A 57671-nucleotide genomic window follows, 5' to 3' on the forward strand; every position below is an offset into this window, starting at 1 on the left:
CGCCGGGCCCGGCGGGCGCTCGCCCCGGCACCGGCCGAGGCGGAGGGCGCCGCACGGACCGCGTTCGCGCTGCCGCCCGCCGAGGCGGACCGGGTGCAGCCGGGGACTGCCGCCGCGATCCCGGCCGAACAGCACGACGCCGTGGCCACGGCCCCCGGCGCGGAGCACCACACGCCGCCGCAGCCGCATCCGGCACCCACCGGCCGCAGGCGTGCCCGCGGTCAGGCACAGGCGCCCGCCACCGGCGAGGCGGCCGTCGGGACGGCCGAGGAGACCGCCGAGGAGACCGCCGTTCAGCAGGTCGCTCCGCAGCCCGTTCTGCCCGGCCAGGCCCAGCGGACCGCGCCGGACAGCACGTCGGGCGGCGGGCCGGCGGCGCAGGCGACGCCTGCCGCACCGGAGAACGGGCAGACGGGCTCCGTCCCTGCACAGGCCACGGCTCAGGCGCCGCAGGACTCCACGGACGCGGCGAGCACTCCCGCGCGGGGTACGGACACCGGATCCGTGTCCGTACCGCTGCCGCCGGCGCGTCCCGTCACGGGACCGGCAGCCGCGGCCGGAGCGGCCGTGCCCCCGCCCCGCGTCGCCCAGCCGCTGCCCGCCGAGGAGCCGGTCACCGCGGACTCGACACAGGGGCGCGCGTTCAGTGTGCGCACCCTCGGGCAGGGCGTGCCGTTCGTGCAGCACCTCACGCAGCAGCAGAACCAGACGCTCGGCTCCGGCCGCCGCCGCAAGCTGGGCACGCGCCCGGACAGCGACCTCCCCCAGGCCGCCGCCCGTCCCCATCCGCAGCCGCAGGCCGCGCCGAGCCCCGCGCCCAGCCCCGCGCCCGTCCCGGCGCCGGGCACGTCGCGCCTGCCCGCCGACCGCTCGGAAGGCCGCGCGTACGCGATAGGGGCGCCCGACGAGGGCGCCGAGGGTCCCGAGCCGCTGGACGGACCCGGCGGCGCGGTCGAGGTCGCCAACAGGCCCCAGCCGCAGCCCGTCGACGACGAGCTGCCGCCCGAGCCGCTGGACAACCCGCGCAGGCTGCTGGTGTGGCCGGCGCCGGACGTCCCCACGCAGCAGGCGCTCAGCGACCGCGGCTACCGGCCCGTCGTCGTGCACTCCCGCGAAGAGGTGGACGCGCAGATCGCGGCGTTCCCCGCGGCCCTGTTCGTGGACCCGCTGACGGGGCCGATCACGCGGACCGCGCTGCAGTCGCTGCGGCAGGCCGCCGTGGCCGCCGAGGTGCCGGTGCTGGTGACCGCGGGCCTCGGGCAGGCGACACGGGAAGCGGCGTACGGCGCCGACCCGGCCGTTCTGCTCAAGGCGCTGGCCCCGCGCGACAGCGAGCAGCACCCCTCGCGCGTGCTGCTGATCGAGGAGAACGAGGAGATCGCGCTCGCGCTGACGGCGACGCTGGAGCGGCGCGGGATGCAGGTGGCCCGGGCCGGCACCGACGCGGACGCGGTGACGCTGGCGACCCAGATGCGCCCGAACCTGGTGGTGATGGACCTGATGCAGGTGCGCCGCCGGCGCGCCGGGATCATCGACTGGCTGCGCGCGAACGGGCAGTTGAACCGCACGCCGCTCGTCGTATACACCTCGGCGGGTCTCGACCCGGCCGAACTGCCGCGGCTGTCGTCGGGGGAGACGGTGCTCTTCCTCGCCGAGCGGTCGACCAGCAGCGAGGTCCAGGCCCGCATCGTCGATCTGCTCGCGAAGATCGGCACCAACTGACGCCCACGCGCCGACGTTCACGCGAAAGGGGCCGGCGGTGATGACCGCCGGCCCCTTCGTCGTCCCAGGGCAGGAACCCGCCGCCGCTGCGGCGGCGTGACGACTACAGCTCGGTGACGTCCAGCTCCCCGTCGGCGTACTGCCTGCGGATCACCTTCTTGTCGAACTTGCCCACGCTCGTCTTGGGCACCGCCGGCACGATCGACCACCGCTCGGGCAGCTGCCACTTGGCGATCGACTCCGCCAGGAAGTCCCGCAGCGCCGCGTAGTCCGCCGTCGATCCCTCCTTGAGCACGACCGTCGCCAGCGGACGCTCGCCCCACTTCTCGTCCGGGACGGCGACGACGGCCGCCTCGACGACCTCCGGGTGCGCCATCAGCGCGTTCTCCAGCTCGACGCTGGAGATCCACTCGCCGCCGGACTTGATGACGTCCTTGGCCCGGTCGGTCAGCGTCAGGTAGCCGTCCGGGCTGATCACGCCGACGTCGCCGGTCTTCAGCCAGCCGTCCTCGCTGAACTTGTCCTCGGGGCGGAAGTCCTCCCCGCCCGATCCGCCGTAGTAGGCGCCGGCGATCCAACTGCCGCGGACCTCCAGCTCACCGGCGGACTCGCCGTCCCAGGGCAGGAACTCGCCGCCGGGGCCCACGAGCCGTCCCTCCACACCGGCCGGGAAGCGGCCCTGCGTGACGCGGTAGGGCCACTCGTCCTCGGCGCTCAGACCGGCCGGCGGATGAGCCATGGTGCCGAGCGGCGAGGTCTCCGTCATGCCCCAGGCGTGACACAGCCGCACGCCGAGCTTGTCGTACGCCTCCATGAGGGAGGGCGGACAGGCGGCGCCGCCGATGGTGACCTGCTTCATGGAGCTGAGGTCGCGCGGGTTGGCGGTGACCTCCGCGAGCAGGCCCTGCCAGATGGTGGGGACGGCCGCGGCGTGCGACGGCCTCTCGCGCTCGATCATGTCGGCCAGCGGCGCGGGCTGGAGGAAGCGGTCGGGCATCAGCATGTTGATGCCGGTCATGAAGGTGGCGTGCGGCAGGCCCCAGGCGTTCACGTGGAACTGCGGGACGACCACGAGGGTGGTGTCCGCTTCGGTCAGGCCCATCGACTCGGCCATGTTGACCTGCATGGAGTGCAGGTAGATGGAGCGGTGGGAGTAGACGACGCCCTTGGGGTCGCCCGTGGTGCCGGAGGTGTAGCACATGGCCGCGGCGCTGCGCTCGTCCAGCTCGGGCCAGTCGTACGTGGTCGGCCTGCCCGCGATCAGCTCCTCGTACTCGTGGACCTGCGCCTCGGTGTCGGCGAGCAGCGACCGGTCGCCGGGGCCGGAGACCACGATGTGCTCGATGGTCGGCAGGTGCGGCAGGAGCGGGGCGAGCAGGGGGAGCAGCGAACCGTTGACGATCACGGCGCGGTCGCCGGCGTGGTTGACGATCCACACGAGCTGCTCGGCGGGCAGGCGCAGGTTCAGTGTGTGGAGCACGGCGCCCATGGAGGGGATCGCGAAGTACGCCTCGACGTGCTCCGCGTTGTTCCACATGAGGGTGGCCACGCGCTGGTCGCCGTCGATGCCGAGCTCATCGCGCAAGGCGTTGGCCAGCTGAGTGGCGCGCCGACCGGTCTCGGCGAAGCTGCGGCGCTGGGGTTCCGGCTCGCCGGTCCAGGTGGTGATCTGCGACTTTCCGTGGATCGTCATCCCATGCTGAAGGATGCGGGTCACAGTCAGCGGTACGTCCTGCATGGTGCTCAGCACGGCGTCCTCCCGTGGGCGCTGGCGCTACGTTGCGGCAAGTGGGAAGATTCTGCGCACATACCAAGCGGTATGTCACTACCCGGGAGTAGTGAATACCGCACATCACCGACCAACACCGCACATGACGCGTCGGTGGCGTCCGGATCGGGCGTCCGCATCCGGTCAGCGGACAAGGGTCAGCTCCGGATCGTCGCGCAGTTTTCCGAGCGCCCGCGACACCGCGCTCTTGACCGTACCGATCGACACGCCCAGCACCTCGGCTGTCTGAGCCTCGCTCAGGTCCTCGTAGTACCGCAGGACGACCATGGCCCGCTGCCGGTCCGGCAGCTTCATCACCGCACGCCACATCGCGTCGTGCAGCACCTGCTGCTCGGCCGGGTCCGTCGCCGCGACGGTCTCCTGCTCGGGCAGCTCGTCGCAGACGAACTCGTCCACCTTGCGCTTGCGCCACTGCGACGTGCGGGTGTTGAGCAGCGCGCGCCGCACATAGCCGTCGAGCGCACGGTGGTCCTCTATCCGGTCCCACGCGACATACGTCTTGGTGAGCGCGGTCTGCAGCAGGTCCTCGGCATCGCTCGGGTTCGCGGTGAGCGACCTGGCGGTCCGCAGCAGTACGGGCCCCCGCGCCCGTACATACGACGAGAACGAGGTGTAAGGCGTGTACGACGGCACCGGCGCGGCGGCCTGGGAGGCGCTCGTACAGACTGGCGTGGTCATGTCTCCACGCTAGGAGCGGGCCCGCCGCGGCGGATCGGCCCCAGGGACCGAAGCGGTGTCCCCCTCAGGTTGTAGGGCCGGCGCGGGCCGCACCTCCTGAAGGTGGAGGGCACCCGCAGGGGCTACGCGCCGTCGGCCCCGAGGACCAGTCCGGAGGTGGGGACCCCGGTGCCCGCCGTGACCAGCACCCTGGACGCGCCCGGCACCTGGTTCACCGAGGTGCCGCGCACCTGCCTGACCGCCTCGGCGATCCCGTTCATCCCGTGCAGGTACGCCTCGCCCAGCTGGCCCCCGTGAGTGTTCAGGGGCAGCCGGTCCGCCGCCACGAAAGCGGCCCCCTCCCCGGGCCCGCAGAATCCGAACTCCTCCAGCTGCATCAGCACGAACGGCGTGAAGTGGTCGTACAGGATCGCCACGTCGATGCCTGCGGGACCGAGCCCCGAGGTGCGCCACAACTGGCGGGCCACCACGCCCGTCTCGGGCAGTCCGGTGAGGTCGTCGCGGTAGAAGCTGGTCATCTGCTCCTGGGCCCTCCCCGCTCCCTGGGCCGCGGCGAGGACCACCGCGGGCGGATGCGGCAGGTCACGGGCGCGCTCGACGCCGGTGACGACGATCGCCTGGCCGCCGTCGGTCTCCTGGCAGCAGTCCAGCAGCCGCAGGGGCTCGGCGATCCACCGCGACGCGGCATGGTCCGCGAGGCTGATCGGCCTGCCGTGGAAGTACGCGGCCGGGTTGGTCGCCGCGTACCGCCGGCCGCTCACGGCGACATGACCGAACACCTCGGGCGTCAGCCCGTACGCGTACAGATAGCGCTGCGCTGCCATCGCCACCCAGGAGGCCGGGGTCAGCAGTCCGAAGGGCAGGCTCCAGCCGAGCGCGGCGCCCTCCGCCGACGGCTCGCGGTGCCGCACCCCGGAGCCGAAGCGGCGCCCGGAGCGCTCGTTGAACGCCCGGTAGCAGACGACGACGTCGGCGATGCCCGCGGCGACGGCCAGCGCCGCCTGCTGCACGGTGGCGCAGGCCGCGCCGCCGCCGTAGTGGACGCGTGAGAAGAAGGACAGCGCGCCGATGCCCGCGGCCTGGGCGACCGTGATCTCCGGGCTGGTGTCCATGGTGAAGGTGACCATGCCGTCGACGTCGGCGGGGGAGAGGCCGGCGTCGTCGAGCGCGGCCCGCACGGCCTCCACGGCGAGCTTCAGCTCGCTGCGACCGGAATCCTTGGAGAACTCCGTCGCGCCGATCCCGGCCACGGCCGCCTTGCCGCCGAGCGCGTCCTTTCCCCGGATGCTCATGCGCTCTCCTCCGGGAGGGTCACGGTCACGGTGCCCGTCACATGGGTGCCGAGGCCGTTGACGCCGACGACCCGCACCTCGGCCGTCGTGCCGTCGCTCGCCTCGACCGTGCCGGTCAACACCATGGAGTCCCCCGGGTAGTTGGGCACACCGAGCCGTACGGCGACCCGGCGCAGCACGGCACGCTCCCCGAAGAAGTCGGTGACGTACCGCCCGACCAGGCCGTTCGTCGTCAGGATGTTCATGAAGACGTCCGGGGCCCCCTTCTCCCGCGCGAGCTCGGCGTCGTGGTGCACGTCCTGGTAGTCGCGCGAGGCGACGGCGCCGGCGACGATCAGCGTGCGCGTGACGGGAACGGTGAGCGGAGGCAGCTCCGTGCCCGGGACCGGGACCGGGCTCATACGGCCTCCCTCCGCTCCGGCGCGGCCCGGAAGACCGGCAGCTCCAGGTCGTCGTCCACCCGCAGGAACTCCAGCTCCACCGGCATCCCGATGCGGACCTTGTCGTACGGCACCCCGACGACGTTGCTCACGAACCGCACGCCCTCGGCCAGCTCGATCAGCCCCACCGCGTACGGCGGGTCGAACGCGGGGAAGGGCGGATGGTGCATCACCACGTACGAGAAGACGGTGCCCGCGCCGCTCGCGGCCACCGCGTCCCAGTCGGGCGAGCCGCATGCCGCGCACCCCGGCAGCCAGGGCAGGCGCAGCGTCCCGCAGCCGCCGCAGCGCTGGATGAGCAGCCGGTGGGCGGCCACGCCCTGCCAGAACCCCTCGTTGTCCCGGTTGACCACCGGGCGCGGGCGCTCGGCCGCGGGGGACGGAGCGGCTCGGGCCGGCCGGGCGGCCGGTGCGTATTTGAGGATGCGGAAGCGGTGCGTGCCCGCCGGCTCTCCGCCGGCCCGCACGTCCGTCCGCGTGGTGATGAAGTACCCCGTCCCCAGCTTCGTCGTCTTGCGCGGCGAGACCGCCTCGATCACCGCGTCGAAGGTGATGCGGTCGCCGGGGCGCAGCGGCCGCAGGTAGTCCTGCTCGCAGTCGGTCGCCACCACGGACCGGAACCCCGCCGCGTCGAGCAGGGCGAACAGCTCGTCCTGGGCGGGCGCCCGGCCGCTGTGTCCCGACAGCCCGCCCATCGTCCACACCTGCAGCATGGCCGGGGGCGCGATGGCGTCCGGCCCCCGGTACGCAGCGTTCGTGTCCCCCATCGCCTCGCACCAGTGCCTGATCATCGGCTCGTTGACGGGGTCCTTGCCTTCACAGGCGAGGGCGACGGGCCGCCCCTCGTACGTCTTCAGCCGTGCGTAGAGCTCGTCGGTCACCACGTCCCCCTCCCCAGAGGATCTGACTGTCCGTCAGATACTTTGGACTGTCAAGGCCGTGGACCGATGACCACACGTGGCACACCCGTACGCCTGCGCGACGGCCTCCAAGTGCCTTCGCGCAGCGGGTCGTTCACCTCCTTCCCACTCCCCCTCGGGCCGGCCGCACCCCCCACCGGTGCGTGATGCCGACGCCTGCTCCACGGCGTCGCGAGAACAGAGCTGCCCACCGGATTCCCGGTGAACGCACCAGAACCGGACGATTCGCTCGCAAGCGTGATGACACGTCGACAAACCACCTCTCGCCCACCAAACCGGCGCACCTTTCGAACCCGTCCGCCGTACGGGATGAAGCGTTCCGCCATCCTTTCGTCCCATCCGTCCCCCTTCCCTTCTTCGAACGTGTGTACGAACATAGAGGCATGGCCATCACCGAACGGCAGACCGCCACCCTGGCCCTCGCCCACGCCCTCACCGCCGCCGAGCGCGGGCTCCCCGTCATCCCGCTGTCGCCCACCAAGCTCCCGGCCCTGCGCTCTCCCCACCGGGACGAGCCGAGGCCGTCCCTGTGCCGTGGCGAGTGCGGCCTGCCCGGTCACGGCGTGCACGACGCGACCACGGACCCCACCGCCGTACGCGCCCTGTTCGCCGCCGCGCCCTGGGCGACCGGCTACGGCATCGCCTGCGGACGCCCGCCGCACCGGCTCATCGGCATCGACCTCGACACCACGTCGCACACCGACTCCGTGGCGGAGCTCCGGCACCTGGCCCTGCGCCACCTGTTCACCCTCCCGGAGACGGTCACCGTGCTCACCCCGAGCGGCGGCCGGCACCTGTGGCTCACCGGCCCGCCCGACGTGGTCGTCCCCAACTCCTCGGGCCGTCTCGCCCCCGGCATCGACGTGCGCGGCACCGGCGGGTACCTCGTCGGACCGGGCTCCGTCACCGCGCACGGCGCGTACCGCCTGGCCCCCGGGACCGCGCACCTGCTCCCCGCCCCCTGCCCGCCCGCCCTCCTCCGCCTGATCGCACCACCCGCGCGGCCCCGCCACGCCGCGCACACCGGCGGACACCTGCCGGCCGGGGCGGCGGGCGCGCCGAGCCGGACGCACCAGGGACAGGGACTGGTCCAGTTCGTCCTCGCCGCACAGGAGGGGCAGCGCAACACCCGGCTGTTCTGGGCCGCCTGCCGCGCGTACGAGCACGGCTTCGGCGACGCGCTCGCAGACGCGCTGACCGACGCGGCGGTCCGGGCGGGCCTCCCGGAACGGGAGGCCCGCGCGACGATCGCCTCGGCGGCCCGGCTCACGGCGGGACCGCACGGATGACATGGATCACACAAGAGGGTGCGACCCCGGAGGCAACTGCGGCTTATCCGCCGGTTTGCCTTCCCGCCGTACGCCCGCAGCAGTCCCCGGCATCTGCATAACCTGCTTCCTTCTCCCCCATTTCCGGTCATACGATCGCCGGGCAGCCGCGATGCGTGAGTGCCCCCGCAGCGGCTGCCCTGTACTTGCGTTCTGACAGCGCCTCGGACCCGAGAAAAGGGCTCTCTTGAACATTCGCCGCATGCTGGCCACGGCGGTCGTCACCGCAGTGACCACCCCCGCCGTACTGCTCACCGTCACCCCCGCGTTCGCGGACGCCAGGCCCACCGCCGGACAGTCGGCGGCGCAGCAGGCGGCGGAGGACAAGCCGACCATCGAGGAGCTGGAGGCGGCCGCCGCGGAGGCGCAGAAGGCGTACGACGCCGCCGTCGCCGCGGAGAAGGCGGCGAAGGAGGCCTTCGACTTCGCCTGCTCCGACGAGGCGCCCCACGCCGTGGCCGCCAAGGCCGCAGCCGACGAGGCCGCCGCCGCGAAGACCGCCAAGGAGGCCGCGGACCAGGCGCTTGCCGACGCCCAGACCGAACTGGCCGAACTCCCCGAGACCGCCACGGAGGAGGAGAGTGCCGCCGCCGAGAAGAAGGTCGCGGACGCCGAGGCCGCGGCCGACGCCGCGGAGGCGGCCAAATCCGCCGCCGACGAGAAGGCGAAGAAGGCCGCCACCGACGCCGACAACGCACGCGTCGGCGCCGGGCAGGCGCTGACCAAGGCCGAGAAGGCCACGGCCGAGGCGCTAAAGGCGAAGGAAGCGGCCGACAAGGCCCTCGCCGACGCCAAGGCGGAGGAGGACGGGGACGACGACGGTGACGACAGCGGTGACGACGAGGGCGCCTGTGTCCCCGAGAACGGACTGACCACCGTCGCCCAGGGTCTCCCCTCCAAGATCGTCGCCGGTTCCACGGTCGACTTCTCGGTCCGCGTCACCAACGGCACCGACAAGACCCTCGACGAGGTCCTGCCGTTCGTGTACTTCCACGCGACCGACAAGAGCGGCTACAACGTCATCGACGAGTACTTCGACCTTCAGTGGTCCACCAAGAACTCGCCCGGGTGGAACGACGTCGCGGACGGCGAGTACGCGGGCTCCATCAGCCCGCTGAAGGCCGGCGCCCACGCCGACGTCAAGCTGCGCCTGAAGGTCGACGCCAAGGCGCCCGCCGGCGAAGGCATGGCCTTCGTGGCCGGTGACTACGTCAACGACGACGGCACCTGCGGCGGCAACTTCTTCACGGAGTACGAGTTCGACCTGCTGGCCGCCGGCAGCAAGCCGGGCAAGGTCGACGACGCCAAGCCCGGCAAGACCTCGAAGACGAGGCCGGCGGTCGTCCCGCAGGGCGGCACCACCGGCACGCTGGCCAACACCGGCGCCGACACCGCGCTGCCGCAGCTCGCGGCGGCCGCCGGCGCGGCAGTCGCGCTCGGTGCGGGTGCCGTGTTCGTGGTCCGTCGCCGGAAGGCCGGCTCCGCCTCCTGACGCACCGTCCGAAGAGCGCCGTCTCCGCCCCTCGGGGCGGGGGCGGCGCTTTCGCGTCCATCCGTCTGTGGAACCGTGACGCCATGTTCCTGCCACGCCACAACGCCCACTTCGTCATGGGCCCCACCCCGCTGCTCCTGCTCGGCGGTGCCCCCGTCCACGAGTTCCTGCCCCCGCTCCACGCGCCCGACGGCCGCGTACCGCTGTGCGACGGCTGGCAGCTCATGCCCCGGCTCACGATGACGGTGGTGGACGGCCCGGGGGACGCCGGCTGCCTGGTGCAGGGCGCCCAGGCGGAGGACGAGGCCGAGGAGATGTCCGCCTGGTGCTCGGCGGTTGAGCAGGCCGGTGGCGCGGTGGTCCTGTCGCTGGACACGCTCCCCGAGGACCTCGACTGGCCCGCCCTCCTCACCGACGGCCGCGCCCACGGCGGCTTCGTCCCGGCCGCGACGTAGCCCACGGGGCGGACATGCAACGGCCCCTGACCATCAGCGATGGTCAGGGGCCGTCTCACCTGCGGTGGGTGTGGGATTTGAACCCACGGTGACTCGCGCCACGACGGTTTTCAAGACCGCCGAGTGGTGGCCCTTTGACAAACGCCTGACCTGCGCAAGTCTCTGAGATTGACGTCGAACGAACCCCGGCTTGGCCAGAGGTTGGCCAGAGGCTTCGACTCAGCACGAGGAGGTGCTGTCATGCGCGCATCGTCGCTCTACACTCGCATCCTTTCAAAGCACCCGGCACCTTTTCTGCTAGCGGGCCGTCAGATAGGCCAATTCCGCTGAATACCCGAGGTTGGTCCAGAGGGGCTCTCGCGTCGTGGAGCACAGCAGCCGCGTCAGCGGGTGCCGCCCATCCACGCTCGCCTCGAGGCAGACCTCACTCGTCATCGCGGTCCGCGAACGCCGGAGGATCTGCTTCGGCGTCCAGGAAACTCGTTCGGTTGCGGGTTGCGGTCGCGGGTCGCGGGTCGCGGGTCGCGGGTCGCGGGTCGCGGGTCGCGGGTCGCGGGTCGCGGATCAGAGGACCTCGGCTGTGCGCTGATCGCGAAGCCGCAGTGGCCGTGCGGCGGAGCGGAGAGGCGGGCCTGGCTGTGTCCCCGCTCCACCGGTGCACCTACCGCTGGTGCCGCTTTGTAACGACGAAGGCCTCCACCGTGCCGAGGAAGTTGGAATCGTTGGAGCCGCCGATGGCATACACGCAGGTCTTCTTCCTCCGCTCCACTACGTCCATGGCCTTCCCGTCCACGACGTCCCTGGGGCAGGGCGCGGTGGCCGCCGCCAGGCCGAAGCGGGGGGTGGGCAGGTCGGGCAGCGTCTGCCACGTGTTCGTCGCCGGGCTGTAGGCCTCCACCGCGCTCGGCGGGTCAGCGGGAGCGCCTCGGCCGGCGATCGCGTACACGCAGATGTTCTTCTTCCCGTCCACGACGTCCATGAGCTTCCCGTCCACGACGTCCTTGGGGCAGGGCGCGGCCGCCGCCGCCAGCTCCCGGTGGGGGGTGGGCAGGTCGGGCAGCTCAGTCCACGTGTTCGTCGCCGGGTTGTAGGCCTCCAGCGCGGTCGAGTCACCGGGTTCACCACCGCCGCCTCCGATGGCGTACACGCAGGTCTCCTTCTTCCCGTCCACGATGTCCTCGGGGCAGGGCGCGGTGGCCGCCGCCAGCTCAAGGCGGGGGGTGGGCAGGTCGGGCAGCGTCTGCCACGTGTTCGTCGCCGGGCTGTAGGCCTCCACCGCGCTCGGCGGGTCAGCGGGAGCGCCTCGGCCGGCGATCGCGTACACGCAGATGTTCTTCTTCCCGTCCACGACGTCCATGAGCTTCCCGTCCACGACGTCCTTGGGGCAGGGCGCGGCCGCCGCCGCCAGCTCCCGGTGGGGGGTGGGCAGGTCGGGCAGCTCAGTCCACGTGTTCGTCGCCGGGCTGTAGGCCTCCAACGCGCTCGGGTCACCGTTGCCGCCGATGGCGTACACGCAGGTCTCATACTCCCCGTCCACGATGTCCTCGGGGCAGGGCGCGGTGGCCGCCGCCAGCTCCTGGCGGGGGGTGGGCAGGTCGGGCAGCGTCTGCCACGTGTTCGTCGCCGGGCTGTAGGCCTCCACCGCGCTCCGGGTAGGTCCGTTGCCGCCGATGGCGTACACGCAGGTCCCCTTCAGGCCGTCGATGTCCTCGGGACAGGGCGCGGCCGCCCCTGCCAGGTCCTCACGGGGGGTGGGCAGGTCGGGCAGCTCAGTCCACGTGTTCGTCGCCGGGCTGTAGGCCGTCAACGCGCTCGGGTCACCGTTGCCGCCGATGGCGTACACGCAGGTCTCATACTCCCCGTCCACGATGTCCTCGGGGCAGGGCGCGGTGGCCGCCGCCAGCTCCTGGCGGGGGGTGGGCAGGTCGGGCAGCGTCTGCCACGTGTTCGTCGCCGGGCTGTAGGCCTCCACCGCGCTCCGGGTAGGTCCGTTGCCGCCGATGGCGTACACGCAGGTCCCCTTCAGGCCGTCGATGTCCTCGGGACAGGGCGCGGCCGCCCCTGCCAGGTCCTCACGGGGGGTGGGCAGGTCGGGCAGCTCAGTCCACGTGTTCGTCGCCGGGCTGTAGGCCGTCAACGCGCTCGGGTCACCGTTGCCGCCGATGGCGTACACGCAGGTCTCATACTCCCCGTCCACGATGTCCTCGGGGCAGGGCGCGGTGGCCGCCGCCAGCTCAAGGCGGGGGGTGGGCAGGTCGGGCAGCGTCTGCCACGTGTTCGTCGCCGGGCTGTAGGCCTCCACCGCGCTCCGGGTAGGTCCGTTGCCGCCGATGGCGTACACGCAGGTCCCCTTCAGGCCGTCGATGTCCTCGGGACAGGGCGCGGCCGCCCCTGCCAGGTCCTCACGGGGGGTGGGCAGGTCGGGCAGCTCAGTCCACGTGTTCGTCGCCGGGCTGTAGGCCGTCAACGCGCTCGGGTCACCGTTGCCGCCGATGGCGTACACGCAGGTCTCATACTCCCCGTCCACGATGTCCTCGGGGCAGGGCGCGGTGGCCGCCGCCAGCTCCTGGCGGGGGGTGGGCAGGTCGGGCAGCGTCTGCCACGTGTTCGTCGCCGGGCTGTAGGCCTCCACCACACTCAGGCGACCGGCAGCGCCTCGGCCGCCGATGGCGTACACGCAGGTCCCCTTCAGGTCGTCGATGTCTTCGGGACAGGGTGCGGTGGCCGCCGCCAGAAAACGTCGGGGGGTGGGCAGATCGGGCAGCGTTTCCCAGGAGTCCTGGGCGTTCGCGAGCGTGGCGGTCAGGGCAAGCAGGGGCGTCAGCGCCGCGACAAGTAGCCACCGCCACCCCAAGCGCCGGGGCGCGGCCGGGACGCCCGCCGGCGGCCCGGCCTCGGGCCGCCGGCCCACCGTCCCTGTCCGGGCACCACCTGCGTGCCTCAACAAGATCTTCATCAACGTCCCCGTCCTTTCGCACCGATGACCGTCACCCATCGGACACCTCGATCCCTGGCGTTGCCTCAGCAGCCCATAAAAGGGCCCTAAATGGATATTTCTTACCAATTAAGGCATTACTGCGGCCTGCTGCACACCCAGACCGCGACGGCAAACGACTGAAAACACAGCGTCAGATCTGTCGCCCCGTGCCCTGCCCACCTCACCCACAGGGCCAGCCGCTTTCCCGCTACCACCAGCCACGGGTACATGACGGCGCACCCGACGACGGGCTATCGCGATCTTCCCCAGAGTCCTCTCGTCCAGCGGCGGCCAGCCCGGTGGCTCGGACCCGGCACCGGCACCATGACCGCCCTGCCCGACACCGTCCGCTCCCTGGCCGCGAAGGAGTCCCGCCCCGGCCCGGCCGGCACAGTCCGCCGTCCGTCTGGCCGCGCCCGCCGGGGATGGGGAGTGCCGTCACCGCACGCCCGTCTACCTGGAGCGTGGCATCGCCATGGCGGAGCAGCGCATCACCGAGGCCCGGACCGCGATCCACACCACCGTCGACCGCACGTTCCTCGCGGTGCTGTCCGCGCACGGCCGGTGCGGCTGCCTGACCGACACTCACGTCGGGCGGCTGTTCACCGCCGCGCAGGACAAGGGCGAGACCGTGCGGCACTGCTCCGATGCGTGGGCCAACGCCCGCACCGCCCTGGGGATGTGAGCCATGTCCGAGGACGACAAGACCCCGGCCCACGAGATCATCACCGACTACGCGCAGGCGCATTTTCGGTACTTCCGCACCGCCGACGGCACCGTCTACGCGCAGAAGAACGGCCACCCCGTGGCCCGGCCGATCCGGTCCCAGGGCACGACGGGCAGCCACCGGCAGGAACTCATGGTCGGCCTGTTCAAGGACGGCATCGGCGTGTTCAACGGCACCGCCCTCAAGGAAGCGCTCGACCTCATCGAGGCACTCGCGTTGACCGAGGACGTGCAGCCAGTCCACATCCGCGTTGCGCCCGGGTTCGACGGTGCTACGTGGCTCGACCTCGGGCGCACCGACGGGCAGTCCGTCCGCATCCACCCCACCGGCTGGGACATCGCTGTCCCTGACCCGCGTGAGGTGTGCTGGCGGCGTACCCAGCTCACCGGGGAACTCCCCCTGCCGGCCAAGGACACCGACGGCAAGGGCATCGACCTCCTCTTGAGGCTGACCAACTTCGCCAACGCGGAGACCGAATGCCTGGCCATCGCCTGGCTCATCGGCTGCCTCGGCCCGTCCGCCCCCGTCCCGGCGCCGTTCCTCACCGGGCCCCAGGGCGCGGGCAAGTCCACCGCCGGGCGGATGCTCGTGCGGATTATCGAGGGCATGAGCGGCGACCTGCGCCGCGCGCCGAAGGACGAGGAGAACCTGACGGCGGCCGTGGCGGCCGGGTGGGTCACGGCGCTGGACAACCTGTCCCACATGACCCCGGATCTGTCGGACGCCATGTGCTGCATCGTCACCGGCGCCGAGAACGTCAAGCGCGCTCTCTTCACCGACGGGGACGTCTTCCGCGCCCGCTACCGACGGCCGATGCTGTTGACCGGCATCGACGTGGGCGTGATCCGGCCCGACCTCGCCGAACGCCTCCTTCCGCTGCGTCTGGAGCGTCCGCGCGTGCGGCGCACCGAGGCGGAACTGTGGGCAGAGTACGAAGAGGTGCTGCCCGTCATCCTCGGCTCGCTCCTGGACCTCACCGTGAAGGTGCGGGCCGCCGAGGCGGACATCCCGACCGACCTGCGGATGGCCGACTTCGCGCACCTGTGCGCGCAGCTCGACGCCGCGACCGGCTTCGGCTCGCTCAACGCCTACCGGGCCAGCCTGGACGACCTCAACGACGACGTCATCGAAGGCGACCTCCTCGCGCAGACAGTGCTCAAGCACGCCGCCGACATGATGCCGGGCGAGGAGACGCGGATGACGTCCTCGGAGTGGCTTCACGCTCTCACCGGCCTCTACAGCGGCGAGGAATGCCGTCCCCTGCCAAAGGGCCCACCACCGGCAAAGTGCTCTCCGACCGCCTCAAGCGCCTCCAACCGACCCTCGCCGCCCGCGCCGTCCTCATCGACTGGGGCCGCACCAGCACCGCCCGCTACATCGAGATGACCCGCCCGCCCGAGCCTCCCGCACACCAGCAGGAAGCGCTGCACTGACTGCCGCGGCGCGGACAAGCAAGAAGAGCACCGGGCCCGCGAGGACGTGCTCCTCTTGCGGTCGGCGGCTCGCCGCCGCGCGATGGGTCGCGCCGCGAAGCGGCTCCGATTTCACGCCCGGAGCCGCGCACCACAACAGACACCCCTCCCTTTGTCCTAAGGGAAGAGGTGCTGCGTCACCTGCGTCACCCAGGGGCCCGAAACGGCCCGTGACCTGCCGCAACAGCAGTGACGCAGACGGCCGCCGTCTGCGTCATTCTCCGTCACCTGCGTCATCTGTGACGCACGCCCTGCGTCACAGATGACGCGCCCCACGACCCGCCGCGTCACGAGAAACCGCAGGTCAGACGCGCACCGTGACACAGATGACGCAGTGACGCAGAAATCAGCGCCTCGGACACACGACAGCAGGCAACCAAGTCAGCGTCATCCCTGCCCACTGAGGAGTGACATGTCCCGCCCGCAGATGCTCAAGCTCCCCGAAGTCCTTACCGAGATCGGCATGAGCCGCGCCGCCTTCCACCGGATGCGTGCCCGGGGCCAGGCCCCCCGCCTGATCAAGCTCCCGAACGGACAGCTCCGCGTCCGCCGCGCCGACCTCGACGCTTGGCTCGCCAGCTACGAGGAAGCCGCCTGACACCGCACCTACAACCACGAGAGGGGCCCGCGATGGCGGGCCCCTCTCCCTGTGAAGGGACCAAGTGAAGAGCTACGACGTGCGGATCTGGGGCATCCGCCAGCGCAACAGCAAGAAGGCCCCATTTCAGGTGCGGTGGACCGTGAGCGGCAAGGTGCACCAAGAGCCCTTTGCCACGAAGACCCTGGCGGACGCGCGGCGATCAGCCCTCGTCACGGCGCAGCGTGCCGGGGAAGCGTTCGACGTGGCATCCGGGCTGCCCGTCTCGTAACTGCGTGAGGCGACCTCGCCGACCTGGTACGAACACGCCTGTGCCTACGCGCTGATGAAGAGGCCGGCGTCCGCGGCAAAGCACCGGGCGAGCATCGCAGAAGCCCTGGCCGCCGTGACGGCGTCGTTCGTCTCGACGCAGCGCGGGGCCCCAGATCGCGCCGTACTGCGCGGCGCGCTACAGGCGTGGGCGTTCCGCGTGGTGCTCGATCCGGAGACCGGCGAGCACGTCAATCGCAAGGACGCGGAGGAACCGCCCGCGGAGGTGCGGCGGGCTCTCGCGTGGGTTTCGGACAACTCCCTGAAGGTGGTCGACGTAGCCGAGTCGGATGTCGTGCGGGCTGCCCTGCGGGCGCTGTCCAAGACGCTCGTCGGGAAGCAGGCCGCGGACAATACGGTCCGCAGGAAGCGAGCCGTTCTCAGCAACGCCTTCCGCTATGCCATCGAGCGCGACCTCTTGGCAGCGAACCCGCTGGACCGTATCGATTGGGCACCGCCGGAGACGACGGACGAAGTGGACTTCGAGTTCGTGCCGGGCCCGGAGCAGGCGAGCGAGCTGCTGGCGGCCGTACAGGCGATCAGCGCCCGGGGCCGGCACCTGCACGCGTTCTTCGGCTGCATGTACTACGCCGCGATGCGGCCCGCCGAGGTTGCCGGTCTGAAGCGAAGCAACTGCAAGTTGCCGGCGCAGGGCTGTAGCGAGTTGGTGCTGTCCAAGAGCCGCCCGGAGGTCGGGTCCGGGTGGACGGATGACGGGAAGTCGTACGAGGAGCGCGGGTTGAAGCGCAGGGCCCGCAAGGCCACCCGCCCCGTTCCCATCCCGCCCGTGCTGGTCGCGATGCTGCGCGCGCACCTGGACGAGCACGGGACGGCTCCGGACGGGCGGCTCTTTCGCGCGGTGCGGGGCGGACGGGTCCGGTCTACGGGGTACACGGAGGTATGGCAGGCGGCCCGGATCAAGGCGCTGTCCGCTGAAGAGGTGGAGACGCCCCTCGCAGACGTGCCGTACTCCCTGCAGCACGCCTGCGTCTCGCTCTGGATCAAAGCCGGGGTCGATCCGGTGGAGGTCGCCCGTCGCGCCGGCCACAGTCCGGCCGTCCTGTGGAAGTTCTACGCGAAGCTGCTCCGCGGTCATCAGGACGCGTCGAACCGCATGTTCGATGCCGCCCTGGAGGCCCGCCGGGACGCGTGACCGCCGTGGCCAACTTGGCCACAGGTTGGCCACACGCCCTGGTCAACCCCGGGAAACGGGCGACACGGGGTGAGACAAGGTGAACGCAGAGGGCGCGGCTCCGAATCGGAGCCGCGCCCTCTGACCTGCTAGTTCTCTGACCTGCAAGCGGTGGGTGTGGGATTTGAACCCACGGTGACTCGCGCCACGACGGTTTTCAAGACCGTTCCCTTAGGCCGCTCGGGCAACCCACCCAGCGCCCCGGCCGCCTGCGCCGGAGCGGGCTACAGACTACCGGGCGCGGCCCATCGGGTGCAGCAGCGTTCTCGGGGACTCAGCTGTCGCCCTCGCGTTCGCCAAGGATCACCTCGGCCTTGTGCTCCTTGCCGCCGCGCTCGTACGTCAGCGTGACCCTGTCTCCCGGCTTGTGGTTCCAGATCTCGCTGATCAGCGTCGGGCCGCTGTCGATCGCCTTGTCGCCGAAGCCGGTGATCACGTCGCCCGGCTTCAGACCCGCCTTGGCCGCGGGGCCGTTGGGGGTCACCGCCGCCGTGCCGCCCGCGCCCTCGGAGGCGATCTTGGCGCCAGTGCCCTCGCCCGCCATGTCGACCGTCGCGCCGATCACCGCGTAGACCGGCCGGCCGGTTTTGATCAGCTGCTCGGCGACCGTCTTCGCCTGGTTGATCGGGATCGCGAAACCGAGGCCGATCGAACCGGCCTGGGACTGGCCGAGGCCGTTGCCCGCCGACTGGATGGCCGAGTTGATGCCGATGACCGCGCCGCTGGAGTCGAGCAGCGGGCCGCCCGAGTTGCCGGGGTTGATCGAGGCGTCGGTCTGCAGCGCGCTCATGTAGGAGTTCTTGCCGCTGGAGCCGTCGCCCGACGCCACCGGGCGGTTCTTGGCACTGATGATGCCCGTGGTGACCGTGTTGGACAGACCGAAGGGGGCGCCGATCGCGATGGTCGAGTCACCGACCACGACCTTGTCCGAGTTGCCGAGGGGCAGCGGGGCGAGTCCGGAGGGCGCGTTCTTCAGCTTCAGGACGGCGACGTCGTAGCCCTGGGCCCGGCCGACGACCTCGGCGTCGTACTTCCTGCCGTTGGAGAAGATCACCGACAGCGCGCCGCCGTCGGCCGCGGAGGCCACCACGTGGTTGTTGGTGAGGATGTGACCTTCCCTGTCGTAGACGAAGCCGGTGCCCGTGCCCGCCTCGCCGCCGCCCTCGGATCCGTCCAGCCCGCCGGCGCCCGCCTTGGCCTCGATGGTCACCACGCTCGGCAGCGCCTTGCCCGCGACCGCGGCGACCGTGCCCGGCTCGCGCTTGAGGTCCTGCGGCGAGACGGCGGAGACCGTGGTGGAGCCGGTGGCGTCGTCGTTGCTCTCGGCGGCCCAGTAGCCGATGCCGCCGCCGACGCCACCCGCCACCAGGGCCGCGACGAGCACGGCCGCCACGAGCCCGCCCGCGCGCCTGCGCCGGGGCTCGGCCGCCGGGACCGGCGCTCCCCATGCGGGACCGCCGCTGCCTCCGCCCCCGTAGGAGGGGAGCGGGGGCGGCGGCCACGCGGCGCCGGGGTGCTGCGCGGGGGCGTGCCCCGGCTGGGGGGACGGCCAGGGGCGCTCCGCCGCCGTCGCCGCCTCCGATGCCTCTGTCGCCTCCGGGCCCGGCGCCCCGGGGCCGGCGGGGGAGGGACCGGAGGCGGAGGGGCCGGGCCCGGGCGAAGAACCCTCGGGAGCGGTGTCCGGCCGAGGAGGTACGGACGGGGCGGCCGGAACCGCGTTGCCCTCGTTCTCGGTGCTCACAGCTCTGTCTCCTCAGATTCCACGTCGGTGTCGGTTCGTTCTGCTTCGTCGGCGCGATCCGTCCGCAGACAGCTTTTCCCACAGCACGTCAGGCCACTGTAAGCAGGAGCTGTGCGTATTCCGGCAATCCTTTACTTCCGGCAAAACGGACGCATCCCCAGAGCGTCCGACCGGCTGCGCGGTGCCGCCGGCCGGAACGGCCGAAGACGGACAGGAACAATGCGTTCCGTCGTACTCCTGCATCCGTATGCCCCATCCCGGTGACACCATGACGCGGTGACTCCAGCACGGCAGCAGCACCACATCCAGGTCGTCGCCCACCGCGGCTCCTCCGAGGACGCACCCGAACACACGCTGGCCGCCTATCGCAAGGCGATCGAGGACGGCGCGGACGCCCTCGAGTGCGATGTGCGCCTCACCGCCGACGGCCATCTCGTCTGCGTCCACGACCGCCGCGTCAACCGCACCTCCAACGGCCGCGGCGCGGTCTCCGCCCTGGAGCTCGCGGATCTCGCCGCCCTCGACTTCGGCTCCTGGAAGGACGCCGCCGAGGGCCCGGACTGGCGGGACCCGTCCCTCACCTCCGTGCTCACCCTGGAACGGCTGCTGGAACTGGTCACCGACTCCGGGCGCCACATCGAACTCGCCATCGAGACCAAGCACCCCACCCGGTGGGCCGGTCAGGTCGAGGAGCGGCTGCTGAAGCTGCTCGGGCGCTTCGGCCTGGACACGCCGCCGTCCGCCGACGAGTCGCAGGTGCGGGTGATGAGCTTCTCGGCCCGCTCCCTGTACCGGATCGCGGCCGGCGCCCCCAGCCTGCCCACCGTCTACCTCACGCAGTTCATGACTCCGCGGCTGCGTGACGGTCGGCTTCCCGGCCGTGCGCGGATCGCGGGCCCCGGCATCAGGGTCGTGCGCGGCCACCCCGGCTACGTGGCCCGGTTGCACCAGGCGGGCCACCGTGTCCATGTGTGGACGGTGGACGAACCGGAGGACGTCGAACTCTGCGTCCGCCTCGGCGTCGACGCAATCATCACCAACCGCCCCAAACAGGTCCTGTCCCAACTGGGCCGTGCATAACCTCCGTTACAGGGAGTGCTCCGGCGCGTTCGGTACGTATTCGAGCGTGTCGAGTGCGTCACTCGTCCCTGCTTGGCCGGTTTCCGGTCCAGTCCATTGGGGCATTCACACCGTGGCGTGGGGCAAAGGAGGTCTCGGGGGTGGCGTTGGTGGTGGCACAGGAGGTGCCCACGTCGTCGAGCATGGCCGTACCCCATGGCCCTGCGGGCGTGGGTGAGGCACGACACCGGATGCGAGAGCAGCTGAGCCGCAGCGGCGTGTCCGAAGCGGTCGTCGACGATGCAGTTCTCATCCTTTCCGAACTTCTCAGCAACGCGTGTCGACATGGCAGGCCTCTGGGGCGCGCCGACGTGGGTGAGGGCGACATCCGCGCCGCCTGGCGTGTGGACAAGGCGGGCGGGCTCACAGTCGAGGTGACGGACGGAGGCGGTCCGACCCGCCCGGTTCCGGCCACGCCCTCGGTCACCGCACGCGGCGGCCGCGGGCTGAACATCATCTCGGCGCTGGCCCAGGAGTGGGGCGTGCGGGACGGCGTGTCCGGTGAGGTCACCGTGTGGGTGATCGTCACCGAGGGGCATCGCCGGGAGGACTTCGCCACGCGCGTCGCGGGGCCGTCCTTCGATTTCGCCGACTCCTTCGACGATCTGGACTGATCCGGCGCCCTGTACGGGGGTCGTGCCGACGGTCCGTCACACCCTCGTTCCGGCACACCGCCGCACCGGGGCGTCGGCGCTCCCCCGCGGGGGTGGCATACGGCTAGGCTCGCGCCCGACACAGCACCGCCGCATTCGGGAGAAAGCCACACCATGGCCAAGAAGCGCCCCCAGACGAAGGCGACGAAGCCTCAGACCAAGGCCGGGGCCACAGGCGTCGACGAGCCCGTGCCGGTCGTGGGCGCGCGCGAGCCCTGCCCCTGCGGTTCGGGCCGCCGCTACAAGGCCTGTCACGGCCGGGCCGCCGCGCACGCCGTGACCGAACTGGTCCAGCGGCCCTTCGAGGGACTGCGGGGCGAGTGCGACTGGGTGGCCCTGCGCGAGCTCGTGCCCGCCGCCACCGTCGAGCTGACCCTGAAGGGCGGACTGCCCGAGGGCGTGCCGTCCGTGACGCTCGCCACCGTCCTGCCGATGGCGTGGCCCGCGCTGCGCCGTGACGACGGTTCCGTCCTGCTCGGCCTGCAGAACGACACCCCCTCCGGCGACCTCAGCCGCGACCTCGCCGGCACGCTGCGCAAGGCGCTCGCCGCCGAGCCGGGCACGCCCGTCACCGGGAGCGACCCGGCCTCGGACGTACGGCTGCAGGATCTGCTCGACCCGGACGCCGCCTTCGTGCCGCAGGTGCACTCCGGTTTCGAGTTCTGGGTTCCGGACTCGGCCGAGCAGGCGTCGGGGGAGGTGGCCGCCTCCCTGGAGCGCGCGAACGCCGCGGCGATCCCGACCGTGAAGCTGTCCGGTGTCGACGCCGCCTACTGGTGCGAGACGCCGGAGAAGAACCACCTGCGCTGGGTCATGCCGCACCCCGAGGAGCGGCTGCTCGACGCCCTGGCCCGGCTGCACGCGGTCGGCACGTCCTCACTCGGCGAAGGCACCCGGCTCGTCGGCTCCTTCCGTGCCCACGGGCTGATGGTCCCGGTGTGGGACCTGCCGGGCTCCATGGGGGCCAAGGAGTGCGAGACGCCCGCGGCGGAGTTCGCCGAGCGGCTCGCGAAGGCCCTGGAGAGCGACGCACCGCTGACCCCCGAGGAGCGCCGGGCCCGCGGCGGCCTCACCAACCGCCAGGTCACCCTCAGCTGAGAGTGACGAATTCCAGGACCTTCCGGGTGACTCCAGTCACAACTCGCTCTATCGCGAGCTAAATCCCTGTCCGAATACCAGAGATCGAATTTGCGAACCGCAGATCTCTTGTTACCGTTCTAGAAGCCCGGTCGCTGGTGCATCCCCCGTCGCCAGCGACCGGGCGCTTCCATTTCCAGGAGCGTTGCACTCCTCAACGACCCGTGGCCATACGGGAGTTGTTGCCGGAACGCAGCAGCAGCGCCGCGTCGGCGCCGGCCCACGCGGCGGCGAACTCCGCGACGGCGGAGTAGTGCGAGGCAGCCCCCAGCGAACGTTCCCGAGGGGTTTCGCAGGTGCCCGGCTCGTCGCCCTCCTCGATCGGGCAGTTCGTCTGCCAGGTACGCCCGCCGGGCCCCATCAGGGTCAGCACGGATGTCAATTCGTCACCCGTCGCATTGCGGTAATACGTACGCGCCCAGGTCCGGCCGCCGTCGGTCAGGACGCATGTCTGCGCCTCGACGCCGTCGGGGGAGGCGAGTTCCGGCCCACATCGCTCGGAGGTGTGCGCTGGGGCCCGCTCGCCGGTTCCAGTACCATGCGCCCCTTCGGTCCCGGCCACCCCGTCGGATGCACCGAGCCCGGGGAGCAGCCCGGCAGCCGGCAGCCCGGCCGCTTCGCCGGTACCGGCGCCGTTCTTCGCACCACTCTCCGCTTCCTCGGACGACGACGATCCGGTAGCGGGGGGCCCGGCCGTTCGGGCCGACGCGGCAAGGGGGACCAGCGTGGCGACGACCACCACGGCGGCGAGCCCGATCATGCGGAGATTCATGGGCCACCTGCCGACTGCGCGGAAATTCCTGACGGTTGCCCGAAGATATCCGCGAAATGCGGACGCCCCGGACGGCGCACACCCAATTCCGTGACAAGTCGGCCCTGCTGTTACCCGTAAGAGTGACGGCAGTGGAGCACCGCATCCTGCGCGCGGGCCCAGCCGGGGGCCGGGCCCGCGGAGGGACCGTTCAGTAGGCGAGCCGGCTGCTTCCGCCCGCGTCCGGCGGATAGAGACCGCTCTCGGGTGCGCTGCTCGCGGTCGCCTCGACCAGTGCGTCCACGACCGCCTCCACGTCCGGCAGCCAGGGCGCGGCGGACCCGGGCAGGAGCGCCCGCTCCCAGCGCACCTGCCCGGCCCCCGTCTCCGAGGGAGGCAGCACCAGGTAACCGCCCTCGCCGTGGAAGCGCAGCGAACTGGGCACGCAGTCCTTGACGAACAGCAGCTCGCCGAGCTGCTCCAGGCTGTACGGGGCGACCAGCAGCGACCAGCGGGTGGGCGTGGCGACGACGGGCCCGAGCCGCATGTCCATCCGGTCGAGCACAGCCAGCGCACGGGCAGCCGGGACCGCGGGCAGGCTCAGCGCGCAGGGCGCCCGGCCTCCCGTGGCCAGCACGACCGGCGCGGTGGGCCGGTTGCTCCACCACCAGCGGATCATCCGCTCGTCGGTGGTGGCCGCCAGGATTCCCGGGTCGAAGGGGTGCGCGCCGGGAACGACGCACTCGGGGTCGGGACAGGCGCATCCGCGCCCGCGGTCACCGCCGCTTCTTCCGGAGCCGTCCGGGGAGTTGCCCCCCGAGGCGTTCAGTCCCACACCGGGGAGCACGGGCCAGCCCCACTCGGCGGCGCAGGTGAGCGCCGCTTCGAGCTGGATCGGCCCCTTCTTGCGCCGGTACCAAAGCCTGCGTCGCCTTCCGAGGATCTCGCGCATGAGCGCTCGTTCCTTTCCGTTGAACGCCGGGGTCCACATCACAAAACGTGCACATAGCTTCACTGTGCGTACAAATGCGTACTGATCGGCGCGTCACCGCCCGTGCCGCTGGCATGGGCGCCCCCTGCCGTACCTGCGGCAGGATCGCCGCCCGGGGGCTGAACGTCGGCTGTAGTCCATTAAACGTGTGGCGAGGGGTGGCGCGCGCCTGGCGCTTGCTGTCCCGCTCTGACTTTCCCCGCCACTCGAGGATGGGGCGCGGCCTTTGGCATTGAGACGCTCGGGCCCGCTGCCAGGTTCCGGGGGCGGTCCAACTGCCCCTGGCCATCACCGTCTACGTACACGTACCCAGCACGCTTGCAATGACGCTTCCCCTGGAGTCTGCACCCCGGGGTCCCCCTGCCGAACGCCCTCAGTCGACCGCAGACATCCGCCATCGGGTGCTTTTTTCGGCCAAGTTAACTGTCCCGCAGACACCATCAATCCCACCGGGACAATGCTGGACATCACCTTACGTGTGCGTGTAGATGTGGATGCATGGGTAGCGGCGCAGATGGACATGGGGGTTTGCGATGCTATTGAGCGAAACGCACCTGCCGGAAAGCCGGCAGCCGTGAGCGCCCCACACCTGCCGAAAGTGGCCGGAATCGATTCAACGGTTCCCGCGCCGATGCACACTGCCGCCCCGCTGCCCCCCGCCCCCGTCCCACCGCCCGCCCCGGGCGCGGTGATCCAGGACCGGCTGGCCGGCTGGGTATCCGACCTCACCACCCTCCACGAGCTCACCGAGCGGCTGATCCGGACCGCCTCGCTCGACGACGCGCTCGACGAACTGCTGCGCGCCGGCGCCGCGCTGGTCGGCGCCCGTCGCGGGATGGTCGTCCTCGAACCTCCCGGCGACCCCGCGCGCGACGGCGCGTTCGCCGCCGGCAGCGGCCCCGCGCGCACCAAGGGCCTCGGCCTCAGCCGCGCCGACCTCGGCCACATCGAGACCGTGCCGCGCGAGGTCACGGCGTACGGGTCGATCCTCGAAGGCCGCCGGCGCGGCGGCCCGGCACCCACCGTTCCGCGACCGGTCGCGCATCCCGATCTGCTCGCCGACGACGCCCTGCACCCGCTGCACCGCGAGGTCGCCGTCCGCCTCGGCTACGCCGCGAGCTACACGTCACCGCTGACCACCGAGGAGTCCGGCACGCTCGGCGCGGCCGTGTGGTTCTACGACGAGCCGGCCGCACCCGTCGAGCGCCAGACCCATCTCGTCGGCCTCTACACGCGCTACGCCACCGAACACCTAGCCCGCCTCCTGGAGCTGGAGCGCGCCCGGGCCACCGTCGCGACCGTGGCCGAGGAGCTGCTGCCCAGCCGGCTGCCCCGGGTGCCCGGCGTCCGGCTCGCCGCCCGGCACAGCGCCGGACCGCGCGGGGGCGGCGACTGGTACGACGCGCTGCCGCTGCCCGAAGGCGCGCTCGGCCTGGCGGTCGGCTCGGTGAGCGGGTCGGGCCCGAGCGCCCTCGCCGCCATGGGCCGCCTGCGCGCGTCCCTGCGGGCGTACGCCGTGATGGAGGGCGAGGACCCGGTCGCGGTCCTCTCCGACCTGGAGCTGCTGCTGCGCCTGACCGAGCCCGCGCGCACCGCGACGGCCCTGTTCGCGTACACCGAGCCGGCCGTCCGCAAGATCGTCCTGGCCGGGGCCGGGCACACTCCGCCGCTGGTGATCGGGAACCTGCGCACGGAGTTCGTCGAGACCTCGCTGTCGGCGCCGCTGGGCATGCTCGCCTGCTGGGAGGCGCCCAGTGTGGAGCTGTCCCCGCAGCCGGGAGAAACGGTGCTGCTGTACACCGACGGACTGCTCCGGCGCACCGGCGAACCGATGGACCGGGCTTTCGCCCGGCTGCACTCGGCAGCGGCGAGCGTGCCGAAGGCGGCCAGGAACGATCCTGCGGCGATCGCCGACCACGTGCTGCACACGATGCTGCCGGAGGGGCTGGACCGGGCGGACGGCGGCGAGGACGTCGTGCTGCTCGCCGCCCGTTTCGACTGATTCGTCGCATCTCACAGGACCGCCCCGGTCCGCCCTGCCTCGCACATACGATGGAGACGCCCCACGCCGCCGGAACGGCGGCCGGGCCCTATGACGTATCGCGAAGGCCGACAGGCCCAGGAGGCAGACGTGGCGGAGGAGCTCACCCCGGAGACCCCGGAAGAGGACGAGCAGCCGATCAAGCAGCGCAAGAACGGCCTGTACCCGGGCGTGTCCGACGAGCTGGCCGAGAACATGACGACCGGCTGGGCGGACACGGAGCTGCGGGATCTCGAGCCCGTCGCGCAGGCCGCACAGACCGCCGCCCGCCGCGCGGCGCTGTCCGCCCGGTTCCCCGGCGAGCGCCTGGTGATCCCCGCGGGCAACCTGAAGACCCGCTCGAACGACACCGAGTACAGCTTCCGCGCCTCCACCGAGTACGCGTACCTGACCGGTGACCAGACGGAGGACGGCGTCCTGGTCCTGGAGCCGAAGGGCGAGGGCCACCGGGCCACGATCCACCTCCTGCCGCGCTCCGACCGTGAGAACGGCGAGTTCTGGCTGTCCGGTCAGGGCGAGCTGTGGGTCGGCCGCCGCCATTCGCTGACCGAGGCCGAGCAGCTCTACGGCATCCCCGCCTCCGACGTGCGCAAGCTGCCCGACCGCCTGCGCGAGGCAACCGGCCCGGTCCGCGTCGTGCGCGGCCACGACGCCGGCATCGAGGCCGCCCTGACCGACAAGGTCACCGCCGAGCGCGACGAGGAACTGCGCGTCTTCCTGTCCGAGGCCCGTCTGGTCAAGGACGACTTCGAGATCGGCGAGCTGCAGAAGGCGTGCGACGCGACGGCCCGCGGCTTCGAGGACGTCGTCAAGGTCCTCGACAAGGCCCAGGCCACCAGCGAGCGCTACATCGAGGGCACCTTCTTCCTGCGCGCCCGCGTCGAGGGCAACGACGTCGGCTACGGCACCATCGCCGCCGCCGGCCCCCACGCCTGCACCCTGCACTGGGTCCGCAACGACGGCCCCGTGCGCTCCGGCGACCTGCTCCTGCTCGACGCCGGTGTGGAGACCACCACCCTCTACACCGCCGACGTCACCCGCACCCTGCCGGTCAACGGCCGCTACACCGACATCCAGCGCAAGATCTACGACGCCGTGTACGAGGCCCAGGAGGCCGGCATCGCCGCGGTCAGGCCCGGCGCCAAGTACCGCGACTTCCACGACGCCGCCCAGCACGTCCTGGCCGAGAAGCTCGTCGAATGGGGCCTGGTCGAAGGCCCTGTCGAGCGCGTCCTGGAGCTCGGCCTCCAGCGCCGCTGGACCCTCCACGGGACCGGCCACATGCTCGGTATGGACGTCCACGACTGCGCCGCCGCGCGCACCGAGAGCTACGTCGACGGCACCCTCGAGCCCGGCATGTGCCTGACCGTCGAGCCCGGCCTGTACTTCCAGGCGGACGACCTCACCGTGCCCGAGGAGTACCGCGGCATCGGCGTCCGCATCGAGGACGACATCCTCGTCACCGAGGACGGCAACCGGAACCTCTCCGCCGCCCTCCCCCGCCGGGCCGACGAGGTCGAGGCCTGGATGGCCGGCCTGCGCACGGGCTGATCGGGACCGACACCGAGGGCGCGCCGCTCAGGAGACTCCGAGCAGCGCGCCCTCGCGCCATTTCAGGATCTTGTCGAAGCTCACCACCGCGCCACGGCCCGGTCGGCTGCGCACATGGACGTGGTCGGCGAGCTGCTCGATCAGGCAGAGCCCCCGGCCGCTCTCCGCGGTGGACGGTGCGGTGTGGCCGCACGGCGAACCGCGCCGCGGGACGAACCCCGGCCCCGAATCCGCCACCTCGATACGGCACTTCTCGCCGTCCAGGAAGGCCGTCACCCGGTATCCCGCCGACGCGCCGCGCGCGTCGGCGCCGCCGCCGTGTTCCACGGCGTTCGCACACGCCTCGGTCAGGGCCACCGACAGGTCGTAGGAGACGTCGGGGTCGACGCCCGCGGTCTCCATGGCGCCGAGCAGCAGACGGCGGGCGAGCGGCACGCTCGCAGCCTCGCGCCGCAGATGGAGGGACCACCAGATGCTCATGCTCAGCCTCCCGGCCGCGGCTCGACATACCGATACGTATTGCCCGCGGGCACACTCGGTAAGCACAGGGTCGCCGCGACAGCCCTCGATCGGCGGATGCGAAGCCGGGCTTCGCGGTGTATGCCGACGGACCCGTCCGCAAAGGGGATCTTCCGGACCTGCTGTACGGACGCGAACGGCGCAGTGCGATGATGACCCGGCCATGTCGTCCACGCGCCACGCACGTGCCGGAGCCGGTCTGCGGCTTCTGAGGGCCGCGGTGTTCACCGCGGTCTGCGTCGTGCTGTCCGCGACGGGGCATGTGCTCGCCGCCTGCGAGGCGGTTGCGCTGTGGACGCTCGTGGCCGGGAGCGCCGGGGTCTTCGCGCTGGTCGTGCCGTTCGCGGGGCGGGAGCGTTCGCTGCCGGCCATCGCGGCCGTGCTGACCGCCGGACAGCTCGGGCTGCACTCCCTGTTCGCCATCGGGCAGAGCAGGCTGCACCTCGCGCAGACCGCCGACGAAGCGCTGATCAGGACGGCCGCCAAGCTGGTCTGCGGTGCGGGCGCCGCCTCCCTCACTCCCTCCGACGCGCGGCGCATCGTCACCACGGCGGGCATCGACCCGGCCGCGCACACCGGTCACGCGCATCTCGCCGAAGCGGCGGCCACGGGGCCGGAAGCGCCCTCGCTGGCCATGGTGCTCGGGCACCTGCTGGCCGGGATCGCGACCGGACTGCTGCTGCGGCGCGGGGACGCGGCGCTGCTGCGGCTCATGCTGCTGTCCGCCGGCTCGGCCCACGAGGTCGCCGGTGCGGCGCGGCTGCGTGCCCTGCGTGCGGCCGTCGTGCTCGTACGGGCCCTGTGCGCCGGTCTGCCCGGCGCGCCGGAGCGCCTGCCCCGCCCGTCGGCGCACACGGCAGGACCGCCCCCGCCGGCCGCCGGCGAGGTTCTTCAGCACACGGTGATCAGGCGCGGGCCGCCGCGCGTATTCGTCCTCAGCGCCTGATCGCGGCTCGCTCGACGGGAGCGGAGCCGCCGCGCCCGCGCACGCCCGTGCGCCGGCGCACCTCGTCTCTCCTTCACCGTGGAGTGTTTGCCAGCATGAACGTCTACCGCGCTGCCGCCGCTGCCGTCGTCGCCGCCGCCTCCGTCGTCGTCTTCTCCGGCACCGCCTGCGCACACGTCAGCGTGCAGCCGCAGGGCGAGGCCGCCAAGGGCGGCTACGCGACCGTCAACTTCAAGGTCCCCAACGAGCGCGACAACGCCTCGACCGTCAAGCTCGAGGTCAGCCTGCCCACCGAGCACCCGCTGGCGTCCGTCATGCCGCAGCCGGTGCCGGGCTGGAAGGTCGAGGTCACCAAGGCGAAGCTCGACAAGCTGCTCGAGGTGCACGGCAAGCAGATCACCGAGGCCGTCTCCAAGGTCACCTGGACCGCGGACGGCTCGAAGATCGGACCCGGCCAGTTCCAGCAGTTCCCGCTCTCCCTCGGTCAACTGCCCGAGGCCACCGACCAGATGGTCTTCAAGGCGCTCCAGACGTACGACAACAAGGAGGTCGTGCGCTGGATCGAGGAGCCGAAGGAGGGCGGCGAGGAGCCGGAGTCCCCCGCTCCCGTGCTGAAGCTCTCCGCGGCGGCAGAGGACCACCACGGCACGGGCGCGACGGACGCCTCGGCCGAGGACAAGAACGGCGGCCACGACGAGGAGGGCGCGCACAGCGAGTCGGCGGCGGCCTCCTCGTCCGACGGCACCGACTCGACGGCCCGCATCCTGGGCGTCGTCGGCATCGTCGTCGGCGCGGCGGGTGTCGCCTTCGGCGTCCTCGCCGGACGCCGCCGCAGCTCCTGAAACCCCGTCCACCACGTCTGGAACCTGCTCAATGCGTAAGAACACCTTGCTCGCGGCCGCGCTCGTCGTGGCCGCCGGGCTCACCCTGTCCGCCTGCGCCACCGGTGACGAAGTGGCCGCCAAGCCCAACTTCGACGTCTCGGCGCAGGAGAGGACCGAGGCCGCGACGGTGCTCGACAAGCCGTACGCCAAGCCGGACCTCGTCCTGACCGACACCCGTGGCGAGACGTTCGACCTGCGGGAGCGCACCAAGGGCAAGCCGACCCTGATCTACTTCGGCTACACCCACTGCCCCGACGTCTGCCCGCTGACGATGAGCAACATCTCCATCGCCAGGAAGCAGCTGCCCAAGGCCGACCAGGACAAGCTCCAGGTCGTCTTCGTCACCACCGACCCCGAGCGCGACACCCCCGCCGAGCTCGGCAAGTGGCTGCCGAGCGCGGGCGATCCGTCCTTCATCGGCCTGACCGGCGAGTTCCCGGCCATCCAGGCGGGCGCACGCGCGATCGGCATCGGCATCGACCCGCCGACGAAGGAGAAGGACGGCACCGTCGTCTCCATGCACGGCGCCCAGGTCATCGCCTTCTCGCCGAAGACCGACAAGGGCTACGTCCTGTACGGCGAGGACACCACGGCCGACGACTGGGCGAAGGACCTGCCCGCGCTGATCAAGGGCGAGAGGCCGTGATCCGCCGGCGTACGTCCCTGGCCGTCGCCGTCGCCGTGAGCGCCGGTCTGGCGCTGTCGGGCTGCTCGGCGGACGCCGGGCCGAAGCTGGCGGTCAGCGGCGCCTTCATGCCACAGCCCGTCGACGACATGGCCGCCGGGTTCCTCACGGTCGAGAACAGCGGGGGGAGCGCGGACACGCTCACCTCGGTCACGAGCGACATCTCGGACGACGTCACGATCCACCGGACGACGGACCGGAAGATGCGCGAGGTGGCGTCGTTCGACATCCCCGCGGACGGCAGGCTCGATCTCGAACGCGGCGGCAGCCACATCATGTTCATGGCGCTCAAGGAGCGGCCGAAGCAGGGCGACAAGGTCGCGGTCGAGCTGCACTTCGAGAAGTCGGACCCGATCACGGTGGAGGTCCCCGTCAAGGAGACCACCTACAACCCGCAACAGCAGTGAGCAGTGAGGGACTGATCGCATGATGACAGCCACCGCCCCGCGCTTCGGCCCGTCCCCGCTGCGGCGACTGCTCGCCGCGGTCGTGCTCGTCGGCACGCTCGTCGGCGCCCTGCTGTCCGGTGCGGGCCCCGCGTCGGCGCACGCCGCGCTGATCACGAGCGACCCGAAGGACGGGGCGGTGGTGGCCACCGCGCCCCAGGAGGTCACGCTCACCTTCTCCGAGCAGATCGCCATGGGTGACGACTCGATCCGCGTGCTCGAACCGAGCGGCAAGCGCGCCGACACGGACGAGATCCGCGACCTCGGCTCCGGCGGCACCGTCAGGTACGGCGTCTCCCTTCACGCGGGTCTGCCGAACGGCACGTACACCGTGGCCTGGCAGGCGGTGTCCGCAGACAGCCACCCGGTCTCCGGTGCCTTCACCTTCTCCATCGGCGCGCCGTCGAAGACCACCGTCGCGCTGCCCGACCAGGAGGCCGGCGGCGGAGTCGTCGGCGTGCTGTACGGGATCGCGCGCTACGCCGCGTACGCGGGCTTCGTCCTGCTCACGGGTGGTGCTGCCTTCGTGCTCCTGTGCTGGCGGCGCGGTGCGTCGGTGCGGCCCGTTCAGCGTCTCGTCGCCCAGGGGTGGGTGACGCTGACCGCGGCCACGCTGGCGATGCTGCTGCTGCGTTCGCCGTACACCGGCTCGGGCGAGCTCGCGGACGCGCTCGACCTCGGCGGGCTCGGGGACGTCCTGGAGACGAAGACCGGCGCCGCGCTCGTCTCCCGGCTGCTGCTGCTCGGAGCGGCCGCCCTCTTCGTCGCGGTGCTCTTCGGCGCCTATGCCCGCTCGTTTCCCACCACCACCCTGTCTGACGGCGCTCCGCGCCGGCCGGCCGATTCGCGCGAGGACGAGGAGGAACGCAAGGACCTCACCTTCGGGCTCGCCATGGGCGGCTCGGTCGTCGCGGCCGGGATCGCCGCGACCTGGGCGCTGTCGGAGCACGCGTCCACCGGCATCCAGCCGGGGATCGCGATGCCGGTGGACGTCCTGCACCTGCTGGCCGTCGCGGTCTGGCTCGGCGGGCTGGCCACGCTGCTGGTCGCGCTGTACCGCGCGCCGTCCGTGGAGCGCGAGGCCGTACAGCGGTTCTCCACGGCCGCGTTCTGGAGCGTCGTCGTGCTGGCGGCGACCGGGCTCTACCAGTCGTGGCGGCAGGTCGGCTCGTGGTCGGCGCTCACCGGGACTCGGTACGGACAGCTGCTCCTGCTCAAGATCGGCCTCGTGGTGGTGCTGGTCGCCGTCGCGTGGATCTCGCGGCGCTGGACCGCGCGCCTGTCCGAGGTCGCGGCGGCCGGACCCGCCGACGACGCCAAGACCGCGGAGGACGACCCCGCCGACGACGCCGACGCCGAGCCGGCCGACCCCGTCCGCGCCGCTCAACTCGCCCGCCAGAGGGCCGCGGTGGCCACGGCCGAACGCAGGCGCACCAGGGACGCCGACGCCGAGCGCTCCGGACTGCGCCGTACCGTGCTGGCCGAGACCGCGGTCGCGGTCGTCCTGCTGGCCGTGACGACGGTGCTCACGTCGACCGAGCCGGGGCGTACGGAGGAGGAGGCCGCGCGCGGCGGCGAGCGGTCGGCCGCTCCCCAGGCCACCGGGCCCGCGGAGATCGAGCTGCCCTTCGACACGGGCGGCGAACAGGGCAAGGGCACCGTACGGCTGAGCCTCGACCCCGCGCAGCCCGGATCGAACGAGATGCACGTGTGGACCGAGACGCCGGACGGCAAGCCGCTGGACGCCCCCGAGCTGAAGGTCTCGTTCACCCTGCAGGCCAAGGAGATCGGCCCGCTGCCCATCACGCCGGACCGGGTGGCGGCGGGACACTGGAGCGCGAGTGCGGTCCAGATCCCGATGCCCGGCGACTGGCAGGTCAAGGTGACCGTGCGCACCTCCGACATCGACCAGACCACCGTCGACAAGAACATCAGGATCGGCTGAAACGCAGTGAGCGACAACGACATCTCCAGGCGGCGGCTGCTCGGCGCCGCCGGCGCCGCGGGCGCGACCGGGCTCGTGCTCGGCGCCGCGGGCGGCGCCGCCGCGCACGCCGCCTCGTCGGACGCCCCGACGCCGCTGACCTCGGTCGGCGCCACCGGCGTCGCCTTCCACGGCACGCACCAGGCAGGGATCACCGACCCGCAGCAGGCCCACGGGCATCTGGTCGCCTTCGACCTCGCGCCCGGCGCCGGGCGCAAGGAGGCGGCCGCGCTGATGAGGCGCTGGTCGGCACTGGCGGCGGAGCTGATGGCGGGGCGGCCCGCGGGGGACGGTGACACGGGCGTCGCGCTCGACGCCGGGCCGTCGTCGCTGACCGTCACCTTCGGGTTCGGCCGCACCTTCTTCGACCGTACGTCCCTGATCGCCGAACGCCCCGTGGAGCTGGACCCGTTGCCGGCCTTCTCCTCGGACCGCCTCGACCCGAAGCGCTCCGACGGCGATCTGTGGGTGCAGATCGGTGCGGACGACGCGCTCGTCGCCTTCCACGCGCTGCGCGCGATCCAGAAGTCGGCGGGCGGGGCCGCGCGGGTGCGCTGGCAGATGAACGGCTTCAACCGCTCCCCGGGTGCGACCGCGAAGCCGATGACGGCCCGCAACCTGATGGGCCAGGTCGACGGCACCGGCAACCCCAAGCCGTCCGAGCCGGACTTCCGGCAGCGGGTCTTCGTGCCGCAGGCGACCGAGCACGCCTGGATGGCGGGCGGCTCGTACGCCGTGGTGCGCCGTATCCGGATGCTGCTCGACGACTGGGAGAAGCTGTCGCTGAGGAAGCAGGAGCAGGTCATCGGCCGCCGCAAGTCCGACGGCGCTCCGCTGACGGGCGGTACGGAGACGACGGAGCTCGCCCTCGACGAGACCGGTCCCGACGGAAAGCTCGTGATCCCCGACAACGCACACGCGCGCATCTCCGCGCCCGAGCAGAACGGCGGCGCCGCGATGCTGCGGCGGCCCTTCTCCTTCCACGACGGGATCGACGCCGACGGGACGCCCGACGCGGGGCTGATCTTCATCTGCTGGCAGGCCGACCCGCTGCGCGGCTTCGTGCCGGTGCAGCGCAAGCTCGACCGGGGTGACGCGCTGTCGCCCTTCATCCGGCACGAGGCGAGCGGACTGTTCGCGGTGCCGGGCGGGCCGGCGAAGGGCGAGTACGTGGGGCAGCGACTGCTGGAGGGCTGAGCAGGAGGCGTACGGGCGGGTCCGCGGCACATTAGGGTGACGGTATGTCGGCCACGCGCTACACGTATCTCGGTCCCGAGGGCACCTTCACGGAGGCCGCCCTGCGTACCCTGCCGGAAGCCGCGACCCGGGAGCTCGTCCCGATGGTCTCGGTGCCCGCCGCACTCGACGCCGTACGTGCAGGTGAGGCGGCGGCGGCGCTCGTGCCGATCGAGAACTCCGTGGAGGGCGGCGTCACGGCCACCCTCGACGAACTGGCGTCGGGCGAGCCGCTGATGATCTACCGCGAGGTCGTCCTGCCCATCGCCTTCGCGCTGCTCGTGCGCCCGGGCACCGAGCTGTCCGAGATCAAGACGGTGACCGGCCACCCGGTGGCCCAGCCGCAGGTGCGCAACTGGCTGCGGGCCCATCTGCCGGACGCGCTGTGGGAGTCGGCCGCGTCGAACGCGGACGGGGCGCGGCTCGTCCAGGAGGGACGGTTCGACGCGGCCTTCGCGGGCGCGTTCGCCGCGGCGACGTACGGGCTGGAGGCGCTGGTCACCGAGATCCACGATGCCGAGAACGCCGAGACGCGGTTCGTGCTGGTGGGCCGGCCGGCCCGGCCGGCGGCGCCGACGGGCTCGGACAAGACGTCCGTGGTGATCTGGCAGCGCGAGGACCATCCGGGTGCGCTGATGGAGCTGCTCCAGGAGTTCGCCGTACGCGGGGTCAACCTGATGCTGCTCCAGTCGCGGCCGACCGGCGCGGGCATCGGCAACTACTGCTTCGCCATCGACGCCGAGGGCCATGTCTCGGACCGCCGGGTGGGCGAGGCGCTGATGGGCCTGAAGCGGATCTGCCAGGAGGTCCGGTTCCTCGGCTCCTACCCCAGGGCCGTGGCGCCCGAGCAGGTGCGTCCGCTGCGCGCGGGGACGTCGGACGCCGAGTTCACCGCGGCGTCCGACTGGCTGGCGCGCTGCCAGGACGGCCGCGCACAGGACTGAGTCGTACCGGCAGATTTTCGTTGTCCACAAAACTTATCCACAGGCGCGGTTCTCGACCTGGGGACAAGTCGACAACGCATCACCGCATCGTCGACAAATCGGCCCAGGGCTCTCACTTCCCTCCACAGAGCGGCAGGTCGGTCCCTGTCACCCTCATTCCATTGATCAACCCTTCAGGGCGAGGAATTCCCACCCGAATGAGCGTGTGGGGACGGTTTGATCACCGAATCCTCGGGCACTCACGCACCTTACGGAATGATCAATTCCATAGTCCACAGACGGTTCACACACCCTGTGGATAACCGCGCTTCCCGCCGAACGCCTGTGGACAAGCGGTCCACGATCCGGACAGGGCCTGGAGAATTGGCGCCCGGGGCGAGGAATTGCCCCACCTTTATCGATTCCGGCAATTCGGGCAAAGTGACACGCAAGGCAATATCGGTTTGGGGTGGCCCGAGTCGGCACCGGTAGCCTGGTGGGGTGATTGACCTTCGCCTGCTCCGTGAGGACCCCGACCGTGTTCGCGCCTCCCAGCGCGCCCGTGGAGAGGATGTCGACCTCGTCGACGCACTTCTCTCCGCCGATGAGCGGCGAAGGTCCTCGGGCCTCCGCTTCGACGAGCTGCGTTCCGAGCAGAAGTCGCTCGGCAAGCTCATCCCCAAGGCCTCTCCCGAGGAGCGCGCCGAGCTTCTGAAGAAGGCCGAGCAGCTCAAGACCGACGTCAAGGCGGCCGAGGCCGCGCAGAACGACGCCGACGAGGAGACCAGGCAGCTCCTGCTCAAGCTCGGCAACATCGTCCACCCGGACGTTCCGGTCGGCGGCGAGGAGGACTTCGTCGTCCTGGAGACGCACGGCACGATCCGCGACTTCGCCGCCGAGGGCTTCGAGCCCAAGGACCACCTGGAGCTCGGCGAGGCGCTCGGCGCCATCGACGTCGAGCGCGGTGCCAAGGTCTCGGGCTCGCGCTTCTATTACCTGACCGGCGTCGGCGCCCTCCTGGAGCTCGCCCTCGTCAACGCCGCGATCGCCCAGGCGACCGAGGCCGGCTTCGTCCCGATGCTCACCCCCGCGCTGGTCCGCCCCCGCGCCATGGAGGGCACCGGCTTCCTCGGTCAGGCCTCGGAGAACGTGTACCACCTGGAGAAGGACGACTACTACCTGGTCGGCACCTCCGAGGTCCCGCTCGCCGCGTACCACATGGACGAGATCATCGACGGCGACAAGCTGCCGCTGCGGTACGCCGGCTTCTCGCCCTGCTTCCGCCGCGAGGCCGGTACGTACGGCAAGGACACCCGCGGCATCTTCCGGGTCCACCAGTTCGACAAGGTCGAGATGTTCTCGTACGTCGCTCCGGAGGACGCCGAGGCCGAGCACAAGCGGCTGCTGGAGTGGGAGAAGCAGTGGCTGACCGGCCTGGAGCTGCCGTTCCAGGTGATCGACGTCGCCACCGGTGACCTCGGCGCCTCGGCCTCGCGCAAGTACGACTGCGAGGCGTGGATCCCGACCCAGGGCAAGTACCGCGAGCTGACCTCCGCGTCGAACTGCGACGGCTTCCAGGCGCGCCGCCTGTCCGTCCGCATGCGCGACGGCAAGAAGGTGCAGCCGCTGGCGACGCTGAACGGCACGCTGTGCGCCGTGCCGCGCACCATCGTGGCGATCCTCGAGAACCACCAGCTGGCCGACGGTTCGGTGCACGTCCCCGCGGTCCTGCGTCCCTACCTCGGCGGCCGCGAGGTGCTGGAGCCGATCTCCAAGTGAGTCCCGCCCCCTTCCCGTACAAACTCGTCGCGACGGACCTGGACGGCACGCTGCTGCGCGGCGACGAGACCGTCTCGGAACGCACCCGTGACGCGCTCGCCGCGGCCACCGCGGCGGGTGCCGCGCACATCGTGGTCACCGGGCGCGCGGTGCCGTGGACGCGGCACATCCTGGACGACCTCGGCTACGACGGCCTGGCCGTGTGCGGGCAGGGGGCGCAGGTCTACCACGCGGGCGAGCACCGGCTGCTGACGTCGGTCACCCTCGACCGGCAGCTGGCAGGGCTCGCCCTCTCCAAGATCGAGGCGGAGGTCGGCCCGCTGCTGCTGGCGGCGAGCCGGGACGGGCTCGACGGCGACGTGCTGATCGGCGAGGGCTACCGGGTGCAGGAAGGCCCGCTGCCGTACGTGCCGATGAAGGACCCGGCCGACCTGTGGGCCGCTCCGCTGAACAAGGTCTACATCCAGCATCCGACGCTGGACGACGACGAGCTGGCGACCGTGGCCAGGGCGATGGTCGGCAACCTGGTGGACGTGGTGATGGCGGGCGCTGGGATCGTGGAGATCCTGCCGCTGGGCCTGAGCAAGGCGACGGGCCTGTCGCTGGCCGCGCGCCGACTGGGCGTACGGGGCGCGGACACGATCGCCTTCGGCGACATGCCGAACGACATCCCGATGTTCGGCTGGGCCGCGCACGGCGTGGCGATGGCGAACGCGCACGACGAACTGAAGGCCGTGGCCCACGAGATCACGGCGTCGAACGAGAACGACGGCATCGCGGTGGTCCTGGAGCACCTGCTCCGGGGCTGACGGCGGAGGATGCGCGGATCGAACGCGCGCAGGGTCGGAGCCCTGATCACGGCTTAGCAAGCCGGTGCCTTACCACTCGGCCAATCCTCCGGGAGGGGGCGGCCCGCGCGGATGCGCGCTCGAAGCGGCCGCCCCCTGGGCAGCCGCTCCGGGTGGCCGTGCGGAGGGTGATGACTACTCCGCGGCCTGCCCGGTGCCGCCCCGACGGGAGCACAACGGACTTCGACTCGAACTCTCGGTCATCGCCGCACTCCTCTCCCGGTCGGTGGCACCGGCACCTCACACGGATGTGCGGTACCGGCTTCAACCACTCTGCCCGGTACGGGCGTTCGGCGCCAACGGATTTCTCGTCGTCAGCGGGCCCGCAGAACCTCCACGTTGAAGACGTGCGCGCCGAGCGCGGTGGCCACCCCCACGAACAGCAGCGCGAAGTGCTCCTGGCCCCGGGCCGTGGCGATGCCGCCGAGGTCGAGCCGGGAAGCGGCCGGCCAGCCGAAGTCCTCCAGCAGTTCGCCGACGCGCTCCTTGGCCCCGGAGTCGTCCCCGGACAGGAAGACCGTGCCGGGCGAGGTCAGGAGCTCGGGACGGATCATGACCGAGGCGTCCATCGTGCACAGCGTCTTGACGACCTTGGTGTCCGGCAGCGCCCTCTGGAGGATCTCGCCCACGCTCTCGTTGTGGTGCACCAGCTCCATGGCGGGCGTCAGGGCGACGGTGACGTCGAGCAGCACCTTGCCGGCCAGTTGCGGCCGCACGGAAGCAAGAAGTTCGACGCTCTCGGAGGTCCCCGGCGTGGCGTTGACGACGATGTCCCCGTGTGCGGCCGCCTCGGCCACGGTGACCACGGGGTGGTCCAGGTCCTTCCTGTTCTGCGGGTCGCGGGAGCCGAGCACCACGTCGTGCCCGGTGCGTACGGCGCCGGCCGCGAGTGTCCTGGCGACGTTTCCTGTGCCGATGATCGCGATGTTCGTCATGGGTGCGACGCTATGCGGCGCACGGCCCCGGCCGTATCGGGCTACATGCCCGGACACGGTCGGGCTGTGGACGTAGGCCCGACCGGCCGGGTGGTCAGCAGCGGACGGTCAGCGACGCCTGCGGCGACGGAGATCTCTGAGCTGGCGGGCGAAGTCGTCCATCCTCGCGTCCATCCGGATCATGTCGTCGGACAGTTCGCACAACCGGTTGCTCATCGCACCGACCACACGGTTGGTGGCCTCCAGTCGCTGGTCGAGACTGTCGAGCCGCTGCGACATCCGGTTCAGAACCGGGCCGAGCTCCTGCAGGGCCGTGCCCACACCGGCGAGGCAGTGCTCGACGTCGGTGACTCGGCGGTCGAGCGATGCGTAGCCCTCGCGCCATCCCTCCTCCGCGTCGAGGAGGTAGGTGCGGACGCGCCGGGCGATGTCGCTGTCGCGCAGGAGCATGGCGACGTTGAGCACGGCACGGCGGGTGAAGAGGGTGAGGCTGGAGCGGCGCTGTGGATAACTGGCGCCACCCTCGAATGAGAGTGACAAGTTGTCACTCTGATATTCGCGCAGGTCAGAGCCACGCAACACCTGCATCCCGTTCTCGGTGAGCTCTTCGCGGTGCCGTGACGCCATCTGCCTGATGACAGCTGTGGATACTTCGAAGTACCCCGCGACGCCGTCTGTGGACACATGCATGCTGTCCGGCAGCAGCCGGAGCGCCTTCACCTTGTCAAGCACTTCGACGTGCCCCTTGACGCTGTCGCGCATCGCGCGCGATTCGAGCAGGGCGACTTCTTTGGGCATGGGCATGCCTTCCGTTCCGGAACCGGCCATGGACGGCCCTCTCCCCGGGCACAGGGGCGGAGGTCGGCTCACGGTGCAACCCACTCAATGACCGGCCCGACCGAGATCCCTCGCCCCGGCACCGGCAATCCCCGACTTCACGAACGCTCGACGCCACTCACTCCAGTTGCCTCCACGCACAGGGCACAACGAGCCGATAAACGTACAGTTACGCGAAACGGGTCGGCCCCCGCCCGACCGGGCAGGGGCCGCCGTGCGCCGCGTGTCACTCCTCGCCGGCGAGCTTGAGGACGCGCAGCCGCTGGCCCGCGTACCAGGTCGCCGCCACGGTCACCCCTGCCAGCAGCGCCACGGCGGCGGGCAGGCCGACGTCCGAGCCGATCATTCCCTCGCCGCCGATCTTCTCGGCCAGCGACAGGGACCACTGCTGGACGCTGAGCGTCCGGGCCCCGGGGACCAGGCTGCCGAACAGCGTCTCCCACACCAGGGCGTAGACGAGCCCGATGACCACCGCGTGCCGGCTGACCGTGCCGAGCAGAAGGAAGAGGGCGCTGTACGCGATGGAGGCGACCAGGGCCGCGACGGTGCAGGCGATGGCGATCTGCTGCCCGTTGCCGTTCAGGATGAAGCCGGCGACGAATGTGGGGACGGCCGAGAAGGCCATGGTCACGGCGATCGCCACGATCAGCTTGGTGAAGATGATCGTCGGCCGTTTCACCGGCTTGGCGAGCAGGTAGACGATCGAACCGTCGTCGATCTCGGGGCCGATCGCACCCGTCCCCGCGATCACGCCGATCAGCGGCACCATCGTGGCGAGGGCGAACCCGCTCAGGACGTCGGCCGCGACCTGGTCGTCCGCGCCGTTGAACGCCCGCACGGCGGCGGCGATCAGCAACAGCAGAGCGGGCAGCACGAACAGGAGGGCGGCACGGCGCCTGCCGAGCACGGCCCGATAGGTGAGCCGGGCGACTGTGGGGTTGTACATGGACGTCACAGCTCCTTTCAGGCCGCTACGAGGTAGGAGAAAACCGATTCGAGGGACTCGTCGGACGGCGAGACCGTGAGCAGCCGGATGCCGTGCTCCCGCGCGACCTTCGGCAGCAACTCGGTGAACCGGCCGAAGTCGACGGCCTGGATGCGCAGCGCCCCCTCGCCGAGGTCGACCTCGATGCCGGCTGTGGACGGGTCGGCGATCAGGGCGGCGGCGAGCGCCCGGTCGTCGCTGGAGCGGACCAGGTAGCGGTGCGGGCGGTCCGTCATCAGGCGGCGGATCCGGCGGAAGTCGCCGCTGGCCGCGTGCCGCCCGGCGACGATCACCTCGATGTGGGAGGCCAGTTGCTCGACCTCCTCGAGGATGTGCGAGGAGAACAGCACGGTGCGGCCGTCCGCGCCCATGCGGCGCAGCAGGTCCATGAGCTGCATGCGCTGGCGCGGGTCCATGCCGTTGAACGGCTCGTCCAGCAGCAGCACGGACGGGTCGTGGACGAGCGCGGAGGCCATCTTCACGCGCTGGCGCATGCCCTTGCTGTACGTCGCGATCTTGCGGTCCTGGGCGTACTCCATCTCGACCGTGGCGAGCGCCCGTGCGGCCTCGCGGTCGCCCAGGCCGTGCAGTTCGGCATTGGCGACGACGAACTCGCGGCCGGTGAGGAAGTCGTACATCGCCTCCCGCTCGGGGACGACGCCGATCTGCCGGTAGACCGACTCGTCGCGCCAGATCGGCCGACCGTCGAGAGTGACGGTGCCGGTGGAGGGGGCGAGGAAGCCGCCCATCATGTTGATGAGGGTGGACTTTCCGGCCCCGTTGGGGCCGAGGAGACCGGTGACGCCGGGGCCGATCGCCATGGTGACGTCGTTGACGGCCACCACGTTGCCGAACCAGCGCGACGCGTGCTCGATGTTGACCGTTGTCACAGGCCGACCTTCCGGTAGCGGCGCATCAGCACGGCGTACGAGCCGGCGACGAGCGCGAGGAGGACGAGGAGGTAGACGACTCCGGCGCCGGTTCCCGGGCCCTCGCCGCCCGGGAAGGCGGACGTGGCACCGAGGAACGCGGTCTGCACCCCGTCGATGAGCGTGACCGGCGAGAACAGACCCAGCCACGGGACGGCGCCCGCCGAGCCGGTCTCCCAGGCGATGGCCTGGACCGTGGACACGGCGCCGAAGGTGATGGTGAGTGTCGCGATCACGGCGGCGACGCCGAAGCCGCGCCGCGGTGTGAAGGCGGCGAGCACGAGGCCGATGCCGCCGAAGAGGACGGAGAGGAGGGCCACGGAGACCATGCCCTGCGCGAAGCCCTTCGTCTGGTCGGCGAAGTCGAACTTCGCCAGCAGCGCACCCAGATAAAGGATGACCAGCGGCGTGGCCGTGAGGACGAAGAGCGCGGAGGCCATCGCCGCGAACTTGGCGACCACGTAGTCGACGCGCTCGATGGGACGCGAGAAGTACAGCGGGACCGACTTGAACCGCAGGTCGCGCGAGACGGACTGCGGTGCCTGCGCCGCCAGGAACAGGGCGATCAGCGCCTGCATGATGATCGCGTAGCGGGTGTACTCCACCGGCAGGTCCGACATCGAGGGCACCGAGATCGCGACGGCCACCATGATCGCCGCCACGAGGCACATGATGCCGAGCAGGATCATCGGCAGGACCTTGGACTTGGCGGAGCGGCCGAGGCCGTACGCGCCGCGCAGCGACTGCGAGTAGAGCGAGCGGCGCGCGTAGGCGCGGCCGAGGCGGGGGCCGTCGTAGGTGCGGTACCCGATGTTGTGGATCCGCGTGGTCTCCGGGGCCCCGGGGGTCTGCGTGCTCACCGGGCCTGCACCTCCATGGGCCGGTCGGCCGTCTCCGGGCGGAAGACCTCCGCGATGTGGTGACGGCGCTGTTCCATCCGGACGAGACCGAGGCCGAGGTCGGCGACGGTGTCCCGGACGATGTCGTACGTCTCCTCGCCGGCCGCCTCGAGCAGCAGGATGTGGCCCGCGCCGGGCAGGCCCTCCTCGGTCCGCTCGTGCAGCGTGACCCCGGCATCGGCGAGCGCGGCCCGCAGCGCGGCGGTGCCGTCGGGATGCGTCTCGGAGTCGGTGACCTCGACCGCGAGGGTGGCCGTGGTCTGCGTGAACTCCTTCGTGGAACTGGAGCGCAGCAGCGTGCCGCCGTCGATGACGACGACGTGGTCGCAGGTGCGCTCCAGTTCGCCGAGGAGGTGGGACGTGACCAGGACCGAGATGCCGAAGTCGGTGTGGATGCGGCGGATCAGGCCGAGCATCTCGTCGCGGCCGACCGGGTCGAGTCCGTTCGTCGGCTCGTCGAGGAGGACGAGCTGCGGGTCGTGGACGAGGGCCTGCGCCAGCTTCACGCGCTGCTTCATGCCGGTCGAGTAGCCGCCGATGGGGCGGTAGCGCTCCTCGTAGAGGCCGACATGGCGCAGCGTGTCGGCGGTGCGCTCGCGGGCGGCCGTCGGCGGCAGTCCCGACATGCGCGCCATGTGGACGACGAACTCGGTGGCCGAGACGTCGGGTGGCAGGCAGTCGTGCTCGGGCATGTAGCCGACACGCTCGCGGATCTGCGCTCCGCTCGTGGCCACGTCGAGTCCGAGCACGGCGGCACGGCCCTCGGTGGCGGGGGACAGACCCAGCAGGATCTTGATCAACGTGGACTTGCCGGCTCCGTTGGCGCCCACCAGGCCGGTCACACCGGGGCCGATGTCCAACGAGAGCCGGTCAAGCGCGGTCACCCTCGGGAACCGCTTGCTCAGGCTTTCGGTCGCGATCACAGTCACGCTTCGACGGTAGTGGCGGCCGCCACACCTGACGTCAGCCTCGCGTCCCGATGTGCGTCCGACTCGAGAGGTACGGACCCGTAGGGGCGATGCGACCTGAGGCCACCCCACGTCAGGGGTCCGGGGTTTCCCCAGGCCGCGCGCACTGCTTGACGTGACCGCCGGGCATGGTCACATTCATCGGTGTCACGTCACGGCTCGTAGTCGCCCGGGAGACGGACGGTGGCGTGGTCTCGTGCCGGGGCCGACGATCTGCCGCAGGTGCGGTGCCGGGCGGAGGGGAGATGATCCGGTGAGCGGTCTGCAGGGGGCGCGCGAGCGCCGGGTCCGTACGGGCGGTGTCGAGCTGTGCGTCGCCGAGCTGGGCGACGAGACACGGCCGACCGTGCTGCTGGTGCACGGCTATCCGGACAGCAAGGAGGTCTGGTCCGAGGTCGCGGCCGGGCTCGCCGACCGCTTCCACGTCGTGCTGTACGACGTCCGGGGCCACGGCGCCTCCACCGCCCCCGTCCCGCTGCGCGGCGGCTTCACGCTGGAGAAGCTGACCGACGACTTCCTCGCCGTGGCCGACGCGGTGAGTCCGGACCGGCCGGTGCACCTCGTGGGGCACGACTGGGGGTCGGTGCAGTCCTGGGAGTTCGTCACGGTCCGGCGCACCGAGGGCCGCATCGCCTCGTTCACCTCCCTGTCCGGCCCGTCCCTGGACCATTTCGGGCACTGGGTCGAGCAGCGGATGCGCCGGCCCACCCCGCGCCGCGTCGGACAGCTCCTCGGCCAGGGCGCCAAGTCCTGGTACGTGTACCTGCTGCACACGCCGGTGCTGCCCGAGCTGGCCTGGCGCGGGCCGCTGGGCAAGCGGTGGCCCAGGATGCTGGAGCGCGTCGAGCGCGTGCCCGCCGGGGACTATCCGACAGCCTCGCTGCCCCAGGACGCCGCGCACGGGGCCTGGCTCTACCGGGACAACGTCCGGGCGCGGCTGCGCCGCCCGCGCGCCGACGCCTACGCCCACGCGCCGGTCCAGCTGATCACGCCGACCGGTGACGCCTTCCTGTCGGAGCGGCTCTACGACGACCTCGACGCCTGGGTGCCGCGGCTCACCCGCCGCACCCTGGCCGCCAAGCACTGGGTGCCGCGCACCCGCCCGGACCAACTGGCGGCCTGGATCGGCGACTTCGTCACGGCCCACGAGTCCGGCACAGCACCCCCGGGCCCTCCTACCGCGGCGGCGGCCCAGGGGCCGTACGCACAGCGGTTCGGCGGCCGGCTCGTGCTCGTGACGGGCGCGGCGAGCGGCATAGGGCGGGCCACCGCCTTCGCCTTCGCCGAGGCCGGGGCGCGCGTCGTCGCGGTGGACCGGGACGCGGAGGGCGCCGCCCGGACCGCGGAGCTTGCGCGGCTGACGGGTGCGTCCGACGCCTGGGCGGAGACCGTCGACGTGGGCGACGAGCAGGCGATGGAGAAGCTGGCCGAGAAGGTCACCACGGAGTACGGGGTGGTGGACGTCCTCGTCAACAACGCCGGGGTCGGCCTGTCGGGCTCGTTCCTCGACACGAGCACCGACGACTGGAAGAGGGTCCTCGACGTCAACCTGTGGGGCGTGATCCACGGCTGCCGGCTCTTCGGGGGCCGGATGGCGGAGCGCGGCCAGGGCGGCCACATCGTCAACATCGCGTCGGCCGCCGCGTATCTGCCGTCCCGGACGCTTCCCGCGTACAGCACGTCCAAGGCGGCCGTGCTGATGCTCAGCGAGTGCCTGCGCGCCGAGCTCGTCGGCCGGGACATCGGCGTCTCCGTGATCTGCCCCGGCGTCGTGAACACCAACATCACCGCGACGGCACGCTTCGCCGGGGCGGACGAGGCGGAGCAGAAGCGACGGCAGAGGAAGGCGGCTCGGCTGTACGGGCTGCGCAACTACCCGCCGGAGAAGGTCGCCGAGGCCGTCCTGAGGGCCGTCATGAGCAACCAGGCGGTGGTGCCCGTGACGCCGGAGGCGCGGGTCGCCCGTGTCATGGCGCGGTTCACTCCGAGGGTGCTGCGCGCGCTCGGCCGGATGGAACCCCCGCTGTGAGCGGCGCCGAGTACCGGATCGAGGATTCTGCGTCGGATCGCGGAGCTCCTCGACCGCGGCTACACGCCTGCATCGATCAAGGAGTTGCTCGTGGCGTGGGACGCGGGCGGCGGCCTGGGCGGGGTGCTCGGGCGCGTCGCCCAGGTGCAGGGGCCGTGGACCGACGAGGAGGCGGCACGCGTCACCCGGGCCGAACTGACCGAGGAATTGGGGGTGTCGACCGACAGGGAGTCGCTCGACGACGCCGTGGATCTCGGCGTGCTGGAACGGATCCCGGTCCGCGAGGACCAGTTCCTGGTACCGAGCCCGCAAGAGCCAGCCCTGGCCGCCCAGTTGCTCGCCGTCGGTGTGCCGCTGTCGGCAATCCTCGGTCTTCTCAAGGAGATTCGGGTGCAGGCCGAGCACATCGCCGATCGTTTCCTCCAGTTCACCGCCGAGCACCTCTTCGCCCGGCATCTGGGACACCGGCTCGCCGACGGACGCGGAAGGGGTGGAAGCGGCCGTTCTGGTCCGGCGTCTTCGCCGCTCGCCCAGCAGACGGTCGACGCGGAACTGGCGCGTGGGATGCGGGTGTTCGCCCTTGGCGGCACCTCCAGCAGCACCTGTCGGCGGGCGGCCCGGCGCATGCCGCTGCAGGAGCCGACCGGTGATGCTGCCGGTGAGCACAATGGAGGCTGTACGGAATCTGGTTGGCGAGACGCATGCCGCCGGGTTCATCGCAGAGGCCGCTGAACAAGAGGCGCAGACATGCATGTTGGACTCAGTGGCCACAACACACAACGAGACCAGTAGATTTGGTCAAATAGGGTAAACGCCACCGCTGTTGTCCACAGATTCGCCAATCTCCCTGTGGATAAGCTGAGTTGGTTGTGGACCAAACATCTGGGGCGCAAAAATTTCCAGTGGCGTGGCCGACATCGTCGGGGCACGCTGAAGGTATGAACGCAAGACCCGTCGGCGCCTCCCCGGACGACCGGCGCACCGTCAAGGTGTCGAAGTACCTCTCGAAGCATCTGAGGCACCAGCCGGAGCGAATCGGCATCACCCTCGACGCGAACGGCTGGGTGCCGATCGACGAGCTGATGCGCGCAGCAGCGGAGCACGGCTTCCGTTTCACCCGCGCCGAGCTCGACCATGTCGTGGCCGTCAACGACAAGAGGCGCTTCACCGTCGACGGAGCCCGTATCCGCGCCAACCAGGGCCACACGGTGGACGTCGATCTCGGGCTCCCGCCGGCCGAACCGCCCGAGTACCTGTACCACGGCACCATCGCGCGCAGCCTGGACGCGATCCGCGCCGAGGGACTGCGCCCGATGAACCGCCACGACGTCCACCTCTCGCCCGACCGGGAGACCGCCACGCGCGTCGGCGCCCGCCGAGGGCGCCCCGTGGTGCTGGCCGTCCACGCCGGTGCGCTGCACCGGGCGGGCCATGTCTTCCGGGTCAGCGCCAACGGCGTGTGGCTGACGGCCTCGGTGCCCCCGGAGTTCATCCGCTTCCCGGGTGCCTAGCGGCCCCCGCCCGTCTCCCTCCCCCCGGGCCCCCTGAGCCGCCGGTGCTGCGAGCGGTCGTGTGGACGGGGCGGGTGAACGGTGGCCACCGCCGTCGGTCAGCGGCGGAGCTGTGCCAGGGCCTCCGTCGCGATCTGCTCGAAGACAGCCTGGTCGGCGGCGAAGACCGAGTCGGGGATGGGCGCGTGGATCACGATCTCGTCGAAACCGAGCGCGAGGTGACGGCCCGCGAAGTCGACGAACGCGTCCAGCGACTCCAGCGGCCGCCCCCGGTCGGGGGTGAACCCGGTCAGCAGGATCTTGTCCAGTTCGGCTTCGTCCCTGCCGGCGTCGGCACATGCCTTCGACAGCTTGCCCATCTGCCCGCGGAGGGCCTCGATCGACTGCTCGGGCGTCCCGGTCTCGAACAGCTTCGGGTCACCGGTCGTCACCCACGCCTGCCCGTGCGCGGCGGCGAGCCTCAGTCCCCGCGGCCCGGTGGCGGCGACGGCGAACGGCAGCCGCGGGCGCTGGACGCAGCCGGGGATGTTGCGCGCCTCGACCGCCGAGTAGTAGGTCCCTTCGTGGTTGACGGCCTCCTCGGTCAGCAGCCTGTCGAGCAGCGGCACGAACTCGGCGAACCGGTCGGCCCGCTCCCGCGGCGTCCACGCCTCCTGCCCGAGCGCCGTGGCGTCGAAGCCGACACCGCCCGCGCCGACACCGAGTGTGATCCGGCCGCCGGAGATGTCGTCCAGGGAGATCAGCTCCTTGGCGAGGGTCACCGGGTGCCGGAAGTTGGGGGAGGTCACGAGCGTGCCCAGCCGCAGCCGCTCGGTCGCGGCCGCAGCGGCGGTCAGCGTCGGCACGGCCCCGTACCAGGGCCCGTCCCGGAAGGTCCGCCACGACAGGTGGTCATAGGTGTACGCGGCGTGGAAGCCGAGCTGCTCGGCGCGCAGCCACTGGTCGCGGCCGCCGTCGTGCCAGGGTCGTACGGGAAGGATCACAGTACTCAAACGCATGCATCGAGCGTACGGGGCGGCGCACGGGAAGCCGCCCCCTCAGATGTGCGCCCTCCCGCACGCCCGTGCAGCCGGTACGGGAGAATGTCCCAGTGACCTCAGCTACCGATCCCCGCCACCTGCCCGCGACGCCCCGGCTGATCGCCACCGACCTCGACGGCACACTGCTGCGCGACGACAAGTCCGTCTCCGACCGGACGATCGCCGCACTCGCCGCCGCCGAGGAGGCCGGGATCGAGGTCTTCTTCGTCACCGGCCGCCCGGCCCGCTGGATGGACGTCGTGAGCGACCACGTCCACGGCCACGGCCTCGCGATCTGCGCGAACGGCGCGGCCGTCGTGGACCTGCACTCCGGCGGGCAGCTGCTCAAGGTCCGTGACCTGCCGAGAGCGAACGCGCTCGACGTGGTGACCGCCCTGCGGGCCGCGGCCCCCGGCACCTCGTTCGCCGTCGAACTGGCCACCGGCATCCACTACGAGCCGCAGTACCCGCCCTTCCACCTCGACCCGGGCGCGACCGTCGCCACGGCCGAGAAGCTGCTCCACGAACCGCGACCCGGCCTGGGCGCCCCCGTGCTCAAGCTGCTGGCCCACCACTCCGAGCTGACCCCCGACGGGTTCCTGGCGCTGGCCCGCTCGGCCACCGCGGACCTCGCCTCCGTCACCCGTTCCAGCCCGACCGCGCTGCTGGAGATCAGCGGACTGGGCGTGAGCAAGGCCAGCACGCTCGCCCTGTGCTGCGCGGAGCGGGGTATCTCGGCCGACGAGGTCGTGGCCTTCGGGGACATGCCCAACGACGTGGAGATGCTGACCTGGGCAGGCACCTCGTACGCGATGGGCAACGCCCATCCGGACGTCGTCGCCGCCGCCTCCGGGCGGACCGTCGCCAACAACGACGACGGTGTCGCCGTCGTCATCGAGCAGATCCTCACCCGGCACGCGCGGGCGCGGGCGCGGGGCTGACCGGGCACCGGCCCCGGCCGGGCTCCGGTCGCCGGCGCGAGGGCTGCGCTACAGCGGGACACCGTGCGACCGCAGCCAGGCCAGCGGGTCGACTCCCGACCCCAGGTAGGGCGTGAGCCGCACCTCGAAGTGCAGGTGCGGCCCCGTCGAGTTGCCCGACGTGCCGGCCTGACCGATCCACTGCCCGGTGCGCACCTGCTCGCCCTGGTCCACGGTCACCCCGGCCAGGTGTGCGTACTGGGAGTAGTAGCCGCCCGGGTGCTCGACCACGATCTCGATACCGAAGCCGCCGCCGCAGGACACCGAGACCACCCGGCCCGCCCCGATGGCACGCACCGGCGCGCCGATGCCGACGGCGAAGTCCTGCCCGGTGTGCCGCCGAGCCCAGCGCTCACCGACACTGTCGAACCCGGCGGACAGGCTGTAGTCCTCGACGGGCGTGACCCACTCGGGCCCGCCTTCGGGCAGCTTGGGCTGCTCGAGGCGTACGGCGCCCGCGCAGGCGCCCGCCGCCACGCTGGCGTCGGCCTCGCCCTGCAGCTGCCACTGCGCGGTCTCCAGTTTCGCCTCGATGCCCCGCTTGACCACCGCGAGCTGCGCGTTGCGCGTCGCGAGGTTCCGCCAGGCGGCTTGCGCCTTCTGCTCGGCCCGTCCGAGCTGCCGCTCGGCCCGCCGGGCCCGCTCCAGCAGCAGGTTCACGGCCCGCTCCGTCTGCGCCGCGACACGGTAGCCGCGCAGCAGCGCGTCGGGGTTGTCGGCGAGCAGCAGCCGTGCGGTGTGGGCGAGGGAACCGCCGGTGCGGTACTGCTCGCGCGCGACGCCGCCGATCGAGTCGTGGATGGCTCCGAGCTCCGCCCTGTGCTCCGCCAGTCTGGACTGGAGCTCCTCCGCCGTGACGCGCTGCGCCTCCGCCGCGCGGCTGCTCCGCTCGTACGCCGCGGTGGCCTTGGCCGCGTCGGCGAACAGCCGTGCCACTTCGACGGCGACGGGGGGCGCGGGCTGGTCGGCCTCCGGGGCGAGGGGCGCGGGCCGGTCGAGTACGGGAGGCGCGGGCTGGTCAGGGACCGGGGGCTCGGGCTGGTCGGGGACCGGCGGCTCGGGCTGGTCAGGGATGGGCGGCAGCTCGGAAGCGGCGGCCGACAGCTTCGGCTTCTCGGACGCCGCGGCGGATGCCGGCGCACCGAGGAGCGTGCACAGCACCACCGGAACGATCATCAGCCTGTCACGGTGTCTCAAGCACATTCCGTGATCGTCACCCGGCTTCGCCGCCAAGTCGGGCAACGGTGCGGTGTCGTACGGCCACCTGGCCCAGCACGCACCGCGCTCGGGCGACAGACGCCCGCCGAACGGTCCAGCGGGACCTACAGCGGCGCCTGCCGGAAGACCGTCGAGCCCGCGCCGCCGGCCCCGGTGCCCGGTCCGACGCCGCTCGATCCGGCCCATGACTCGGCCCGGCGCGCCAGATCGCGCAGCCCGCCGCACCGGTCCCCGTCCGGGATGCCCACGCCGTCGTCGGCCACGGTCATCCGGACGCCGTCCGTCCCGGCGGGCAGTGCCGCGGTCCGGGGATCACCACTCCGCGCGGCGTGGCCGGGGTGTCGGAGGAGACCGCAACGATCTCCAGTCCGCGCCAGGGCCGCGGGTCCCGGCCCGCGGTGTCGGACGGCTCCCCCGGCGACGGCATGGTCATGCTGTCGCGGCCGGTGAGGCAGAGAGCCGGGAGCCGTGGGCGTCGGCGGCCCGCTCCCGCTCCCGCATCGACCGCAACGGCCCCTCCACCAGGGCGAGCGCGTCGTACGGGCCGCGCTGCACGACGCGCCCCGCCTCCAGCACCACGACCTCGTCGACGGCCTCCAGACCGCGCAGACGGTGCGTGATCAGTACGGTCGCCGGCCCCACGCCGCTCCGCTTCTCCGCGGCCGCGAGCAGGTCGGCGGTGAGCGCGTCGGCGGTCGCCAGGTCGAGATGCTCGGCGGGCTCGTCCAGGACGAGCACCGGGAAGTCCGCGAGCAGCGCCCGAGCCAGGGCGAGCCGTTGGCGCTGGCCACCGGAGAGGCGGGCTCCGTGTTCCCCCACGAGCGTGTCGAGCCCCTCGGGCAGCGCGTCGGCCCAGTCCAGCAGGCGGGCCTCGCCGAGCGCCCGCCGGAGATCGTCCTCCGTGGCCTCCGGTCGTGCGAGGCGCAGGTTCTCCCGCAGCGTGCTGTCGAAGATGTGGGCGTCCTGGGCGCACAGCCCCACGAGACGCCGTACCGCGTCGCCCTCCAGGGCCTCGGCGGGGACGCCGCCGAGCGTGTACGTCCCCGAGTCGGCGTCGAGGAAGCGGAGCAGCACGTGGGCGAGCGTGGTCTTCCCCGACCCGGAGGCGCCGACGACGGCCACCCGCCTGCCCGCCGTGAGGATCAGGTCGACGCCGCTCAGCGCGTCCGCCTCCTGCCCGGCGTACCGGGCGCCGATCCCGCGCAGTTCCAGCGGGAAAGCGGTGGCGGGCGGTGCGGCCGGGTGCGACGGCTCGTGCACGGGCACGGGCGCGTCCAGCACCTCGTGCACCCGCTCGGCGCTGCGCTCGACCCGGCGGCGGTACTGCACGGCGAGCGGCAGTCCGACGACCGTCTCGAAGGCGGCGAGCGGTGTGAGGACCACGACCGCCAGGCAGACGCCGGTGAGCCGGCCGTCGTGCACCGCCTGGATGCCGGCGAACGCGGCACCCACCACGGTCAGGCCGCAGATCAGCGACGAGAGCCCGCCGCCGAGTGCGGTGGCGGCCGCTCCGCGCGCGGCGATGCCGGTCAGGATCCGGTCCGCGTCCCGCGCGGCCGCGAGCCGCCGCGGCAGCGCCCCGGCGACGGTCAGTTCGGCCGTTCCGCGCAGCAGGTCGGCCACCGTGGTGGCGAGCGCTCCGCGCGCCGGCGCCAGCTGCCGCTCGGCCCGCCGGGCGACGGCCCCGCTCAGCAGCGGCACGCCCACGCCCGCGGCCAGCAGGCCGGCGGCGAGGACGGCCCCCGCCTCGGGCAGCAGCCAGGCGGTGAACCCGACGGAGGCCACGCCGACGACGACGGCCGCGCCCGCCGGAAGCATCCAGCGAAGCCAGTAGTCCTGGAGGGCGTCCACGTCGGCGACCAGCCGCGAGAGGAGGTCCCCGCGCCGGGTCCGGCGCAGCCCGGCGGGCGCGATCCGCTCCAGCCGCCGGTAGACCGCGACCCGCGTCTCGGCGAGCATGCGGAGCACCGCGTCGTGGGAGACCAGTCGCTCCGCGTACCGGAAGACGGCCCGTCCGATGCCGAAGGCGCGGGTGGCCGTGACCGCCACCATCAGGTAGAGCACCGGCGGCTGTTCGGACGCCCGGGATATCAGCCATCCGGACACGGCCATCAGCCCGACCGCCGATCCGAGGGCGAGGCTTCCCAGCAGCAGGGCCAGGGCGAGCCGGCCGCGCAGTCCGTCCGCCGCCGCACGGACTCTCAGCAGCGGAGACCGTATGCCGTCCGGGACGGCAGCGCGCGCACCGGACGGCTCCGCGCCGGCCTCCTCGTCCGGCCGGACCGCCGCGGGCGCCTGCGCCGGTCCGGCGGAACCGTGCGCCGTGGCGGAACCGCCGCCGGTGCGGGTGAGCGTGACCACCCGGTCCGCCACGGCCAGCAGGGCCGGGCGGTGGGCCACGAGCAGGACCGTGCGCCCCTGCGCCAGCCGGCCCACGGCCTCGACGACGCCCGCCTCCGTCGCGCCGTCGAGCGCGGCGGTCGGCTCGTCGAGCAGCACCAGCGGCCGGTCGGCCAGGAACGCCCGGGCGAGCGCGAGCCGTTGCCGCTGTCCGGCGGACAGCCCCGCGCCGTCCTCGCCGAGCACCGTGCCCGCGCCCTGGGGGAGTGCGCTGACGAAGTCGTACGCCCCCGCCTCCCGCAGGGCGGCGTGCACCGCCGCGTCGTCGGCGTCCGGGCGGGCCAGCCGTACGTTCTCCGCGATCGTCCCGGCGAAGAGGTACGGGCGCTGCGGCACCCAGGCGATCTGCTGCCGCCAGAGCTCGGGGTCGAGGGCGGCGAGGTCGGTGCCGCCGATCCGCACCCGCCCTTCGGCCGGTTCCACGAACCCCATCAGGACGTCCAGCAGCGTCGACTTGCCGACGCCGCTCTCCCCCACCACGGCCACCGTCTCGCCGGGTTCCACCACGAGCGAGGCCGCGGAGGGAGCGGCCTCGTCGCGCCCGGGACGGCGTACGGTCACCGCGTCGAACTCCAGCCGGAACTCGTCCGGGACCGGCCCGCCGCCGGTGCGCGTCGGCTCGGTGCCGAGCACCTCGAAGATCTCCTCGGCAGCCGCGAGACCCTCGGCCGCCGCGTGGTACTGCGCTCCGACCTGGCGCAGCGGCAGATACGCCTCGGGGGCGAGAATGAGGATCACCAGGCCGGTGTACAGATCGAGTTCGCCGTGGACGAGCCGCATGCCGATGCCGACGGCCACCAGTGCCACCGACAGCGTGGACAGCAGCTCCAAGGCGAACGACGACAGGAACGCGATCCGCAGCGTGCGGACCGTCGCCTGCCGGTACTGCGTGGTGATCGACCGGATCGACTCCGCCTGCGCCTTCGCCCGCCCGAAGACCTTGAGCGTCGGCAGCCCGGCCACGACGTCCAGGAAGTGCCCGGAGAGCCGTGACAGCACCTGCCACTGACGGTCCATCCGGGACTGGGTGGCCCAGCCGATGAGCACCATGAACAGCGGGATCAGGGGCAGCGTCACCACGATGATCGCGGCCGAGACCCAGTCCTCGGTCACGATCCGGGCGAGCACGGCGACCGGGACCACGATGGCGAGCCCCAGCTGCGGAAGGTAGCGCGAGAAGTAGTCGTCCAGGGCGTCGATGCCGCGCGTCGCGAGCGTGACCAGAGCACCGGTGCCACCCCCGGCCGGGCCGGAGCCGTCCACCGGGCCGGGCCCGAGCTCGGCCGCCCGCGCCAGCAGCCGGCCCCGCAGCTCCCACTTGACCGCCGCGCTCGCCCGGTGGGCCGCCAGCTCGGTCAGCCAGGAGACGAGCGCACGGCCGGCCGCGACGGCCGCCAGCAGGACCAGCGGCGCCGACAGACCCGACACGGTCAGCCCTCGCTGGAAGGCGCCCACCACGACCTCGGCGATGAGCATCGCCTGCGCGATGACGAGCACCGCGCCGACGAGCCCGAGAGCCACCACCGCGCCCAGGAAGAGACGGGTGGCACGGGCGTACCGCAGGAGCCGGGGGTCGATCGGTTTCACGTGAAACATCCCTCGCTAGTGGGAGTCGGCGAGGTGCTGGACGCCGATCCGCTTGCGGAACACCCAGTACGTCCAGCCCTGGTAGAGCAGCACCAGCGGTGTGGCGACCGCCGCCAGCCAGGTCATGATCTTCAGGGTGTACGGACTCGACGAGGCGTTGGTGACCGTCAGGCTCCAGGCGTCGTCGAGCGTGGAGGGCATGACGTTGGGGAAGAGCGTCAGGAACAGCATCGCCACGGCCGCCGCGATGGTCACTCCCGAGAGCGCGAACGACCATCCCTCGCGCCCTGCCTTGATGGCCCCGACCGCACCGACCAGTGCCGTGACGGCGACCACCATGGCGACCAGACTGGTGCTGTCGCCTCGTGACGTCTGCGTCCAGGCCAGGAAGACCAGCGCCACGGCGGCGGTGACGAGCCCCAGCTTCAGCGCCATCGCCCTGGCCCGCACCCGGATGTCCCCCACCGTCTTCAGCGCGGCGAAGACCGTGCCGTGGAAGGTGAACAGCGTCAGCGTCACGAGGCCGCCCAGCAGCGCGTACGGATTGAGCAGGTCGATCAGCCCGCCCACGTACTCCTTGTTCTCGTCGATCTTCACGCCGCGCACGATGTTGCCGAACGCCACGCCCCACAGCACGGCGGGCACCAGCGATGTCCAGAAGATCGCGTGCTCCCAGTTGGTCTGCCAGCGCTTCTCGTCGCGCTTGTGCCGGTACTCGAAGGCGACACCGCGCACGATCAGGCAGACCAGGATCAGCAGCAACGGCAGGTAGAAGCCGGAGAAGAGAGTGGCGTACCACTCGGGGAAAGCCGCGAAGGTCGCACCGCCCGCGGTCAGCAGCCACACCTCGTTGCCGTCCCAGACGGGCCCGATGGTGTTGATCAGCACCCGGCGCTCGGCCCGGTCACGGGCGAGCAGCTTCGTCAGGACACCGACTCCGAAGTCGAAACCCTCCAGGAAGAAGTAGCCGATCCACAGAAAGGCGATGAGTACGAACCAGACGTTGTGGAGTTCCATGCCTCAAGCTCCTCAGCGGTCTCAGTACGAGAAGGCCATCGGCCGGTCGGCGTCACGGTCGTGGCCGCCGATCCGGGTGGGCGGGTTGAGGTCGGCCTCCGTCAGTTCGGGCGGACCCGCCTTGACGTACTTCACGAGCAGCTTGACCTCGATCACGGCGAGCACCGCGTAGAGCAGGGTGAAGACGGTCATCGAGGTGATGACCTCCGCCTGGGACACACCGGGGGAGACCGCGTCCCGGGTCTGCATCACGCCGTAGACGACCCAGGGCTGCCGGCCCATCTCGGTGAAGATCCAGCCCCAGGAGTTGGCGATCAGCGGGAACGCCATCGTCCAGAGCGCCAGGAGCCAGTACAGCCGGGTGAGCCTTGTCCCGAGCGGCTTTCGCAGGAGTACCAGGTGCGGCACCTCGTCCTCGCCGGTCCGCAGGGCGGTCGGCAGCAGGAACTTCTTCCGTGTGAGCCACAGGCCCAGCAGGCCGAGGGAGAAGGAGGCCATACCGAAGCCGATCATCCAGCGAAAGCCCCAGTAGGCGACCGGGACGATGGGCTTGTAGTCACCGGGGCCGAACTTCTCCTGCAGCGCCTTGTTGGTGTCGTTGATGCCGGGCACGTACGAGTCGAAGTCGCTGTGGGCGAGGAAGGACAGCAGCCCGGGGATCTCCAGGGCGACCTTGTTGTGCCCCTTGTCGACGTCTCCGTAGGCGAACACGGAGAAGGGCGCCGGCTCCTCGCCGTCCCACAGTGCCTCGGCAGCGGCCATCTTCATCGGCTGCTGCTCGTACATGACCTTGCCGAGGGTGTCCCCGCTGACCGCGGTGAGCAGGCCGCCGACCGCCAGGGTGACCAGGCCGAGCCGGAGCGAGGACCGCATCACCGGGATGTGCTTCTTGCGCATCAGGTGGAAGGCGGCGATGCCGACCATGAAGGCGCCGCCCGTCAGGAAGGCCGCCGAGAAGCTGTGGAAGACCTGGTTGAGCGTGGTGTTCTGGGTCAGGACCGCCCAGAAGTCGGTCAGCTCGGCGCGGCCCTTCTCCTCGTTGATCCGGTAGCCGACGGGGTGCTGCATCCAGGAGTTGGCCGCGAGGATGAAGTACGCCGACAGCAGCGTGCCGATCGAGACCATCCAGATGCAGGCCAGATGGATCTTCTTGGGCAGCTTGTCCCATCCGAAGATCCACAGGCCGATGAACGTCGACTCGAAGAAGAACGCGATCAGTGCCTCGAAGGCGAGCGGCGCACCGAAGATGTCCCCGACGAAGCGCGAGTAGTCGGACCAGTTCATGCCGAACTGGAACTCCTGCACGATCCCCGTCACCACGCCCATGGCGATGTTGATCAGGAACAGCTTGCCCCAGAACTTGGTGGCCCTGAGGTACTTCTCCTTCTCCGTCCGCACCCAGGCCGTCTGCAGTCCGGCCGTGAGCGCGGCGAGCGAGATCGTCAGGGGCACGAAGAGGAAGTGGTAGACGGTGGTGATGCCGAACTGCCAGCGCGCCAAGGTCTCGGGCGCCAGCGCCAGGTTCAGGTCCACGTCGTCTCTCCTTACATCGGCGTGGTCACCGCGGTCGCCCACCCATTCCCTTCCATACGGGATCAAGAAGGGCGAGCTTGTGAACGCGTTCACATTCACAAGCATTATGGCTCAAACGAAATCCGTAGCGCCTACCGGGGGTCCCCTTAAGGGCCTCTTCCCGAAATTTTCAACATATTGTTGAATCCTGGGCATGCAGATACGCATCTCCTGGCCCACCGGACAGCTGACCGCCACGATCGACGAAACCCCCACGAGCAAGGCGCTCATGGGGGTTCTGCCGTTCTCCGCGACCGCGCGGACCTGGGGAGAGGAGGTCTACTTCGAGACCCCCGTCTCCCCCGCCCCGGAACCGGACGCGCGCCAGGTCGTCGAACCGGGCACGGTCGCGTTCTGGACCGACGGCGACGCCCTGGCTCTGCCCTACGGTCCGACGCCCATCTCCCGGGGCTGGGGGTCCCCCCGAACGGAGTTCGGGGGAGAGTGCCGTCTCGCGAGCCCGTGCAATGTCCTCGGCCGCATCGACGGCGACCCGCGCCGGCTCGCGTCAGTCCGCGACGGCGACCCGATCCGGGTGGAACATGTCGCGACCGACCGGGCCTGACGCCTAGAGGGACGCGCGGAAGGTCTCGGCGGTGTGCAGGAACAGGTCGTTGGCCTCGTCCTCGCCGATCGTCACGCGCACGCCCTCGCCCGCGAACGGCCGCACGACGACGCCCGCCTTCTCGCAGGCGGCCGCGAAGTCGAGCGTGCGCTCGCCGAGCCGCAGCCAGACGAAGTTGGCCTGCGTCTCCGGGACCGTCCAGCCCTGCTTCACCAGCGCCTCGTGCACGCGGATGCGCTCGCACACCAGCGAGCCGACCCGTCCCAGCAGCTCGTCCTCCGCCTGCAGCGAGGCGACCGCCGCGTCCTGCGCGAGCTGCGAGACGCCGAACGGCACCGCCGTCTTGCGCAGGGCGGCGGCCACCGGCTCGTGGGCGATCGCGAAGCCGACCCGCAGCCCGGCGAGACCGTACGCCTTGGAGAACGTGCGCAGCACCGCCACATTGGGGCGGTCGCGGTAGATCTCGATGCCGTCCGGGACGTCCGCGTCGCGGATGAACTCGCGGTACGCCTCGTCCAGCACGACCAGCACGTCCGAGGGCACCCGGTCCAGGAAGCGCTCCAGCTCGGCCCGGCGCACCACGGTGCCGGTCGGG

47 protein-coding genes, 2 tRNA genes and 4 pseudogenes (1 of these 53 running past the window's edge) are annotated in these 57671 nt (G+C 71.6%); 28 read left to right on the forward strand and 25 right to left on the reverse strand.

Annotated elements, in window-relative coordinates:
* Positions 1-1722, forward strand: a pseudogene (locus tag HW130_RS10625) (PAS domain S-box protein); the annotation flags it as partial.
* Positions 1723-1825: 103 nt separating this feature from the next.
* On the opposite strand, the gene HW130_RS10630 reads toward HW130_RS10625, so the two are convergent.
* From HW130_RS10630 to HW130_RS10650, 5 genes are all read right to left on the reverse strand, one after another.
* Positions 1826-3472 carry a long-chain fatty acid--CoA ligase gene (locus HW130_RS10630; RefSeq protein WP_177149241.1) on the reverse strand — a complete coding sequence of 549 codons (1647 nt, stop codon included), beginning with the start codon at positions 3470-3472 and terminating at the stop codon, positions 1826-1828.
* A gap of 162 nt (positions 3473-3634) precedes the next feature.
* Positions 3635-4189, reverse strand: coding sequence for a SigE family RNA polymerase sigma factor (locus tag HW130_RS10635; RefSeq protein WP_177149242.1), 555 nt, complete (start codon positions 4187-4189; stop codon positions 3635-3637).
* Between the two features lie 122 nt (positions 4190-4311).
* Positions 4312-5481, reverse strand: a complete 1170-nt coding sequence (locus HW130_RS10640; protein WP_177149243.1) for a lipid-transfer protein — start codon at positions 5479-5481, stop codon at positions 4312-4314.
* On the reverse strand, positions 5478-5882 hold the full coding sequence (locus tag HW130_RS10645) for a MaoC/PaaZ C-terminal domain-containing protein (protein WP_177149244.1): 405 nt from the start codon (positions 5880-5882) through the stop codon (positions 5478-5480). The genes HW130_RS10640 and HW130_RS10645 overlap by 4 nt, the downstream gene beginning before the upstream one ends.
* Positions 5879-6805 (reverse strand): bifunctional MaoC family dehydratase N-terminal/OB-fold nucleic acid binding domain-containing protein, encoded by a 927-nt coding sequence (locus HW130_RS10650; protein ID WP_375256523.1) that lies wholly within the window; start codon positions 6803-6805, stop codon positions 5879-5881. The genes HW130_RS10645 and HW130_RS10650 overlap by 4 nt, the downstream gene beginning before the upstream one ends.
* Positions 6806-7224: 419 nt before the next feature.
* Between HW130_RS10650 and HW130_RS10655 the strand changes: the two genes are divergently transcribed.
* The 3 genes from HW130_RS10655 (at position 7225) to HW130_RS10665 (ending at position 10116) form a co-directional block, all read left to right on the forward strand.
* On the forward strand, positions 7225-8130 hold the full coding sequence (locus tag HW130_RS10655) for a bifunctional DNA primase/polymerase (RefSeq protein WP_177149245.1): 906 nt from the start codon (positions 7225-7227) through the stop codon (positions 8128-8130).
* A 241-nt stretch (positions 8131-8371) separates the two neighbouring features.
* Positions 8372-9661 (forward strand): LPXTG cell wall anchor domain-containing protein, encoded by a 1290-nt coding sequence (locus HW130_RS10660; RefSeq protein WP_256356018.1) that lies wholly within the window; start codon positions 8372-8374, stop codon positions 9659-9661.
* Between the two features lie 83 nt (positions 9662-9744).
* Entirely contained in the window at positions 9745-10116 is a 372-nt protein-coding gene (locus HW130_RS10665; protein WP_177149247.1) for a hypothetical protein, read from the forward strand.
* Between the two features lie 661 nt (positions 10117-10777).
* Here the strand turns inward: HW130_RS10665 and HW130_RS10670 are convergent.
* Positions 10778-13072: a kelch repeat-containing protein gene (locus tag HW130_RS10670; RefSeq protein WP_177149248.1), complete on the reverse strand. Its 2295-nt coding sequence runs from the start codon at positions 13070-13072 to the stop codon at positions 10778-10780.
* Between the two features lie 315 nt (positions 13073-13387).
* On the opposite strand from HW130_RS10670, the pseudogene HW130_RS10675 reads away from it, so the two are divergent.
* From HW130_RS10675 to HW130_RS10690, 5 genes and pseudogenes are all read left to right on the forward strand, one after another.
* Positions 13388-13778 (forward strand): annotated as a pseudogene (locus tag HW130_RS10675) (DNA primase); the annotation flags it as partial.
* A 3-nt stretch (positions 13779-13781) separates the two neighbouring features.
* Positions 13782-15253, forward strand: a pseudogene (locus HW130_RS10680) (ATP-binding protein).
* Positions 15254-15704: 451 nt separating this feature from the next.
* Positions 15705-15890, forward strand: a complete 186-nt coding sequence (locus tag HW130_RS10685; protein ID WP_177149249.1) for an AlpA family transcriptional regulator — start codon at positions 15705-15707, stop codon at positions 15888-15890.
* A gap of 64 nt (positions 15891-15954) precedes the next feature.
* On the forward strand, positions 15955-16161 hold the full coding sequence (locus tag HW130_RS36715) for a hypothetical protein (protein WP_256356019.1): 207 nt from the start codon (positions 15955-15957) through the stop codon (positions 16159-16161).
* A 114-nt stretch (positions 16162-16275) separates the two neighbouring features.
* Positions 16276-17352, forward strand: a complete 1077-nt coding sequence (locus HW130_RS10690; protein WP_309140393.1) for a site-specific integrase — start codon at positions 16276-16278, stop codon at positions 17350-17352.
* A 148-nt stretch (positions 17353-17500) separates the two neighbouring features.
* Here the strand turns inward: HW130_RS10690 and HW130_RS10695 are convergent.
* Positions 17501-17585: transfer RNA gene (locus HW130_RS10695), tRNA-Ser, on the reverse strand.
* Positions 17586-17665: 80 nt separating this feature from the next.
* A complete protein-coding gene (locus tag HW130_RS10700) occupies positions 17666-19132 on the reverse strand; it encodes a trypsin-like peptidase domain-containing protein (protein ID WP_177149250.1) in 1467 nt (488 codons plus the stop codon).
* Between the two features lie 276 nt (positions 19133-19408).
* Between HW130_RS10700 and HW130_RS10705 the strand changes: the two genes are divergently transcribed.
* The 3 genes from HW130_RS10705 to HW130_RS10715 all read left to right on the forward strand — a co-directional run bounded on the left by HW130_RS10705 (position 19409) and on the right by HW130_RS10715 (position 22002).
* Positions 19409-20212, forward strand: a complete 804-nt coding sequence (locus tag HW130_RS10705) for a glycerophosphodiester phosphodiesterase (protein WP_177149251.1) — start codon at positions 19409-19411, stop codon at positions 20210-20212.
* A 53-nt stretch (positions 20213-20265) separates the two neighbouring features.
* On the forward strand, positions 20266-20865 hold the full coding sequence (locus tag HW130_RS10710) for an ATP-binding protein (RefSeq protein WP_177149252.1): 600 nt from the start codon (positions 20266-20268) through the stop codon (positions 20863-20865).
* 153 nt (positions 20866-21018) lie between these two features.
* Entirely contained in the window at positions 21019-22002 is a 984-nt protein-coding gene (locus tag HW130_RS10715; protein WP_177149253.1) for a DUF5926 family protein, read from the forward strand.
* 193 nt (positions 22003-22195) lie between these two features.
* On the opposite strand, the gene HW130_RS10720 is transcribed toward HW130_RS10715, so the two are convergent.
* Positions 22196-22813 (reverse strand): hypothetical protein, encoded by a 618-nt coding sequence (locus HW130_RS10720; RefSeq protein ID WP_177149254.1) that lies wholly within the window; start codon positions 22811-22813, stop codon positions 22196-22198.
* A 190-nt stretch (positions 22814-23003) separates the two neighbouring features.
* Positions 23004-23744, reverse strand: a complete 741-nt coding sequence (locus HW130_RS10725) for a bifunctional DNA primase/polymerase (protein WP_177149255.1) — start codon at positions 23742-23744, stop codon at positions 23004-23006.
* Between the two features lie 496 nt (positions 23745-24240).
* Between HW130_RS10725 and HW130_RS10730 the strand changes: the two genes are divergently transcribed.
* Together HW130_RS10730 and HW130_RS10735 are read left to right on the forward strand one after the other, a co-directional pair.
* On the forward strand, positions 24241-25785 hold the full coding sequence (locus tag HW130_RS10730) for a PP2C family protein-serine/threonine phosphatase (protein WP_177149256.1): 1545 nt from the start codon (positions 24241-24243) through the stop codon (positions 25783-25785).
* Between the two features lie 129 nt (positions 25786-25914).
* On the forward strand, positions 25915-27375 hold the full coding sequence (locus HW130_RS10735; RefSeq protein WP_177149257.1) for an aminopeptidase P family protein: 1461 nt from the start codon (positions 25915-25917) through the stop codon (positions 27373-27375).
* Between the two features lie 27 nt (positions 27376-27402).
* Here the strand turns inward: HW130_RS10735 and HW130_RS10740 are convergent, their stop codons facing one another.
* Complete coding sequence (locus tag HW130_RS10740) at positions 27403-27855, reverse strand: ATP-binding protein (RefSeq protein ID WP_177149258.1); 453 nt, start codon at positions 27853-27855, stop codon at positions 27403-27405.
* Positions 27856-28057: 202 nt separating this feature from the next.
* Between HW130_RS10740 and HW130_RS10745 the strand changes: the two genes are divergently transcribed.
* From HW130_RS10745 to HW130_RS10785, 9 genes are all read left to right on the forward strand, one after another.
* Positions 28058-28840 (forward strand): hypothetical protein, encoded by a 783-nt coding sequence (locus HW130_RS10745; protein ID WP_177149259.1) that lies wholly within the window; start codon positions 28058-28060, stop codon positions 28838-28840.
* Positions 28841-28935: 95 nt separating this feature from the next.
* A complete protein-coding gene (locus HW130_RS10750; RefSeq protein ID WP_177149260.1) occupies positions 28936-29682 on the forward strand; it encodes a YcnI family protein in 747 nt (248 codons plus the stop codon).
* Positions 29683-29713: 31 nt separating this feature from the next.
* A complete protein-coding gene (locus HW130_RS10755; protein WP_177149261.1) occupies positions 29714-30370 on the forward strand; it encodes an SCO family protein in 657 nt (218 codons plus the stop codon).
* Positions 30370-30816, forward strand: a complete 447-nt coding sequence (locus HW130_RS10760; protein WP_177149461.1) for a copper chaperone PCu(A)C — start codon at positions 30370-30372, stop codon at positions 30814-30816. The genes HW130_RS10755 and HW130_RS10760 overlap by 1 nt, the downstream gene beginning before the upstream one ends.
* A gap of 22 nt (positions 30817-30838) precedes the next feature.
* Positions 30839-32800, forward strand: coding sequence for a copper resistance protein CopC (locus HW130_RS10765; protein WP_177149462.1), 1962 nt, complete (start codon positions 30839-30841; stop codon positions 32798-32800).
* Positions 32801-32806: 6 nt separating this feature from the next.
* On the forward strand, positions 32807-34036 hold the full coding sequence (gene efeB, locus HW130_RS10770; RefSeq protein WP_177149262.1) for an iron uptake transporter deferrochelatase/peroxidase subunit: 1230 nt from the start codon (positions 32807-32809) through the stop codon (positions 34034-34036).
* Positions 34037-34080: 44 nt separating this feature from the next.
* Complete coding sequence (gene pheA, locus HW130_RS10775; RefSeq protein WP_177149263.1) at positions 34081-35019, forward strand: prephenate dehydratase; 939 nt, start codon at positions 34081-34083, stop codon at positions 35017-35019.
* 480 nt (positions 35020-35499) lie between these two features.
* Positions 35500-36777, forward strand: a complete 1278-nt coding sequence (serS, locus tag HW130_RS10780) for a serine--tRNA ligase (RefSeq protein WP_177149264.1) — start codon at positions 35500-35502, stop codon at positions 36775-36777.
* The gene (locus tag HW130_RS10785) at positions 36774-37586 is read left to right on the forward strand and encodes an HAD family hydrolase (protein WP_177149265.1); all 813 of its coding nucleotides are present in this window, start codon (positions 36774-36776) and stop codon (positions 37584-37586) included. The genes serS and HW130_RS10785 overlap by 4 nt, the downstream gene beginning before the upstream one ends.
* A gap of 3 nt (positions 37587-37589) precedes the next feature.
* Here the strand turns inward: HW130_RS10785 and HW130_RS10790 are convergent.
* From HW130_RS10790 to HW130_RS10820, 7 genes are all read right to left on the reverse strand, one after another.
* Positions 37590-37676, reverse strand: a tRNA-Ser gene (locus HW130_RS10790).
* 263 nt (positions 37677-37939) lie between these two features.
* The gene (locus tag HW130_RS10795) at positions 37940-38560 is read right to left on the reverse strand and encodes an NADPH-dependent F420 reductase (RefSeq protein ID WP_177149266.1); all 621 of its coding nucleotides are present in this window, start codon (positions 38558-38560) and stop codon (positions 37940-37942) included.
* 108 nt (positions 38561-38668) lie between these two features.
* Positions 38669-39358: a hypothetical protein gene (locus tag HW130_RS10800; protein ID WP_177149463.1), complete on the reverse strand. Its 690-nt coding sequence runs from the start codon at positions 39356-39358 to the stop codon at positions 38669-38671.
* Positions 39359-39623: 265 nt separating this feature from the next.
* On the reverse strand, positions 39624-40343 hold the full coding sequence (locus tag HW130_RS10805) for an ABC transporter permease subunit (RefSeq protein ID WP_177149267.1): 720 nt from the start codon (positions 40341-40343) through the stop codon (positions 39624-39626).
* A gap of 17 nt (positions 40344-40360) precedes the next feature.
* Positions 40361-41272 carry an ABC transporter ATP-binding protein gene (locus HW130_RS10810; protein ID WP_177149268.1) on the reverse strand — a complete coding sequence of 304 codons (912 nt, stop codon included), beginning with the start codon at positions 41270-41272 and terminating at the stop codon, positions 40361-40363.
* Positions 41269-42171, reverse strand: a complete 903-nt coding sequence (locus tag HW130_RS10815) for an ABC transporter permease subunit (RefSeq protein WP_177149269.1) — start codon at positions 42169-42171, stop codon at positions 41269-41271. Before HW130_RS10815 ends, HW130_RS10810 begins: the two co-directional genes overlap by 4 nt.
* A complete protein-coding gene (locus HW130_RS10820) occupies positions 42168-43133 on the reverse strand; it encodes an ABC transporter ATP-binding protein (protein ID WP_177149464.1) in 966 nt (321 codons plus the stop codon). The genes HW130_RS10815 and HW130_RS10820 overlap by 4 nt, the downstream gene beginning before the upstream one ends.
* Positions 43134-43431: 298 nt before the next feature.
* On the opposite strand from HW130_RS10820, the gene HW130_RS10825 reads away from it, so the two are divergent.
* The 3 genes from HW130_RS10825 to HW130_RS10835 all read left to right on the forward strand — a co-directional run bounded on the left by HW130_RS10825 (position 43432) and on the right by HW130_RS10835 (position 46718).
* Positions 43432-45207, forward strand: coding sequence for an SDR family oxidoreductase (locus HW130_RS10825; RefSeq protein ID WP_177149270.1), 1776 nt, complete (start codon positions 43432-43434; stop codon positions 45205-45207).
* Positions 45208-45297: 90 nt separating this feature from the next.
* The gene (locus HW130_RS10830; protein ID WP_177149271.1) at positions 45298-45939 is read left to right on the forward strand and encodes a hypothetical protein; all 642 of its coding nucleotides are present in this window, start codon (positions 45298-45300) and stop codon (positions 45937-45939) included.
* A gap of 206 nt (positions 45940-46145) precedes the next feature.
* Positions 46146-46718, forward strand: coding sequence for an RNA 2'-phosphotransferase (locus tag HW130_RS10835; protein WP_177149272.1), 573 nt, complete (start codon positions 46146-46148; stop codon positions 46716-46718).
* A gap of 98 nt (positions 46719-46816) precedes the next feature.
* Here the strand turns inward: HW130_RS10835 and HW130_RS10840 are convergent, their stop codons facing one another.
* Entirely contained in the window at positions 46817-47716 is a 900-nt protein-coding gene (locus HW130_RS10840; RefSeq protein ID WP_177149273.1) for an LLM class flavin-dependent oxidoreductase, read from the reverse strand.
* A 92-nt stretch (positions 47717-47808) separates the two neighbouring features.
* Between HW130_RS10840 and HW130_RS10845 the strand changes: the two genes are divergently transcribed.
* Entirely contained in the window at positions 47809-48678 is an 870-nt protein-coding gene (locus HW130_RS10845) for an HAD hydrolase family protein (RefSeq protein WP_177149274.1), read from the forward strand.
* Positions 48679-48726: 48 nt separating this feature from the next.
* On the opposite strand, the gene HW130_RS10850 is transcribed toward HW130_RS10845, so the two are convergent.
* The 5 genes and pseudogenes from HW130_RS10850 to HW130_RS10870 form a co-directional block, all read right to left on the reverse strand.
* Positions 48727-49914 carry a M23 family metallopeptidase gene (locus HW130_RS10850; protein WP_256356020.1) on the reverse strand — a complete coding sequence of 396 codons (1188 nt, stop codon included), beginning with the start codon at positions 49912-49914 and terminating at the stop codon, positions 48727-48729.
* 125 nt (positions 49915-50039) lie between these two features.
* Positions 50040-50240 (reverse strand): annotated as a pseudogene (locus HW130_RS10855) (histidine kinase); the annotation flags it as partial.
* Positions 50241-50364: 124 nt separating this feature from the next.
* Positions 50365-53931 carry a thiol reductant ABC exporter subunit CydD gene (cydD, locus tag HW130_RS10860; protein ID WP_218183381.1) on the reverse strand — a complete coding sequence of 1189 codons (3567 nt, stop codon included), beginning with the start codon at positions 53929-53931 and terminating at the stop codon, positions 50365-50367.
* 6 nt (positions 53932-53937) lie between these two features.
* Positions 53938-54939: a cytochrome d ubiquinol oxidase subunit II gene (gene cydB, locus HW130_RS10865; RefSeq protein WP_177149277.1), complete on the reverse strand. Its 1002-nt coding sequence runs from the start codon at positions 54937-54939 to the stop codon at positions 53938-53940.
* A gap of 21 nt (positions 54940-54960) precedes the next feature.
* A complete protein-coding gene (locus HW130_RS10870) occupies positions 54961-56466 on the reverse strand; it encodes a cytochrome ubiquinol oxidase subunit I (RefSeq protein WP_177149466.1) in 1506 nt (501 codons plus the stop codon).
* 199 nt (positions 56467-56665) lie between these two features.
* On the opposite strand from HW130_RS10870, the gene HW130_RS10875 reads away from it, so the two are divergent.
* Complete coding sequence (locus HW130_RS10875) at positions 56666-57076, forward strand: cyclophilin-like fold protein (protein ID WP_177149278.1); 411 nt, start codon at positions 56666-56668, stop codon at positions 57074-57076.
* A gap of 3 nt (positions 57077-57079) precedes the next feature.
* Here HW130_RS10875 and hisC read toward each other — a convergent pair whose 3' ends face one another.
* A protein-coding gene (hisC, locus tag HW130_RS10880) for a histidinol-phosphate transaminase (protein ID WP_177149279.1) crosses the window boundary here: on the reverse strand, positions 57080-57671 show its 3' portion. The gene runs 488 nt beyond the window's last position; only the last 592 of its 1080 coding nucleotides appear in the window; its start codon lies beyond the right edge, outside the window; its stop codon occupies positions 57080-57082.

The sequence above is a fragment of the Streptomyces sp. PKU-EA00015 genome (assembly GCF_013387495.1).
In the GTDB taxonomy this organism is placed as follows: Bacteria; Actinomycetota; Actinomycetes; order Streptomycetales; family Streptomycetaceae; genus Streptomyces.

Bases quoted from the DNA above. Each gene is read 5' to 3' on its own strand.
- HW130_RS10635 (WP_177149242.1), bottom strand. From the start codon at position 4,189: ATGACCACGCCAGTCTGTACGAGCGCCTCCCAGGCCGCCGCGCCGGTG.
- HW130_RS10640 (WP_177149243.1), bottom strand. From the start codon at position 5,481: ATGAGCATCCGGGGAAAGGACGCGCTCGGCGGCAAGGCGGCCGTGGCC.
- HW130_RS10645 (WP_177149244.1), bottom strand. From the start codon at position 5,882: ATGAGCCCGGTCCCGGTCCCGGGCACGGAGCTGCCTCCGCTCACCGTT.
- HW130_RS10655 (WP_177149245.1), top strand. From the start codon at position 7,225: ATGGCCATCACCGAACGGCAGACCGCCACCCTGGCCCTCGCCCACGCC.
- HW130_RS10660 (WP_256356018.1), top strand. From the start codon at position 8,372: ATGCTGGCCACGGCGGTCGTCACCGCAGTGACCACCCCCGCCGTACTG.
- HW130_RS10665 (WP_177149247.1), top strand. From the start codon at position 9,745: ATGTTCCTGCCACGCCACAACGCCCACTTCGTCATGGGCCCCACCCCG.
- HW130_RS10670 (WP_177149248.1), bottom strand. From the start codon at position 13,072: ATGAAGATCTTGTTGAGGCACGCAGGTGGTGCCCGGACAGGGACGGTG.
- HW130_RS10685 (WP_177149249.1), top strand. From the start codon at position 15,705: ATGTCCCGCCCGCAGATGCTCAAGCTCCCCGAAGTCCTTACCGAGATC.
- HW130_RS10715 (WP_177149253.1), top strand. From the start codon at position 21,019: ATGGCCAAGAAGCGCCCCCAGACGAAGGCGACGAAGCCTCAGACCAAG.
- HW130_RS10720 (WP_177149254.1), bottom strand. From the start codon at position 22,813: ATGAATCTCCGCATGATCGGGCTCGCCGCCGTGGTGGTCGTCGCCACG.
- HW130_RS10725 (WP_177149255.1), bottom strand. From the start codon at position 23,744: ATGCGCGAGATCCTCGGAAGGCGACGCAGGCTTTGGTACCGGCGCAAG.
- HW130_RS10730 (WP_177149256.1), top strand. From the start codon at position 24,241: ATGCTGGACATCACCTTACGTGTGCGTGTAGATGTGGATGCATGGGTA.
- HW130_RS10740 (WP_177149258.1), bottom strand. From the start codon at position 27,855: ATGAGCATCTGGTGGTCCCTCCATCTGCGGCGCGAGGCTGCGAGCGTG.
- HW130_RS10745 (WP_177149259.1), top strand. From the start codon at position 28,058: ATGTCGTCCACGCGCCACGCACGTGCCGGAGCCGGTCTGCGGCTTCTG.
- HW130_RS10750 (WP_177149260.1), top strand. From the start codon at position 28,936: ATGAACGTCTACCGCGCTGCCGCCGCTGCCGTCGTCGCCGCCGCCTCC.
- HW130_RS10755 (WP_177149261.1), top strand. From the start codon at position 29,714: ATGCGTAAGAACACCTTGCTCGCGGCCGCGCTCGTCGTGGCCGCCGGG.
- HW130_RS10765 (WP_177149462.1), top strand. From the start codon at position 30,839: ATGACAGCCACCGCCCCGCGCTTCGGCCCGTCCCCGCTGCGGCGACTG.
- pheA (WP_177149263.1), top strand. From the start codon at position 34,081: ATGTCGGCCACGCGCTACACGTATCTCGGTCCCGAGGGCACCTTCACG.
- HW130_RS10795 (WP_177149266.1), bottom strand. From the start codon at position 38,560: ATGACGAACATCGCGATCATCGGCACAGGAAACGTCGCCAGGACACTC.
- HW130_RS10800 (WP_177149463.1), bottom strand. From the start codon at position 39,358: ATGCCCAAAGAAGTCGCCCTGCTCGAATCGCGCGCGATGCGCGACAGC.
- HW130_RS10805 (WP_177149267.1), bottom strand. From the start codon at position 40,343: ATGTACAACCCCACAGTCGCCCGGCTCACCTATCGGGCCGTGCTCGGC.
- HW130_RS10835 (WP_177149272.1), top strand. From the start codon at position 46,146: ATGAACGCAAGACCCGTCGGCGCCTCCCCGGACGACCGGCGCACCGTC.
- HW130_RS10840 (WP_177149273.1), bottom strand. From the start codon at position 47,716: ATGCGTTTGAGTACTGTGATCCTTCCCGTACGACCCTGGCACGACGGC.
- cydD (WP_218183381.1), bottom strand. From the start codon at position 53,931: ATGTTTCACGTGAAACCGATCGACCCCCGGCTCCTGCGGTACGCCCGT.
- cydB (WP_177149277.1), bottom strand. From the start codon at position 54,939: ATGGAACTCCACAACGTCTGGTTCGTACTCATCGCCTTTCTGTGGATC.
- HW130_RS10875 (WP_177149278.1), top strand. From the start codon at position 56,666: ATGCAGATACGCATCTCCTGGCCCACCGGACAGCTGACCGCCACGATC.